The sequence below is a fragment of the Parapedobacter defluvii genome (genome assembly GCF_014642075.1).
Taxonomy (GTDB): domain Bacteria; phylum Bacteroidota; class Bacteroidia; order Sphingobacteriales; family Sphingobacteriaceae; genus Parapedobacter; species Parapedobacter defluvii.
Genome location: NZ_BMIK01000023.1, coordinates 1 through 57,022, shown reverse-complemented (window position 1 = coordinate 57,022; position 57,022 = coordinate 1). Strand labels below are relative to the sequence as shown.

60 protein-coding genes and 1 pseudogene (1 of these 61 cut by a window edge) are annotated in these 57,022 nt (G+C 44.4%); 23 read left to right on the top strand and 38 right to left on the bottom strand.

What is annotated here, in order from left to right:
• Together IEX60_RS21675 and IEX60_RS21670 are read right to left on the bottom strand one after the other, a co-directional pair.
• A protein-coding gene (locus IEX60_RS21675) for a DPBB and LysM peptidoglycan-binding domain-containing protein (RefSeq protein ID WP_188753488.1) crosses the window boundary here: on the bottom strand, window positions 1-791 show its 5' portion. Its footprint begins 118 nt before the window's first position; only the first 791 of its 909 coding nucleotides appear in the window; the start codon lies at window positions 789-791; the stop codon falls past the left edge of the window.
• Window positions 792-809: 18 nt separating this feature from the next.
• The gene (locus IEX60_RS21670; RefSeq protein WP_188753487.1) at window positions 810-1,517 is read right to left on the bottom strand and encodes a DUF4905 domain-containing protein; all 708 of its coding nucleotides are present in this window, start codon (window positions 1,515-1,517) and stop codon (window positions 810-812) included.
• A 105-nt stretch (window positions 1,518-1,622) separates the two neighbouring features.
• On the opposite strand from IEX60_RS21670, the gene IEX60_RS21665 reads away from it, so the two are divergent.
• Window positions 1,623-2,981 (top strand): NfeD family protein, encoded by a 1,359-nt coding sequence (locus tag IEX60_RS21665; RefSeq protein ID WP_188753486.1) that lies wholly within the window; start codon window positions 1,623-1,625, stop codon window positions 2,979-2,981.
• A gap of 60 nt (window positions 2,982-3,041) precedes the next feature.
• The gene (locus tag IEX60_RS21660; RefSeq protein ID WP_188753485.1) at window positions 3,042-3,521 is read left to right on the top strand and encodes a Dps family protein; all 480 of its coding nucleotides are present in this window, start codon (window positions 3,042-3,044) and stop codon (window positions 3,519-3,521) included.
• A 170-nt stretch (window positions 3,522-3,691) separates the two neighbouring features.
• Here IEX60_RS21660 and IEX60_RS21655 read toward each other — a convergent pair whose 3' ends face one another.
• Together IEX60_RS21655 and IEX60_RS21650 are read right to left on the bottom strand one after the other, a co-directional pair.
• On the bottom strand, window positions 3,692-5,236 hold the full coding sequence (locus IEX60_RS21655; protein ID WP_188753484.1) for an OmpP1/FadL family transporter: 1,545 nt from the start codon (window positions 5,234-5,236) through the stop codon (window positions 3,692-3,694).
• A gap of 15 nt (window positions 5,237-5,251) precedes the next feature.
• The gene (locus tag IEX60_RS21650; protein WP_188753483.1) at window positions 5,252-6,385 is read right to left on the bottom strand and encodes a hypothetical protein; all 1,134 of its coding nucleotides are present in this window, start codon (window positions 6,383-6,385) and stop codon (window positions 5,252-5,254) included.
• Between the two features lie 175 nt (window positions 6,386-6,560).
• On the opposite strand from IEX60_RS21650, the gene proS reads away from it, so the two are divergent.
• From proS to IEX60_RS21630, 4 genes are read left to right on the top strand one after another with little or no spacing between them, the layout of a single operon-like run.
• Window positions 6,561-8,033 carry a proline--tRNA ligase gene (proS, locus tag IEX60_RS21645; RefSeq protein ID WP_188753482.1) on the top strand — a complete coding sequence of 491 codons (1,473 nt, stop codon included), beginning with the start codon at window positions 6,561-6,563 and terminating at the stop codon, window positions 8,031-8,033.
• A 21-nt stretch (window positions 8,034-8,054) separates the two neighbouring features.
• Window positions 8,055-8,843 (top strand): NAD-dependent epimerase/dehydratase family protein, encoded by a 789-nt coding sequence (locus IEX60_RS21640; RefSeq protein ID WP_188753481.1) that lies wholly within the window; start codon window positions 8,055-8,057, stop codon window positions 8,841-8,843.
• A gap of 49 nt (window positions 8,844-8,892) precedes the next feature.
• Window positions 8,893-10,038: a cystathionine gamma-synthase gene (locus tag IEX60_RS21635; protein ID WP_188753480.1), complete on the top strand. Its 1,146-nt coding sequence runs from the start codon at window positions 8,893-8,895 to the stop codon at window positions 10,036-10,038.
• 14 nt (window positions 10,039-10,052) lie between these two features.
• Window positions 10,053-10,949, top strand: coding sequence for a TIGR02757 family protein (locus IEX60_RS21630; RefSeq protein ID WP_373285077.1), 897 nt, complete (start codon window positions 10,053-10,055; stop codon window positions 10,947-10,949).
• Between the two features lie 34 nt (window positions 10,950-10,983).
• Here the strand turns inward: IEX60_RS21630 and IEX60_RS21625 are convergent, their stop codons facing one another.
• Window positions 10,984-11,961, bottom strand: coding sequence for a 2-hydroxyacid dehydrogenase (locus tag IEX60_RS21625; protein ID WP_188753479.1), 978 nt, complete (start codon window positions 11,959-11,961; stop codon window positions 10,984-10,986).
• Window positions 11,962-12,046: 85 nt separating this feature from the next.
• On the opposite strand from IEX60_RS21625, the gene pyrF reads away from it, so the two are divergent.
• Complete coding sequence (gene pyrF, locus IEX60_RS21620) at window positions 12,047-12,880, top strand: orotidine-5'-phosphate decarboxylase (RefSeq protein ID WP_188753478.1); 834 nt, start codon at window positions 12,047-12,049, stop codon at window positions 12,878-12,880.
• 17 nt (window positions 12,881-12,897) lie between these two features.
• On the opposite strand, the gene IEX60_RS21615 is transcribed toward pyrF, so the two are convergent.
• Together IEX60_RS21615 and lon are read right to left on the bottom strand one after the other, a co-directional pair.
• Window positions 12,898-14,193, bottom strand: a complete 1,296-nt coding sequence (locus tag IEX60_RS21615; protein ID WP_188753477.1) for a hemolysin family protein — start codon at window positions 14,191-14,193, stop codon at window positions 12,898-12,900.
• A 16-nt stretch (window positions 14,194-14,209) separates the two neighbouring features.
• Window positions 14,210-16,660 carry an endopeptidase La gene (gene lon, locus IEX60_RS21610; protein WP_188753476.1) on the bottom strand — a complete coding sequence of 817 codons (2,451 nt, stop codon included), beginning with the start codon at window positions 16,658-16,660 and terminating at the stop codon, window positions 14,210-14,212.
• A gap of 391 nt (window positions 16,661-17,051) precedes the next feature.
• Here lon and IEX60_RS21605 point away from each other — a divergent pair, with 391 nt between their 5' ends.
• Window positions 17,052-17,726 (top strand): tetratricopeptide repeat protein, encoded by a 675-nt coding sequence (locus IEX60_RS21605; RefSeq protein WP_188753475.1) that lies wholly within the window; start codon window positions 17,052-17,054, stop codon window positions 17,724-17,726.
• Window positions 17,727-17,743: 17 nt separating this feature from the next.
• Here IEX60_RS21605 and IEX60_RS21600 read toward each other — a convergent pair whose 3' ends face one another.
• Complete coding sequence (locus IEX60_RS21600; protein WP_188753474.1) at window positions 17,744-18,199, bottom strand: hypothetical protein; 456 nt, start codon at window positions 18,197-18,199, stop codon at window positions 17,744-17,746.
• A gap of 110 nt (window positions 18,200-18,309) precedes the next feature.
• Window positions 18,310-19,842, bottom strand: a complete 1,533-nt coding sequence (gene gpmI, locus IEX60_RS21595; RefSeq protein WP_188753526.1) for a 2,3-bisphosphoglycerate-independent phosphoglycerate mutase — start codon at window positions 19,840-19,842, stop codon at window positions 18,310-18,312.
• 283 nt (window positions 19,843-20,125) lie between these two features.
• Here gpmI and IEX60_RS21590 point away from each other — a divergent pair, with 283 nt between their 5' ends.
• From IEX60_RS21590 to IEX60_RS21560, 7 genes are all read left to right on the top strand, one after another.
• Window positions 20,126-20,458, top strand: a complete 333-nt coding sequence (locus tag IEX60_RS21590; RefSeq protein ID WP_188753473.1) for a DUF4783 domain-containing protein — start codon at window positions 20,126-20,128, stop codon at window positions 20,456-20,458.
• A 132-nt stretch (window positions 20,459-20,590) separates the two neighbouring features.
• A complete protein-coding gene (gene nadC, locus IEX60_RS21585) occupies window positions 20,591-21,460 on the top strand; it encodes a carboxylating nicotinate-nucleotide diphosphorylase (protein WP_188753472.1) in 870 nt (289 codons plus the stop codon).
• On the top strand, window positions 21,457-22,107 hold the full coding sequence (gene plsY, locus IEX60_RS21580; protein ID WP_188753525.1) for a glycerol-3-phosphate 1-O-acyltransferase PlsY: 651 nt from the start codon (window positions 21,457-21,459) through the stop codon (window positions 22,105-22,107). The genes nadC and plsY overlap by 4 nt, the downstream gene beginning before the upstream one ends.
• Before the next feature lie 84 nt (window positions 22,108-22,191).
• Entirely contained in the window at window positions 22,192-22,989 is a 798-nt protein-coding gene (locus IEX60_RS21575) for a M48 family metallopeptidase (protein WP_188753471.1), read from the top strand.
• A 54-nt stretch (window positions 22,990-23,043) separates the two neighbouring features.
• The gene (gene pdxH / locus IEX60_RS21570; protein WP_188753470.1) at window positions 23,044-23,694 is read left to right on the top strand and encodes a pyridoxamine 5'-phosphate oxidase; all 651 of its coding nucleotides are present in this window, start codon (window positions 23,044-23,046) and stop codon (window positions 23,692-23,694) included.
• A gap of 13 nt (window positions 23,695-23,707) precedes the next feature.
• Window positions 23,708-24,208: an NADH-quinone oxidoreductase subunit C gene (locus IEX60_RS21565; protein ID WP_188753469.1), complete on the top strand. Its 501-nt coding sequence runs from the start codon at window positions 23,708-23,710 to the stop codon at window positions 24,206-24,208.
• A gap of 110 nt (window positions 24,209-24,318) precedes the next feature.
• A complete protein-coding gene (locus IEX60_RS21560) occupies window positions 24,319-25,443 on the top strand; it encodes an NADH-quinone oxidoreductase subunit D (RefSeq protein WP_373285080.1) in 1,125 nt (374 codons plus the stop codon).
• 189 nt (window positions 25,444-25,632) lie between these two features.
• Here the strand turns inward: IEX60_RS21560 and IEX60_RS21555 are convergent, their stop codons facing one another.
• From IEX60_RS21555 to IEX60_RS21530, 6 genes are all read right to left on the bottom strand, one after another.
• Window positions 25,633-26,217: an outer membrane beta-barrel protein gene (locus tag IEX60_RS21555; RefSeq protein WP_188753468.1), complete on the bottom strand. Its 585-nt coding sequence runs from the start codon at window positions 26,215-26,217 to the stop codon at window positions 25,633-25,635.
• Window positions 26,218-26,560: 343 nt separating this feature from the next.
• Window positions 26,561-27,709 carry a molecular chaperone DnaJ gene (gene dnaJ, locus IEX60_RS21550; protein WP_188753467.1) on the bottom strand — a complete coding sequence of 383 codons (1,149 nt, stop codon included), beginning with the start codon at window positions 27,707-27,709 and terminating at the stop codon, window positions 26,561-26,563.
• A gap of 11 nt (window positions 27,710-27,720) precedes the next feature.
• Window positions 27,721-28,305: a nucleotide exchange factor GrpE gene (locus IEX60_RS21545; protein ID WP_188753466.1), complete on the bottom strand. Its 585-nt coding sequence runs from the start codon at window positions 28,303-28,305 to the stop codon at window positions 27,721-27,723.
• A 151-nt stretch (window positions 28,306-28,456) separates the two neighbouring features.
• Window positions 28,457-29,137, bottom strand: a complete 681-nt coding sequence (locus IEX60_RS21540) for a cell division ATP-binding protein FtsE (protein WP_188753465.1) — start codon at window positions 29,135-29,137, stop codon at window positions 28,457-28,459.
• Window positions 29,134-29,346: a fructose-6-phosphate aldolase gene (locus tag IEX60_RS21535; RefSeq protein WP_188753464.1), complete on the bottom strand. Its 213-nt coding sequence runs from the start codon at window positions 29,344-29,346 to the stop codon at window positions 29,134-29,136. The genes IEX60_RS21540 and IEX60_RS21535 overlap by 4 nt, the downstream gene beginning before the upstream one ends.
• A 42-nt stretch (window positions 29,347-29,388) precedes the next feature.
• Window positions 29,389-30,405, bottom strand: a complete 1,017-nt coding sequence (locus IEX60_RS21530; RefSeq protein WP_188753463.1) for an acyl-CoA reductase — start codon at window positions 30,403-30,405, stop codon at window positions 29,389-29,391.
• A 156-nt stretch (window positions 30,406-30,561) separates the two neighbouring features.
• Here IEX60_RS21530 and IEX60_RS21525 point away from each other — a divergent pair, with 156 nt between their 5' ends.
• Window positions 30,562-30,912, top strand: a complete 351-nt coding sequence (locus IEX60_RS21525; RefSeq protein WP_188753462.1) for a 4Fe-4S dicluster domain-containing protein — start codon at window positions 30,562-30,564, stop codon at window positions 30,910-30,912.
• A gap of 77 nt (window positions 30,913-30,989) precedes the next feature.
• Here the strand turns inward: IEX60_RS21525 and IEX60_RS21520 are convergent, their stop codons facing one another.
• Window positions 30,990-31,460, bottom strand: coding sequence for a universal stress protein (locus tag IEX60_RS21520; RefSeq protein ID WP_188753461.1), 471 nt, complete (start codon window positions 31,458-31,460; stop codon window positions 30,990-30,992).
• A 94-nt stretch (window positions 31,461-31,554) separates the two neighbouring features.
• The gene (locus IEX60_RS21515) at window positions 31,555-32,202 is read right to left on the bottom strand and encodes a YceH family protein (RefSeq protein WP_188753460.1); all 648 of its coding nucleotides are present in this window, start codon (window positions 32,200-32,202) and stop codon (window positions 31,555-31,557) included.
• Window positions 32,203-32,268: 66 nt separating this feature from the next.
• Between IEX60_RS21515 and IEX60_RS21510 the strand changes: the two genes are divergently transcribed.
• The 4 genes from IEX60_RS21510 (at window position 32,269) to IEX60_RS21495 (ending at window position 35,822) form a co-directional block, all read left to right on the top strand.
• Window positions 32,269-33,198, top strand: a complete 930-nt coding sequence (locus IEX60_RS21510) for a histone deacetylase family protein (RefSeq protein ID WP_229717702.1) — start codon at window positions 32,269-32,271, stop codon at window positions 33,196-33,198.
• Window positions 33,199-33,220: 22 nt separating this feature from the next.
• Window positions 33,221-34,276 (top strand): nucleoid-associated protein, encoded by a 1,056-nt coding sequence (locus IEX60_RS21505; RefSeq protein ID WP_188753459.1) that lies wholly within the window; start codon window positions 33,221-33,223, stop codon window positions 34,274-34,276.
• Window positions 34,277-34,360: 84 nt separating this feature from the next.
• On the top strand, window positions 34,361-35,092 hold the full coding sequence (gene cmoA / locus IEX60_RS21500) for a carboxy-S-adenosyl-L-methionine synthase CmoA (protein WP_188753458.1): 732 nt from the start codon (window positions 34,361-34,363) through the stop codon (window positions 35,090-35,092).
• Window positions 35,093-35,099: 7 nt separating this feature from the next.
• Entirely contained in the window at window positions 35,100-35,822 is a 723-nt protein-coding gene (locus IEX60_RS21495; protein WP_188753457.1) for a methyltransferase family protein, read from the top strand.
• On the opposite strand, the gene IEX60_RS21490 is transcribed toward IEX60_RS21495, so the two are convergent.
• From IEX60_RS21490 to IEX60_RS21470, 5 genes are all read right to left on the bottom strand, one after another.
• Complete coding sequence (locus IEX60_RS21490; RefSeq protein ID WP_188753456.1) at window positions 35,819-37,396, bottom strand: DHA2 family efflux MFS transporter permease subunit; 1,578 nt, start codon at window positions 37,394-37,396, stop codon at window positions 35,819-35,821. The two genes, IEX60_RS21495 and IEX60_RS21490, sit on opposite strands and share 4 nt — an antisense overlap.
• Window position 37,397: 1 nt before the next feature.
• The gene (locus tag IEX60_RS21485; RefSeq protein WP_188753455.1) at window positions 37,398-38,510 is read right to left on the bottom strand and encodes an HlyD family secretion protein; all 1,113 of its coding nucleotides are present in this window, start codon (window positions 38,508-38,510) and stop codon (window positions 37,398-37,400) included.
• A gap of 35 nt (window positions 38,511-38,545) precedes the next feature.
• Window positions 38,546-39,907 (bottom strand): TolC family protein, encoded by a 1,362-nt coding sequence (locus tag IEX60_RS21480; protein WP_188753454.1) that lies wholly within the window; start codon window positions 39,905-39,907, stop codon window positions 38,546-38,548.
• Between the two features lie 8 nt (window positions 39,908-39,915).
• Complete coding sequence (locus tag IEX60_RS21475; RefSeq protein ID WP_188753453.1) at window positions 39,916-40,563, bottom strand: TetR/AcrR family transcriptional regulator; 648 nt, start codon at window positions 40,561-40,563, stop codon at window positions 39,916-39,918.
• Between the two features lie 142 nt (window positions 40,564-40,705).
• The gene (locus IEX60_RS21470; protein WP_188753452.1) at window positions 40,706-41,824 is read right to left on the bottom strand and encodes a Gfo/Idh/MocA family protein; all 1,119 of its coding nucleotides are present in this window, start codon (window positions 41,822-41,824) and stop codon (window positions 40,706-40,708) included.
• 147 nt (window positions 41,825-41,971) lie between these two features.
• Here IEX60_RS21470 and IEX60_RS21465 point away from each other — a divergent pair, with 147 nt between their 5' ends.
• Both IEX60_RS21465 and IEX60_RS21460 read left to right on the top strand, forming a co-directional pair.
• Window positions 41,972-43,135 (top strand): IS4 family transposase, encoded by a 1,164-nt coding sequence (locus IEX60_RS21465; protein WP_188753451.1) that lies wholly within the window; start codon window positions 41,972-41,974, stop codon window positions 43,133-43,135.
• Window positions 43,136-43,691: 556 nt separating this feature from the next.
• The gene (locus IEX60_RS21460; RefSeq protein ID WP_188753450.1) at window positions 43,692-44,471 is read left to right on the top strand and encodes a phytanoyl-CoA dioxygenase family protein; all 780 of its coding nucleotides are present in this window, start codon (window positions 43,692-43,694) and stop codon (window positions 44,469-44,471) included.
• Window positions 44,472-44,535: 64 nt separating this feature from the next.
• Here IEX60_RS21460 and IEX60_RS21455 read toward each other — a convergent pair whose 3' ends face one another.
• From IEX60_RS21455 to IEX60_RS21375, 16 genes and pseudogenes are all read right to left on the bottom strand, one after another.
• Complete coding sequence (locus IEX60_RS21455; protein ID WP_188753449.1) at window positions 44,536-45,066, bottom strand: GNAT family N-acetyltransferase; 531 nt, start codon at window positions 45,064-45,066, stop codon at window positions 44,536-44,538.
• Between the two features lie 30 nt (window positions 45,067-45,096).
• Entirely contained in the window at window positions 45,097-45,681 is a 585-nt protein-coding gene (gene def / locus IEX60_RS21450; protein WP_188753448.1) for a peptide deformylase, read from the bottom strand.
• Between the two features lie 110 nt (window positions 45,682-45,791).
• Entirely contained in the window at window positions 45,792-46,358 is a 567-nt protein-coding gene (locus tag IEX60_RS21445) for a Crp/Fnr family transcriptional regulator (protein ID WP_188753447.1), read from the bottom strand.
• Between the two features lie 188 nt (window positions 46,359-46,546).
• Entirely contained in the window at window positions 46,547-47,398 is an 852-nt protein-coding gene (locus tag IEX60_RS21440; protein ID WP_188753446.1) for a class I SAM-dependent methyltransferase, read from the bottom strand.
• A 42-nt stretch (window positions 47,399-47,440) separates the two neighbouring features.
• The gene (locus IEX60_RS21435; RefSeq protein ID WP_188753445.1) at window positions 47,441-47,824 is read right to left on the bottom strand and encodes a VOC family protein; all 384 of its coding nucleotides are present in this window, start codon (window positions 47,822-47,824) and stop codon (window positions 47,441-47,443) included.
• Between the two features lie 73 nt (window positions 47,825-47,897).
• Window positions 47,898-48,689, bottom strand: coding sequence for a helix-turn-helix transcriptional regulator (locus IEX60_RS21430; protein WP_188753444.1), 792 nt, complete (start codon window positions 48,687-48,689; stop codon window positions 47,898-47,900).
• Between the two features lie 59 nt (window positions 48,690-48,748).
• Window positions 48,749-49,282, bottom strand: coding sequence for a P-loop nucleotide/nucleoside kinase family protein (locus IEX60_RS21425; RefSeq protein WP_229717700.1), 534 nt, complete (start codon window positions 49,280-49,282; stop codon window positions 48,749-48,751).
• 110 nt (window positions 49,283-49,392) lie between these two features.
• Window positions 49,393-49,617: a GNAT family N-acetyltransferase gene (locus IEX60_RS25215; RefSeq protein ID WP_188753442.1), complete on the bottom strand. Its 225-nt coding sequence runs from the start codon at window positions 49,615-49,617 to the stop codon at window positions 49,393-49,395.
• Window positions 49,592-49,873 carry a hypothetical protein gene (locus IEX60_RS21415; protein ID WP_188753528.1) on the bottom strand — a complete coding sequence of 94 codons (282 nt, stop codon included), beginning with the start codon at window positions 49,871-49,873 and terminating at the stop codon, window positions 49,592-49,594. Before IEX60_RS21415 ends, IEX60_RS25215 begins: the two co-directional genes overlap by 26 nt.
• A gap of 40 nt (window positions 49,874-49,913) precedes the next feature.
• Window positions 49,914-50,819, bottom strand: a complete 906-nt coding sequence (locus tag IEX60_RS21410; protein ID WP_188753441.1) for a DUF6268 family outer membrane beta-barrel protein — start codon at window positions 50,817-50,819, stop codon at window positions 49,914-49,916.
• Between the two features lie 17 nt (window positions 50,820-50,836).
• Window positions 50,837-51,355, bottom strand: coding sequence for an HD domain-containing protein (locus tag IEX60_RS21405; protein WP_133713473.1), 519 nt, complete (start codon window positions 51,353-51,355; stop codon window positions 50,837-50,839).
• Between the two features lie 130 nt (window positions 51,356-51,485).
• A complete protein-coding gene (gene mobC, locus IEX60_RS21400; protein ID WP_188753440.1) occupies window positions 51,486-53,480 on the bottom strand; it encodes a conjugal transfer protein MobC in 1,995 nt (664 codons plus the stop codon).
• A 458-nt stretch (window positions 53,481-53,938) separates the two neighbouring features.
• Window positions 53,939-54,325 (bottom strand): annotated as a pseudogene (locus IEX60_RS21390) (GrpB family protein).
• A 261-nt stretch (window positions 54,326-54,586) separates the two neighbouring features.
• Entirely contained in the window at window positions 54,587-54,907 is a 321-nt protein-coding gene (locus tag IEX60_RS21385; RefSeq protein ID WP_308420771.1) for a DUF3817 domain-containing protein, read from the bottom strand.
• Complete coding sequence (locus tag IEX60_RS24910) at window positions 54,907-55,203, bottom strand: hypothetical protein (protein WP_229717699.1); 297 nt, start codon at window positions 55,201-55,203, stop codon at window positions 54,907-54,909. Before IEX60_RS24910 ends, IEX60_RS21385 begins: the two co-directional genes overlap by 1 nt.
• A 170-nt stretch (window positions 55,204-55,373) precedes the next feature.
• On the bottom strand, window positions 55,374-55,805 hold the full coding sequence (locus IEX60_RS21375; protein WP_188753438.1) for a DUF6010 family protein: 432 nt from the start codon (window positions 55,803-55,805) through the stop codon (window positions 55,374-55,376).
• A gap of 477 nt (window positions 55,806-56,282) precedes the next feature.
• Between IEX60_RS21375 and IEX60_RS21370 the strand changes: the two genes are divergently transcribed.
• Window positions 56,283-56,957: a phytanoyl-CoA dioxygenase family protein gene (locus tag IEX60_RS21370; RefSeq protein WP_188753437.1), complete on the top strand. Its 675-nt coding sequence runs from the start codon at window positions 56,283-56,285 to the stop codon at window positions 56,955-56,957.
• The last annotated feature ends 65 nt before the right edge of the window (window positions 56,958-57,022 follow it).

The following is a 57,022-nucleotide window of genomic DNA, read 5'->3' as shown; positions in this document are numbered from 1 at the left end:
GAATCTGCAAATTTGCCGACGACTTTGGCAAAGGTCGTGCGGTTGGTCATCGGATTGGTAATTTTAATTACGGTACCGATGGGAGCTGTTTTATGCAGTGCCAACATGCTTCCGCCTTCCTGACTCAGGTCATCGATCCATACGCCGATGCCCTTTTCCGTCATTTCCCGGATACCATACCGGTTTGCGGGAATTTCCATATTTTCTTCCGTTGAATCACCACTGACGGTGTCCGTTACAATGATTTCGTTCAATTTGGGAGGAGGTGGGGGAAGTTCCTTATTGGGGATTTTCAGAATCTGGCCTATTTTTAGTGAATCGCCGGTAAGTCCATTTGCTCGCCTGATGCTTTCAACAGATATGATAAATCGTTTTGAAATAGTAAATAGGGTCTCACCTTTGCCTACTTTGTATGACGTATACTCGTCCTGATTTAAGGCAGGCGGGGGCGAAGGTTGTTGGGATTGTTGCTGCCCTGCATTGGCCGGTACATTTGCATCGGCAATGGTTCTGCCTGTATCCATCGGGATATGTACCGTGTCTCCGACTTTCAGCGATTTATTTCCATTGGCTGCGATGATTTGTTTGACAGGGACACCGTAGTGCCTGCTTAGGCCGAAATAAGTTTCCTTTGCTTCTAATTGGTGAATGATGATTTTTTTTCCATTTTCATATTTTACTCCAATCGAATCCACCGGTGTGGCAGCAACTTTGGACAGGCCACAACAACCTACTAATAGGATGACGAAAAGAGAGGTGCGGTATAAATAGGTCTGATATATTTTGTTCATGTTAAAAATCCGTTGCAATTATACTAAATACGATACAATTTCCCGTTTATTATCACCAATAAAGAAAACCTGATTATTAATCATAAAGAACAGTTCCGGTGCCATTCTAGCTAATCCTGAAACCATAACCCTGTCCGCCAGCATTTTCAAGCCACGGGACACGGCTATTCGAATGCAATACGTATGATCAGAGACTTCGTGAAATGCCCAAACCATGCGGTCTCCCACCTGGCAGTAAAATAGATCGCCCTGTATGGGGTAACGTTCCAAAAACAGGGGTTTATCATCCCTATATCGTTCGGGTAAGACAATTTTGGGTGCGTCAGGTTTAGTTGCCGGATTGTTAATTTGTGTTAAATTTCCATCAAGAGGGTTCATACGTTGTTCATAACCACTGGCGAAATTGCGATGCCTCACAACCAACTGCCGATGTTGGATGGCTACCAATGTATAGTTAAACTGCTCCCATAAAACATCGCCCGTAGTGGCATTGATGCAAGCGATGCCTGCACCATCGGGAGTATGCTGGCCCCATGCCCGCAAAATTAAGTTGTCTTCCACGATTCCCGCCAGCGACCATGTCCGGTCGCCGTATGGTTTTTCATCCATGAATGGTACACCGCTATCGTATTCAATTGCTGAGAATAAGGGCATTCCCGTATCTTCGTTACGCGTTTCGATAGCCAATAGGGTAGCGGTCGTATCGGCTTCGATGCGCCAGACCATCCCTAAAAAACTTTTTCTAAATGCGGTTTTTAACGTATATTTATCCATTGATAGTCGATAGGTTGTATACCAGCCCGGCCTCAAAATTATAACGTTTTGAACGATATGCACAAAAAAAAACGCGGAAAGAAATTATTGTTCTTACTGATGGGGATTGCGTGCTGGATATTGCCCCTGTTTTCAGTACAGGCCCAATCTATTTATCAGTTTGATTTAGAGGGGGATATTGGTCCCGCTGCGTGGCGGACCGTAAAAAATGCCTATTCCAAAGCTGAGGAAAGTAAGGTGGATTTGATATTGATTGAGATGAATACCTTCGGGGGCATGGTTAATTTTGCGGATTCCATCCGGAGCCGGATACTTGATTCGCCCTTGGAAACGGTGGTTTTCATCAATCACAATGCGGCATCAGCAGGGGCATTGATTGCACTGGCGAGCGACCGTATCTATATGAGCAAAGGGTCCAGCATCGGAGCAGCCAGTGTGGTGGACCAGTCCGGTCAGGTGTTGCCTGAAAAACACCAGTCATATATGCGGGGATTGATGCGGGCAACAGCCGAAGCGAAGGGGCGCGACCCAAAGGTTGCCGAAGCATTTGTGGACCCGGACGTGGAGTTGCCTTCTCTAAAACAGGCGGGTAAAATATTAACACTCACTTCTTCAGAAGCGGTAAGCATCGGGTTGGCTAATGCGGAGGCCACATCTATAGCAGACGTATTGGCGGCTGAAGGGATCAGCAATCCACAGATTACCATCCATCAGATTACCCTAGTAGACCGGATTATTTCATTCCTTATCAATCCGGCAGTGAGCGGTATTTTGATCCTGCTGATTATTGGGGGTATTTATTTTGAAATGCAAACACCTGGTATTGGGTTTGCCTTGGTGGTTGCGGTCATTGCAGCGGTATTATTTTTTGCTCCGCTCTATATTCAGGGGCTGGCAGACAATTGGGAGATTGCCCTGTTTGTTGCAGGCGTTGTGCTGATCTTACTGGAGCTGTTTGTAATTCCAGGATTCGGTGTTGCCGGCATATTGGGTATCATCTGTCTGGTCTGTGGATTGGCGTTCAGCATGGTAGCCAATGATTATTTCAATTTTTCCATCGCCGCGCCGGGTATGTTATTCAATTCATTTCTGTTAGTCATCGCTTCCATGGTGACGGCGACAATCGTAATGGTCATTTTTGGTAAGAGCCTGCTCAAAACCAAAGCATTCAAACGCCTTGTACTGCAGGACGAACAGCGATCGGAAGAGGGATATACTTCCTCCCGATTGAATACTGAGTTAGTGAATAGGGAAGGAGTGGCGAAAACGGTTCTCCGCCCATCCGGAAAGGTGGAAATTGATGGGAAATGGTACGATGCCGTGGCGTTGGATGGTTTTATAGATATCGGAGAAGATATCTATGTGGAAAAACATGAGAACTACAATCTTTTCGTCAGAAAAAGGCGCACTTCCTGATGTTGCGTTAAACTTTTTGTAGCTTTAGCTGTTTTATGGTTGTATCTAAAATAGAATAGCATGAACCCAAAAGTAATTAGTTTAGAAGAAAAAAAATTAAGACCTGTTGTTGATCACCTGAATGACCTGTTGGCCAACTACCATATCCACTACCAAAAGTTGAGGGGATGTCATTGGAATGTGCGGGGAAATCATTTCTTCACTTTGCATGCCAAGTTTGAAGAACTTTATACGAACGCACTGACTACCATCGATGAACTGGCAGAACGTATTCTCACATTGGGAAAATCGCCTTTCAGTACGTTTAAGGATTATGTGTCTAACTCGGAAATCAAGGAGGTGGATACGATCGGTATGAAAGATATCGACATGGTGAAGGCGATTATTGGAGATTTGGAAGCGTTGATTGCTATGCAACGGGATCTGTTGGATATTACTTCCGAAGCGGAAGATGAAGGGACGAATGATATGATCAATGCCTTCATGCAATTTAACGAGAAACAGAATTGGATGCTGAGAGCGTTTGTAAATAAAGCGTAGTGCTTGCTTAGCTTAATTCAGTAATCGTTTTGTAAATACACAAAGACGGGCAGCAGTTGTAGAAAACTGCTGCCCGTTTCGCTTGTCTCAAAAAGGCAAGGATGCACGGATAAACGCAGAATTCATCTGTGTTCCATTCGTGCATCCGTGGCATGTGATAACCTGAACTTCTAAAATTTTAGCCCGACTGACAACAATACATTGTGCCGCTGGTTCTTAACTTCCACCACGGGGCTGTATTGGCCTGCCGCATCATCTAACAGATATGGGATCATGTTGTAATTCCGCTGGAAATTCTGGTAAGTCAGATCGACATAGATATTGTTGATCCGGTATCCAAGACCGCCGGAAACCGTCTGTCCGCTGTAATCGATGCTCTCATCTTTGTAGGGGCTTCCGGTATAACCATATCCCGCTCTTACCATCAGTTGCGGAGCAATCATGTATTCACCACCTACCCTGAAGTTTATCGCTCCGGCATAGGTGTCGGCAATGCCGTCATTGAAAAACCGGTCATCTTCTGCATTAGACGATGACATGGATAAGTTGGCATAGTCTACATAGTCGATATCTGCACTCAGCAGGCCACCACCTTCGAAGATATAGGCCAATCCGGCACTAAGCTTGTAGGGAGTGCGTAGGTTGTAGTCGTAATAAATGGGTTCGCTCGGACTGTCATCCGAATTATCTGTCCCGTCGGTGAGGTAGTTGGTAATGCCGAAATAATCTTCATAATCATTCGTAAGGCTATACCAGGTTGGTGTCGTAGCAGAAACACCGATCTGAAATTGGGGCACCGGTTTGAAGATCACGCCAAGTTTTGCGTTGATGCCGTTTCCGGAAGTGTTTGACCAGTATTCGTCTTCGAAGTCATATTCCGATTCCAATAGCGGGTTATAGATGTCATAATCCGCATTTGCGGAATTGACAAAACGGCTATTGGGGTTCTGGGCGTAAATGTAGCCGTAATTCTGAATGCCCCCCGCTTCCATAAACAACCGGTTCATCCGGTAATTAATCCGCGCGAAACCGACGCTGGCACCGATGTAAAACTTATTGGCGTAATTCGTACCGAAAGAAAGATTTGTTTCGGACTGACTTCCCCCTTCGCGATAATAGGCGGTCTGCACGTTATTAAGCGTGGTCATGGGAATAAGGTCGCCGTCCGCGTTTTCGTCGACCATACCGAACTGCCACCCGATATCACCTGGTAAGTTGCCGTCTTCCAACGCCATAAAGTGGCCGTAGCTGCTTTCGTCATTTATGCCGGTAAAACCCATGGTAGAATTAAAATTACCGGTCCGGTGATAGCCGATTCCGATGTTAAAATTCAACCAACCGGAGGAAAGGTTGCTGCCCCGGGCTCTGCGCATGGGAATATGAAACACCGCTGCTGCCTGATTTATTGCAAATTTATCTACGTTATTTTTGCTATTTGTTCCAAAATACAGCGCCTTGTTGAGGTCGCTGCTGAAATCAAAAGAGAGGCCGATGTCTGATTGGCCAAAAAATCCAAGACCTGCAGGATTACCGGAAACGGAACTTAAGTCGCCACCCAGGGCCGTTTGTGCATTGCCCAATGCTTTGAAGCGTGCGGATGCGCCCTGCTCGGGTTGTGCAACACGAAGAAACTCATCAAGTGACTGGGCATTAACCTCTGTAAGCGAGAAACTTACTAAAAATAGAGAGAGTGTTATATACGCTGATTTTGCCATGTTATAGTTGAAATATTATCTGCCTCTGCCGCCGCTACGGCTACTTCCACCGCTGCTGCTTCCCCGGCTACTTCCGCCGGATGAAGCCGATGATCCGGAAGACCGGGAGGGGGGAGCTACGGATGACCCACGGGAACTGCTTCCAGAAGAGCGAGGAGCCGCGCTTGGCCGTGAGGGTGCTGCACTCGGACGCGAGCCTGATGAAGGCCTAGCGGCAGGCCGTGCGCTGCTGCCCGATGGACGCCGTGAAGAGGAGGGTCTTACGCCGCTTGACGGTCTTGTTGAACTACCAGGCCTTACAGCTTCTCCGGTCGGCCTACGTGATGTGCCGCTTGGCCGAACGGCTTCCCGTGAGCCGGTAGACCGTGTTACAGATGTGCGGGTGCCTGCATCACCCCTGGTGGATATGGTGCGGGTAGAAATACGGCCATTGGCATCCCTGCTTATAGCGGTTCGTGAGGCAGTCCGTGTTGTCGTTCCCGCTGATCGGCTCGTGCGGCCGGTTCTCACATCCATGCGCGACCGCGAAGCGGACCGCATGCCTCTCGTGCGGTTGTCAATGATGATGGTACCGGGATAATAACCGCCCCATCCGCCCCAGCCCCAGCGGCTGTAGGCATACGGACCACCGAATCCCCTTCCATAATAAGGAGATCCCCAACCCCAATAACCACCGTAATAAGGATTATACCAACTGCTACCCCAACCGAGGCCCCAGCCGCCACCCCAACCCCAGCCGAAACCGAGGCTCCAGGCACTGTTCCATCCCCAACCGGGGCTGTACCAGGAATTAAATCCATACCAAGGATCAAACCATGGATCGTAATAACTCATGCCCGGTGAATAGTAATAAAACCGGTTAATCCGGTTGGCATATTCACTGTCGCTATATTCATCGGCATAATAGTCGCTGGAATAGCCTTCGTCCGTATATTCGTCTTCATAGTAGCCTCCGTCGGCGTAGGATTCTCCCTGCGCTGTTTCCTGGTCATAATAATAATCCGGACTTTGGTAATTTTCTTCCACCGCCCGGGCTTGTGTATTATAGACATCGTCACGGAAAGCAGCCTGCCTTGTGGTGCTGCATGACCCCAAAAACAATATGCCCACTAAAGCTACTGTGCTGACTATTAATCTATTGCTTTTCATCTTAACTGTCCTTTCGTTTGGTAATGCCCAACGCTTTATTCTTATAGACGCATTTTTGAGCGTTTGGTTTAATTTAGCCGCGCATTTTTTTATTCGGTAATTTGCCAAAACAGGCTACCTTTGCTGGGCAAATATCAAGAGGCAAATCTTATAATAATTTTATTGAAAGTCAACTATGAGCAAAGGAATTACGAGCCGCGAAACGGATTACTCCCAATGGTACAATGAATTGGTCGTGAAAGCCGATCTTGCAGAGCACTCAGCTGTGCGGGGTTGTATGGTGATCAAACCCTACGGGTATGCCATCTGGGAGAAAATGCAAGCAGCTTTGGATAAGATGTTTAAGGATACGGGGCACAGCAACGCGTATTTTCCTTTGTTTATCCCTAAGTCTTTCTTTTCGAAAGAAGCTTCCCATGTGGAAGGTTTTGCGACTGAATGTGCAGTCGTAACGCATTACCGGTTAAAAAATGACGGAACCGGCAACATCGTGGTCGATGAGGAGGCAAAATTGGAGGAGGAACTTATCGTGCGCCCAACTTCTGAAACTATTATCTGGAATACGTACAAAGGCTGGATTGAATCTTATCGGGACTTGCCTATTTTAGTAAATCAGTGGGCTAACGTAGTACGGTGGGAGATGCGTACCCGGCTATTCCTGCGCACGGCCGAGTTTTTGTGGCAGGAAGGGCATACCGCACATGCCACGAAAGAGGAGGCATTAGCCGAAGCTGAACAAATGCTGAATGTATATGCGGATTTTGCGGAGAATTGGTTGGCCTTACCGGTAATCCGCGGCCGTAAAACGGAAAACGAGCGATTTGCCGGAGCATTGGATACCCTGTGCATCGAAGCGTTGATGCAAGATGGCAAAGCCTTGCAGGCGGGTACATCACATTTCCTCGGACAGAATTTTGCGAAGGCATTTGACGTAAAGTTTACGGCTAAAGATGGTAAACTTGACTATGTATGGGCTACGTCCTGGGGTGTATCGACGCGGCTGATGGGAGCACTGATTATGGCACATTCAGACGATCAGGGACTAGTGCTACCCCCTAAATTGGCACCCATTCAGGTGGTCATTGTACCCATTTTTAAGACAGAAGAGGAACAGATGGCAATCGGGGCGCTGGCCGATACGCTGATCAGTGAACTGAAGTCCAAAGGTATTTCCATCAAATACGACGATCGGGATACCCATCGTCCTGGATTTAAATTTGCCGAATGGGAACTGAAGGGTGTTCCTGTGCGCATTGCGGTGGGCACCCGGGATATGCAGCAAGGAACGGTGGAAATAGCCCGCCGTGATACCCAGGCAAAGGAAACCGTCTCTCAAGCGGGGCTGGCCGACCGGGTGGAGCAGTTGTTGATTGATATCCAACAACAGATTTACAATAAGGCTGCTGCATTCCGTGAAGCAAATACGGTATCGGTGGATACCTACGAGGAGTTTAAGCGGGTGCTTGAAGAAGAGGGGGGCTTTGTGGCCGCCCATTGGGACGGGACCAGGGAGACGGAGCAACTGATTAAGGAAGAAACGAAAGCAACCATCCGTTGTATTCCATTAAATAACCCGTTGGAGCAAGGGACATGCGTCCGGACGGGAAAACCTTCCATTCAGCGTGTGCTGTTTGCAAGAGCGTATTAACATCGTAATCGTGTCATGTCAATGAAGGTACTGATTGTGGGCTGTGGTTGGGTAGGCACTTATGTCGCATCCCAATTACTACGCGAAGGACACGATTTGTGGGGTACCTGTACGACTGCTGAAAAGGCCCTGAAATTAGCTCGGATGGGATTGCGGTCGCATGTAATGAATTTCGATCGCGATGACAGGGTCGGAGGTTTGGATGAGGACACGTTTGATGTGGTCATCATCAGCGTACCCATCACGCATAAAGATGCACCTGAAACGGTGAAAGCCCGTTTTGAACGGCTGGTTACATTTTTAGAGAAACTGTCTTTCAGGCAATCGTTGTTTTTTGGCTCGGTGGGTATTTACCCGAAAGTGAGTGCCGTAATCGCGGAGGATACATTTGACCCCCATGAACTGGATCAAAAGCTTTGGCTCGGGGAATCCAGGCTGCGCTCGGCATTTCCTGAATTGAACGTGTTGCGGTTGGGAGGGCTGTTTGGTCTGGAACGGACGATGGCCAAGCATTTTGTAGGCAGGGTTTGTGAAATTGGATACCAAACCGCCAACTTTGTGCACGTAGAAGATATCTATCGCATTATCCTGGCCATGGTGAATAAAAAGGTTCAGGGCCGTACCTATAATGTGGTTTGTCCGGAACATCCGCTGAAAAAGGATGTCATCGCTGTATCTGCAGCGAAATATGGTTATGGTTTGCCATCTTCCTTTACAGTTACCGATCAAACCGCGAAAATCGTCTCGCCGGAACGGCTTATTGCCGACCTGGACTATTCATTTGTATACCGGTCGCCGCTTCAGTTTTAAACGGGATTTGCCTAACTTTACACATTTCCACATTAAATTACCGATTATCATGGGATATAAATTTGCTACGAAGGCCATCCATGCGGGGCAGCATGCGGACCCCACCACGGGAGCGGTGATGACTCCGATCTATCAGACTTCCACCTACCAGCAGGCGGCACCGGGCGATCACAAGGGATATGAGTATTCGCGCGGCACAAACCCCACCCGCAAGGCGTTGGAAGATTGCCTTGCTGCTTTGGAAAATGGAACGTATGGATTGGCTTTTTCCAGCGGGATGGCGGCCACGGAGACTGTGCTGAAGTTACTGAAGCCGGGCGACGAGGTGATTACGGGTGATGATCTGTATGGCGGATCCTACCGGATCTTTACCAACGTATTTGAACATTATGGCATTAAGTTTCATTTTGTCAACACGTCTGATCCGGAACGCATTGCCGAGAGAATATCGTCTGCCACGCGCCTGATATGGGTGGAAACTCCTACGAATCCGACATTGAAATTGGCGGATATTGAAGCCATCGGGAAAGTAGCTAAGGAGGCAGGGGTGCTTTTTGCGGTAGATAACACCTTCGCTTCTCCTTACCTGCAGAATCCATTGGATCTTGGCGCAGATATCGTCATGCATTCCGTCACCAAATACATCGGAGGCCACTCGGATGTGGTTATGGGGGCATTGGTTGTGAATGACCGGGAATTGTATGATCGGCTGTTTTTTTATTACAACGCATGCGGGGGCACACCGGGGCCTCAGGATAGCTTCCTGGTGCTGCGGGGTATCAAAACGCTTCATCTGCGGATGCGGGCCCATTGCGAAAATGGCAGGAAGGTGGCTGAATACCTGAAGAATCATCCGAGGGTTGAGAAAATATACTGGCCCGGTTTTGAAGATCATCCGGGGCATAACATCGCAAAAAAACAGATGCGCGATTTTGGTGGAATGGTGTCGATCGTATTGAGGGGTGCATCGCTGGAAGATACGTTTAAAGTGGCCGCTTCTTTTAAGGTATTTACCCTGGCGGAATCATTGGGTGGTGTGGAATCGTTGATTAACCACCCGGCTACCATGACACACGGTTCCATACCCAGGGAAGTGCGGGAGAAAGTGGGCGTAGTGGATAACCTGATCCGCATCAGTGTAGGGGTGGAGGATATCGAAGATTTGCTGGCTGATTTGGAACAGGCATTGGGATAACCGATGGAACGCGGATGACACGGATGGAACGGATTTTCACCGATCGGCAAACTGACATAAAGGATTTTCTTGATCGCAAGGTGGAGGAATACAATCGGCTTTCTTTTATTGAAAATGATCCGATCTGTATTCCCCATCGGTTTGAACGGAAACAGGACAGGGAAATCGCAGCATTCTTTGCTGCAATATTGGCTTGGGGACAACGCAAGACGATTATCAACAAGTGTACAGAGTTGCTTGCTCGTATGGACGGAACGCCCTTTGATTTCATCCGGAACCACCGGGAAACGGATTTGAAATCGTTGCTGGGGTTTAAGCACCGCACGTTTAACGACACCGATCTGCTTTATTTTGTCAGCTTCTTCCGCCTGCATTATGAGCGGTACAATTCCCTGGAAGATGCATTCCTTCCTCCGTCGGCCAACCCAGCGTTCCGTGCGGAGTACATGGAGGCATATCCGGTTACTGCCGGTGCAGAGGAGGTAACTTCACCGACGTGTCTGTTGGGTAGATTGGCCCAATCCCGTTTTGACATGGAAGAGGGATTAATCCATTTCCGGAATTATTTTTTCAGCCAGGCCGATTATCCGCTGCGTACGCGAAAGCACATCAGCTCGCCGGCACAGAATTCTGCCTGCAAGCGGTTGAATATGTTTTTACGCTGGATGGTACGGCGTGATGAACGGGGTGTGGATTTTGGATTGTGGCACCGGATAGCCCCTTTTCAATTGATATGTCCCTGCGACGTACATGTAGAGCGTGTGGCACGGAAACTCGGACTGATCCAGCGCAAGCAATCGGACTGGAAAACAGCCTGTGAGTTGACGGAAAACCTGCGCGTGCTGGATGCCGATGACCCGGTGCGTTACGACTTTGCATTGTTTGGCTTGGGCGTGGAGGGGGAGATGTGAATTGATCGCCGCCGAATAGGCGTAGGTCACCGCTTTATTTCTTATATACCTGTGGATTGACGCAATAGGGGAGCTGCTGTCCGGCAAGTCCCGCAAGTAGGTTTTCCACTGTAAGCTGCATCATTTTTATCCGTGTTTCAATGGTGGCTGAACCGATGTGGGGCAATATTGCAACATTGGGCATTTCCAGTAATGGATTATCCGGAGCCATGGGTTCGGGATGCGTCACGTCTAAACCTGCACCCCATATCTGCCCTTCCTCAAGCGCCTGCCGCAGATCGGCTTCGTTGTGGATTGCGCCCCGCGCGGTATTAATGAAGATGGCCGAAGCTTTCATTTTAGAAAAGGCCGCGCGGTTGAATATTCCCGCTGTTTCTTTGCTTAAATTCGCATGTACGCTGAGCACATCGCTTTGCCCGAGGAGTTCCTCAAACGATACCCGCCTGGCGCCCAATTCCTGTTCAGCCGCTTCATTATGCCCGCGGTTGTGGTAGATGACGGGCATGTCAAAAGCGTACCGGCAACTCCGGGCCAATTCAAAACCGATACGCCCCAATCCATATATTCCAAGGGTTTTGCCCTGCAGTTCGATACCCAGATCAGCCATGGGGTCAAAGAACCCCCAATGACCCCGTAAAATTTCTTTGTGGTTGTGAAAAGCTTTCCGTGCCACGTTCTGCATCAACAGAAAAGCGGTGTCGGCAGTAGCCTTGCTAAGAACACCCGGTGTGTTACCGATGGGGACACCTAACCGGGTGGCTTCAGCCACATCCACATTATCATAGCCTACGCTGCACAGCGCGATGACACGAAGGTTGGGACGCGCCGCTAAAAAATGCTTATCGATTTGATTTTTGCCAATACTGAATAAGGCATCGCTGTCTCGCGTGTTGTGAATTAATTCACTTGCCGAAAGGTCTCGCTTTTCCGTCCATTCCGAAAGGGTATGCCCTCGGTCTGTCAGCGACTTTCTGATCGTCTCGGGTAGCGCTCGGGTAACAAATATATTCATCGTAATTGCTGCGTAAATATACGGTTTTTGTTTTTTAACCGTAATTTTGTCTTAGGTTTGCAGAAATCAAAACACAGCCGATGATATGACACGGGACGAACTCATACACCAAATTAAAATCAAACGTTCTTTTCTCTGCGTGGGGCTTGATACGGATATCAACCAGATACCTATGCATTTGCTCGACCATGAAGACCCGGTGTTTGAATTCAATCGTCAAATTATCGAAGCTACTGCTGATTTGTGTGTAGCTTACAAACCCAATATCGCATTTTACGAAAGTATGGGAGCGGCCGGGTGGGAAAGTCTCCGGAAAACCTGGCGTATTTTACCCAAAGACTGCCTGAGCATAGCGGATGCTAAACGTGGTGACATCGGAAATACTTCCCGGATGTATGCCACGGCTTTTTTTGATGAACAACGCTCAGGACTTGGATTTGACGCAATTACGGTAGCGCCGTACATGGGACACGATTCTGTGCAGCCTTTTTTGCAATTTCAGGGAAAGTGGACAATTGTTCTGGCACTCACTTCAAATACCGGAAGCTTGGATTTTCAGACCTTTGCCAATACAGAGGGCGTGCGCCTTTTTGAGCAGGTAATCCAAAAGACCAATACCTGGGGTAACCCGTCCAATTTGATGTACGTGGTCGGAGCCACCCGTGGACAGGCCTTCGAGTCGGTCCGGAAGCATGCGCCGGACCATTTTTTATTGGTGCCCGGCATAGGGGCGCAGGGAGGAAGTCTTCAAGAAGTGTGTAAATATGGCATGACCGCAGATTGTGGTTTGCTGGTGAACGCAACACGTTCCATTATCTATGCATCCAACGGAACGGACTTTGCAGAACGGGCACGGCAGGAGGCAAGCGCATTACAGCGTGAGATGGAACGAGAACTTGCCGCGAAGGGGATCGTATAATTGTATAAAAAATGCGGTCAGGAATCCAGTAATTTTACCAATATTTTATCAATCCGGTTCCCATCCATGTCTACTACTTCAAATTCATGATTTTGCCACTGCATACGTTCGCCCGCTGTAGGCATATGGCCTAATTTCAGGAGAACCAGTCCCGCGATGGTGTTTATACTTCCCAATCCCGCTTCTTCCTCTTCTGATATGTCAATATTAAGCGCAGTAAAAAGATCGTCGATCTGATACTGACCGTCAATCAGCAGGCTACCGTCTTCGCGGGTAACAATTTCAGGCCGTTCTGCCGTATCGCTGTCTGAAATATCGCCGACAAGGCTGCTCAAAATGTCGTTGATGGTAACAATACCCTGTAAGGCTCCATATTCATCCAGTACGATGGCTTGATGTATCTTGGAGGCCTTAAACTTGTTCAATATGCTATATGCGGAGCTGTTTTCGTGTACATAATTGAGTGGATGTGTCAATTGTTTGAGCTGGATCGGTTGGTCAATGAGGTATTGCTTGAGTAATGATTTGATATGAACGACCCCGATAACATTATCAAGCCCTCCCTGGCATACCGGATACACGGTGTGTCCGCTTTTCAAAATGGTTTGTTTATGTACCTCGTATTCGTCGTTGATATCCAGCCATACAATATTGCTGCGATGGGTCATCAGGTTAACTGCACGTTTGTCGCCTAAGCTGAAAACCCGGTCTACAATTTCGTGTTCAATGTGTTCGATGGCGCCTATATCCGCTCCCTCATCGACCAGTGCTTTGATTTCTTCTTCCGTAACCGCATTCTGTGACGTTTTTATATTCAGCAGCCTGACGATGCCTTCGGTGGTTGCGCTCAGCAGCCATACGAAAGGGGCTACGATTTTGCTGAGCACATTCATCGGAAACGCCACAATCATGGCGTATTTTTCGGGAATGGCCAAGCCAATGCGTTTGGGAACCAGCTCGCCTAATACCAGGGTGAGAAACGTAATCACAATCACAACGATGAGTACGGAAATCTGTGAGCTGTAGCCATCCATCCACGCAACTTCCGAGAGGTAAACATCCAACCGTTGGGCGATGGTTGCACCCCCGAAAATCCCGGTCAAAATCCCGATCAGTGTAATGCCGATCTGTACGGTGGAAAGAAATTGGTTGGGCGAGCCCTTTAGTTTAAGCACTTGCTTAGCGGCGGCATTTTTCCGGTCCGTTAATACTTGTAAACGGGCTTTCCGACTGGACACAATCGCAATTTCGGAAGCTGAAAAAATACCATTCAACAGGATCAACGCCAAGATAATCAGCGACTCTGTAAGCATGTAGCTAAGATAATAATTAATTTAACAATTGCTTAGCGTTTTTTACCCGCTGTTTGAGCAAAGCAATATTGACCACCTCATGCATTTCCGAGACATAGTGGAATGTCAGGTCCTTGATGTAATCTTCCTTGATTTCCAGGATATCTTTCCGGTTGGCTTTTGAGAGGATCACTTCCTTGATGTTGGCACGTTTCGCCGCCAATATTTTTTCTTTGATGCCGCCTACCGGAAGTACTTTCCCTCGCAAGGTGATTTCTCCTGTCATGGCTAGTTTTTCTTTTACTTTCCGTTGTGTGAAACTGGATGCAAGTGCGGTAAGCATCGTGATCCCGGCCGATGGACCATCTTTAGGGGTGGCACCCGCCGGTACGTGGATGTGCACATCCCACTTATCAAATACCTGATAGTCGATGCCAAATTGCGCTGCATTTGCACGCAGATAGGCCATGGCAATGCTTGCAGATTCTTTCATAACCTCCCCCAGATTACCTGTTAAGGTCAATTTTCCCTTTCCAGGACTCAGGCTTGATTCGATATAAAGGATATCTCCGCCCACCTGAGTCCATGCAAGACCTGTAACTACACCGGCAACATCGTTTCCTTCATAAAATTCCTTATCATATATAGGAGCACCGAGTATTTTCTCAACCATTGCGGTATCTATCGGTTGGGTTAACGGGTTATCCATCACGATACGTGTAGCTACACCCCGGATGATTGATCCAATTTTCTTTTCCAGGCCACGTACGCCCGATTCGCGGGTATATTCGTCGATAATTTTTTCGATGACTTTTGACCGAAGGGAAAAATCTTTTGCACCGAGTCCGTGCAGCTCGCGTTGTTTTGGAATGAGGTGTTTCTTGGCGATTTCTATTTTTTCCTCGATTGTATATCCATTGACCTCAATAATCTCCATCCGGTCAAGCAGTGCCGGCTGTATGTTGCTCAGTGAGTTGGCCGTGGCGATGAACATTACATTTGACAGATCGTAGTCCAACTCCACATAATGATCGTAGAATGCATTGTTCTGCTCCGGATCCAGTACTTCCAGTAGGGCAGATGAAGGGTCGCCCCGGAAATCGCTGCCTACTTTATCGATCTCATCCAGCACGAACACCGGATTGGAGGCTCCTGCCTTTTTAAGCGACTGGATAATACGGCCGGGCATGGCACCGATGTATGTTTTGCGGTGCCCCCTTATCTCCGCTTCATCACGGATACCGCCGAGTGCCATACGGGTATATTTGCGCCCCAGAGCCTTGGCAATTGATTTACCCAAAGACGTCTTTCCTACTCCCGGAGGACCTACCAAGCAGAGGATGGGCGCCTTCATATTGCGCTTCAGTTTTAATACCGCCAGGTATTCGATGATCCGTTGTTTCACTTTATCCAAGCCGTAATGGTCGCGATCCAGCACCCGCTTAGCGCGGTTGAGGTCGAAGTTGTCTTTGGTGAAGTCATTCCAGGGAAGATCCAATAACAATTCGAGGTAATTGACCTGTACCGAATAGTCAGCCGCTGCCGGATTGATACGGGCCAGTTTATCAAGTTCTTTATTAAAATGTTCTCCTACGTCTGCGGGCCATTTTTTTGCTTTCGCACGCTTACGTAGATCTTCCATTTCCAGGTCGGGTGTGTTGCCACCTAGTTCCTCCTGTATGGTTTTTAATTGCTGGTTGAGAAAATAATCCCGCTGTTGTTTGTCTAAATCTCCTCGTACTTTGTTCTGTATCTGTGTTTTCAGTTCGAGCAGTTGGAGTTCTACATCAAGCTGTTCCAGTACCTTGGCGGCCCGCTTATCCAGATCGGCAATTTCCAGCAGTTGCTGTTTGAAGGACAGGTCTGCATTCAGGTTAGAAGAGATAAAATTGATGAGGAAAGCCGGGCTTTCGATGTTTTTGATGGCAATACCGGCCTCACTGGGTATGTGCGGGGACAGCTGGATAATTTGCAATGCCATCTCTTTGATGGAAGAAATCATTGCATTGAATTCCCGGCTGGCTTTGTGTTTTTTTTCTTCGAAGCGTTCGATGGATGCTTTGATATAGGGCTCGCTTTGGATGAGATCCCGCAATCTGAAACGTTGTTTTCCCTGGATAATGACCGTTGTATTTCCATCGGGCATCTGCAGAATCTTGATAATCATGGCTACGGTACCCACTTTATTGAGTTGCTCAAACGTCGGGTCTTCAATGGCCATATTCTGCTGAGACACAACGCCGATAATCCGGTCACCTTTGTATGCTTCCTTGACTAATTTGATAGACTTATCTCTGCCAACGGTAATCGGTATGACAACACCCGGAAACAACACCGTATTGCGCAGCGGAAGAATGGAAAGAGATTCCGGAAGGTCTGCGTTTCGCATCTCATCTTCATCTTGCTGGCTTAATAACGGAAAGAATTCCGTGTCTTCATTTATAATGGGGATTGCTTGGTTAAAATCGAATGGATCAAAATTGCTCATGAATACTTTTATTTCGTCTATACCGGCGCCATATTGGCAGCCCTGATCAGTGGGTAAGTTAAAAATCTACTTTCTCTAAGTAATTGCAATGCCTATGCCAATAGCAAATTTACCTCAAATTTTAGGGTAAGTTTCACTTTCGAGGTATCCGTGCTGAAAAAAAGTCAGCTCTTCGGAACGGATTGGCTCGGTTGTTCCCCGCGGCACGAACAGCTAAAATAAAAATTTATCAGAAAAATAATAAAGGAAAAGTTTTGGAGTTTTATGTGTAAATTTCCCTGTGAATAAGTTGCACGGTGGACAAATTGTATTTGCATGCAATTATGGTTATGTTTGTAGCACGGAAATTGCAGGGTGGTCAATCAGAAGGATTTTGTTTAATTTGAAAGTGATGAAAAAAAACGAATTGAGCTTTTTTTTGGGAAATTTGAAACATGGGATTATCGGTGGGATGCTATGTATAGCGGTATTGGCAGTACAGGCACAAACCACTGAGACAGCACCCAGCAATCCCAATGTACGGTTGGGACAAAAAGCGTTGATCGACGGTGATTTTAAAGCGGCGGCCAACCATTTGCAAAAGGCTCTGCCAGCTGAAGCCAGCGATCCGGATGTGATGTATATGTTGGGATATTCGCAATATCAGATTGGTGAATATAAAAAAGCATTGGCATCTTTCGGTAAAGTTATACAACTGCTCCCGGAACACGAATCCGCTTATTATTATCGCGGAAAGGCAAATAATATACTTGCGGTTCAAACGGATACGAAAATAAGTTCTGCCAACCGCGAAAAGATGCTGAACGAAGCGATAGCCGATTATACCAAAGCCATCGAACTGAATGGCAACGATGCGAAATACTATCAGAATCGGGGCATAGCCTACCGGGATCTTGGGATTTTGCGCGGAACCGAAGGCACGGCAAATTACGATAAAGCACTAGCCTCCGAATCGTACGATAAAAGTATTGCAGATTTTGAACAGGTGTTGACGATGACACCGGGCAAAAAGGATATACAAACCGAAGTCAAGAAAGCAAAAGTATACCGGGATAACCTTAAGTAAGGAATCCCGCTACCCGCTTATTGCAGGACCCCTCTTATTGAATACTGGCTTTCGCCGATGAGACGGACCTGCTGTTGTTTATCGATTTGATAAAGTGAATCAGGATAATAATCGAGACGTTCCTCGGTTTGGTAAAGCATATTGCTGGCATGGTTAATAATGGCAATATGCTTTACTTTTTCGTTCTCATCTTTTTCTATGCTGATTTTTTGAGTGCGCAATTCGGGGTCAGTACTCGTATACGTAAGCAAACGGTCGGTACTGTCTACCCGATAGCTGTTCTGCCATGCCGGCTTGTTAATGTCTGAATCCATAAACAAAGCCAATTCATTTTTCCAGTCGTTTATTTGCACGGACTTACCTTCCGACATACCATTTCTGGATACGGTCTTTTCAACAGTGGGCGCTAGTTTTGTGAGGCGAGTAGCTTCACTCCGGAAAAATTCTTCCAAGCTAAAATAGGAGCTTGCCATAGCAGATGATGCAGGCGTATTATCAGGCCGGGTACAGGCACAACATCCTACTAGCCCAAGAAAAGCGAGATGGATGTGAAATGCAAATGCACTTTTACGTTGACCCATCGTTAAATCAATACGTTCCCGTTCATTTCATTTGGTATGGGCAGTTCCAAAAGCTTCAAAACGGTGGGTGCAATATCGCCCAATTTTCCGTTGGATATCGCGGTATGATCCTTGTCAATTAAGATACAGGGCACCAAATTGGTCGTGTGGGCGGTATTAACAGAACCGTCTTCGTTAATCATGAACTCTGCATTACCGTGGTCGGCAATGATGATAAAAGAATATCCAAATTTTACGCCACACTCCACTACCTGCCGCAAGCAGCTGTCTACAGTCTCAACGGCCTTGACAACAGCTTCGAAAACGCCGGTATGTCCAACCATATCCGGATTGGCAAAGTTCAGACAAATGAAATCAGGCTGATGGTCGGTAATGTCATTACAAATTGCATCTGCTACACCTTGCGCACTCATTTCTGGTTGCAGATCGTAAGTAGCTACCTTGGGAGAGGGAATGAGAATCCGGTTTTCGCCGGTGAATTCTTTTTCGCGTCCACCCGAAAAAAAGAAAGTGACATGTGGGTATTTTTCTGTCTCTGCAATGCGTGTCTGGGTTTTTCCATTGGCTTCCAGTACTTCCCCGAGCGTATTGGTGAGATTTTCTTTAAGGAATAAGACGTCAACCTCCTTAAATGTTTCATCGTAGGTTGTCATGGTCAAATAGCGCAATTCTAAGGGATACATGTTGTATTCCGGGAAATCACGCTGTGTAAGCGCGATCGTGATTTCACGTCCCCTGTCTGTGCGGAAATTGAAACATACCACAACATCTCCGTTTTTCAGGGTTACTAGGGGAGTTCCGTGGGCGTCGGTTTTGACAATGGGCTTTACAAATTCATCCGTAATGCCTTCGTTGTAAGATTGCTGGATGGATTGGGCGATATCCTGAGTAGCGGTTCCCGTCCCATGAACAAGCAGATCATACGCTTGTTTGACGCGCTCCCACCGGTTGTCGCGGTCCATCGCGTAATACCTTCCTATTGCGGAGGCAAGGCGACCTCCGTTTGACCCTAAAAATTGTTCAATGTCGGTGACATAGCCAATGCCTGAGTTCGGATCGGTATCCCGTCCATCCAGAAAGGCGTGGACAAATACCTGATCGCTGCTTATCCCAGCATTTTTTGCGGCCACACACAACCCTTTGAGGTGTTGGGTGTGCGCATGGACGCCACCATCGGAAAGCAATCCGATGAAATGTACGGCCCTGCCATTGGCTTTGGCATACTCAAAAGCCGACTGTAGGACTTCATTCCGGTTCAATTCACCATCTTTTACCGCTTTATGAATTCTGCCAAGCTCCTGATAAACCACTCTTCCAGCCCCCAGATTCATGTGGCCGACCTCTGAATTACCCATTTGACCTTCCGGCAAACCTACGGCCTCGCCGGAAGCTTCCAGTTTCGAATGGGGATATCGAGTAAGTAGCTGGTCCAAATAGGGAGTATTTGCCGCTAAGACGGCATTCGAGCGATCTTCTTTGCCATAACCCAATCCATCCAGGATAATGAGTGCAACTTTTTTCTTGGTATTCACGATACAAATATAACGATTTAAAGGGAACCTACGGAAAAGGGAAGTTACGCATTTTTGAAATGTGGCATGTTTTTAGCTATAAACTTCTTAAAGAAAGTGGGTTTTTTAAAAGGGCTGTTTTCTGTAGAAAAAAGTCTACACTTTTTTGAAAGTCAAGATTGTTGGATAGTTAACAACGGTAACATTTGAATAAACTACTACTGTGAAAGTGATGGGAATCAGATTGATCAAAAGGGCAAAGCTAGTGGGGATAATGTGTTTGTTTGCAATGACGAGCGTTGCCCATATGAATGACGTCATTGATGATATTTCATCGTGTATCAAAAGCGCGAATACAAAGGAACTTTCTAAATACTTTTCCTCCACCGTGAGCATGATCTTATTGAACGATGAAGGTATTTACTCCCGTGTACAGGCTGAAATTATCCTGCGTGATTTTTTTGGAAGGAATACACCTACCAATGTAAAAATGGCTCACCGATTGGATTCCAACCCGAATTTCAGGTATGTAGTACTTAACCTGGAAACATCCAAGGATACTTTTCGTGTTTCTTATAAACTCACTAACAACGACAATACCTTTCAAGTGACCGAGTTTCGCGTAGAACCTATTTACTAACACCGTCAAATTTTATTTTTATTCGCTATTTTTTGTTTTAAATAGTCATCTTAGCAGCGTTTTTATTTACGCATGGGCCAACACTGCCTGATGATTGCAGTTGCTGGTCAATTTAGTATGTAGTTGTGACCAATGACTGAGAAAGAAAAAGGAGAACTGGTTCATTTTATTAAAGCGGCGCTTGCGGAAGATGTGGGAGATGGCGACCATACGTCACTATCTACCATTCCAGTAGAGAAAAGAGGGATCGCTCAATTGATAATTAAGGAATCTGGGACAGTAGCGGGAATAGAGGAAGCACTGACCGTACTCGAACAGGTGGATAAGGGGCTGCAGGTGGAAGTTTTTATGACCGACGGCCAGTCGGTGCGTGTGGGGGATGTGGTGATGTGTGTAGAAGGATGCATTCACAGCATTTTGTTAGCCGAACGGCTTCTGCTTAATATCATGCAACGTATGAGTGGGATTGCTACTGCCACCCGAAGGATTGTTGATGCCTTGGCCGGTACGCAAACCCGCGTGTTGGATACCCGGAAAACCACGCCTTTACTACGGTTTCTCGAAAAGAAAGCGGTTCGCTTAGGCGGTGGAGTAAACCATCGTTTTGGCTTATATGATATGATACTGATTAAGGATAATCATGTCGATTACGCAGGGGGGATCGGGGAAGCGATTGAAAAAGCAAACCATTACCGGGAAACATTGGATAAACCCATCGCGATCGAAATAGAAGTACGTAATCTGGAGGAGGTCAAAAAAGTATTGGAAGTGGGGAAGATAGAACGTATTATGCTTGATAATTTTAAACCAGCACAGATACGTGAAGCGGTTGCATGGATTGGCGGCCGGTTTGTAACGGAAGCGTCGGGTGGCATTACTGAAGAGAACGTCCGTGAATATGCCGAGACAGGAGTGGACTATATCTCCATCGGTGCGCTTACTCATTCCGTGAAAAGCTTAGACATGAGTTTGAAAGCAAAAATCGTATCTTGCAATTCATGATATCGGGTTACTTAGTCGGAGCAGTTGTATTGGCTTATCTGTTTGGTTCCATACCCACCGCTGTGTGGTTAGGACAGTCTTTTTACGGCGTGGATGTAAGAGAATATGGGAGTGGAAATGCCGGAGCAACCAACACATTCCGGGTATTGGGTACGAAGGCTGGTGTAGCTGTTATGATTATCGATATTTTAAAAGGATGGACAGCAACTAATTTGGCTTATTTTATAGGCCCCTCGGTTACCGGCCCGCAAGCGGCAGCCCAGTTTGTTAATTTCCAATTGGCACTGGGCGTAATCGCCGTAGTGGGACATCTGTTCCCTGTTTTTGCAGGGTTCAGGGGAGGGAAAGGAGTTGCAACCCTTTTCGGAATGATTCTGGCAGTTCACTTTCAGGCGGCGCTGGTGTGTGTTTCGGTTTTTCTCGTCGTGCTGTTGCTTACCCACTATGTATCACTGAGCTCTATCTGTGCAGGTTTCGCTTTTCCCTTCAGTATTGTCTTTTTATTTCATACTTCAGTGAAATCTGTCCTGCTTTACGGAATGTGTATCTGCGTGTTGATACTTATCACGCATCAAAAAAATATTGAACGCCTACTAAAGGGCAAAGAATCCAAAGTCTATCTCTTCCGGAAACGAGCCAGGGCTTGATCCGTAAATTCGGCATATATATTGCTTTAATTTCTCCGGATAACTTATCAATCTATCATAAAATTAGTTGCAATGAAACCATTTATGAAACATATTTGCGGGTTGCTGATAGTCGGAATAATCGCTTCCTGTGCTACTGTGCCGCTTACGGGACGGAAGCAATTAAGCTTGGTGAATGAATCGGAGATTCAGCAGCAGGCGGCACTCGTTTACAAAGATTTGCTTGGAGATTCCAAAACCAAAGTGATAAAGGGCACGTCCCAGGCTCAGTTGGTACAAAAGGTGGGAAAGAACATCGCCTCGGCAGTGACCCGGTTTCTGCAGGAAAACGGATACGGCAACCAATATGATTTTCAATGGGAATTTAACCTGATCCAGGAAGATCAGATCAATGCCTGGTGTATGCCGGGCGGCAAGGTTGCGGTATATACGGGAATCCTGCCGATTACCAAAAATGAAGCCGGACTGGCAACTGTAATGGGACATGAGGTGGCCCACGCCATTGCCAAGCATTCGGCCGAGCGTATGTCTCAATCTATCATTGCACAGGCTGGCGGGGTAGCAGTAGATGTAGCCACTGCTGAAAAGTCAAATACGACCCGGGCTGTGCTTAACACGGCCTATGGTTTAGGCGGGCAGCTTGCCTTGCTGAGTTATTCGCGCAATCAGGAAAGCGAAGCAGATCGCTTGGGATTGGTCTTTATGGCAATGGCGGGGTATAACCCTAACGAAGCTGTCGGTTTTTGGGAACGGATGGCACAGGCAAAACAATCGCAAGGTGGTGCGCCACCTGAATTTCTGAGCACCCACCCGAGCGACGCACGCCGCATCAACAATATCCAGAAGTTGATTCCAGAGGCAATGGGTTACTATAAGAAATAGTATGTTCTTGCGGTTTTTCGTATGTTTGTGCAGCGTTAAAAAACATACGAAAAGATGCTGAGTAAAACCGATGTTGCAGCAATCCGCACAGAATATAAAATGGGGCAATTGAGCGAAGGAGAGGTTGCTGCTGATGCAATCGAACAATTTCAGGCTTGGTTTGATCAAGCGATTGAGAAGCAGGTTATGGAACCCAATGCCATGACGCTATCCACAGTTTCAGCGTCGGGCCGTCCCTCTTCGAGAATTGTGTTGTTAAAACAAGTAAACGAATCCGGCTTTGGCTTTTATACCAATTACCAAAGTCAAAAAGGTCAGGAGTTAGCAGACAATCCGTATGCGGCGCTATTGTTTTTTTGGCCCGAGCTGCAAAGACAGGTACGGGTATCGGGCCGTACGATGAAGATGCCGTCTGAACTGTCCGATGCATATTTTCAATCAAGACCCAAGGCCAGTCAAATCGGCGCCATTGTTTCTCCTCAAAGCCAGGAGATCGTGGATCGTAATGTGCTTGATGTACCGCTGGCTGCAATGGAAGAGCGGTATAAGGACGTGAGTTCCCTCCCTAGGCCCGCTCATTGGGGCGGATATTGGCTTGTTCCCGAATCCATCGAGTTTTGGCAAGGACGGAGTGGCAGATTGCATGATCGGTTGCGCTATAGCAAACAGGGGAATAACTGGAAGATTACCCGTTTGGCTCCCTAATACCTATACGAAAATGGAAGAATTAATTACACGCATCCATGCACTTTTGATAGCTCAGTTCGGTGAGCAGGTAGCGACGATTGAATCATCGGGCTTGCAGCCTGCGTTGGTTGTTGATCCGGCCTTGTTACCGCAGGTGTGTTTGTTACTACGCGACCATGAGGACACTTATTTTGATTTCCTGTCCTGCATCAGTGCAGTCGATGATGGGATAGAGGCGGGTACTTTTACCGTCGTTTATCATTTAGCATCCATTCCTTACAACTATCAGCTTACACTCAAAGTGGTCGTGCCGAATGACCGGCGACTCGATAATCTGCCTTCGGTACCCAGTGTAAGCGGGGTGTGGCGGACAGCCGATTGGCATGAGCGGGAAGCATTTGATCTAATGGGCGTGTATTTTGAAGGACATCCGGATTTGAGACGTATTTTATTGCCGGAAGACTGGGAAGGGTATCCGTTGCGAAAGGATTATGAGGAGGCCGAAATGTACCACGGCATAGCTATTAAATGAGAATGCAGCTCAGCACACGATCTACCGATAACATGTCATTGCCAGATAATCCATACCGGCACGCACAACGTGTCTATGAAGAGCGATTAGCCGCAATAGGGGCCGAAGAGATGATTATTAATATGGGCCCCCAGCACCCATCGACGCACGGTGTACTGAGATTACAATTGATTACCGATGGTGAGCTGGTAAAAGAGGTAATTCCGCACATCGGCTACCTGCACCGTTGCTTTGAAAAGCATGCCGAATCCATGAATTATGGAAAAACTATTCCGTTTACCGATCGTATGGATTACCTGGCCTCGATGAATAACAGTCATGCATTTGTGATGGGGGTTGAGCGCATGCTGGGGATTGATCAGCAGATTCCCAAGCGGATCGAATACATCCGTGTGCTGGTATGTGAATTAAACCGTATCGCTTCCCATTTGATAGCCATTGGCACATACGGCATTGATATTGGTGCATTTACTCCATTCATGTGGTGTTTCCGGGATCGGGAACACATTATGAATATGTTAGAATGGGCATCCGGTTCGCGGATGCTCTATAATTATATTTGGGTCGGTGGACTGTTTTATGACCTGCCGGTGGATTTCGAATCCCGCTGTGGTGAGTTTATTAATTATTTCAAACCTAAATTGGTAGAGCTGGATGAATTGCTCACTGCAAACCAAATCTTTATCTCGCGAACAGCCAATATCGGCACGTTACCGGCGGATGTGGCGATCAATTACGGCTGCTCAGGGCCGATGCTCCGTGCCTCAGGCATTAAGTGGGATCTAAGGCGTGTCGATAATTATTCTGTGTATCCTGAAATTGAGTTTGATATTCCCGTCGGCAGCGGAGAAATGGGCAGCCTGGGCGATTGTTGGGATCGCTTCAAAGTACGTGTTGATGAAATCAGAGAATCTGTCCGTATCATCGAGCAATGCCTCGAACGATTGACCAGGGAGCTGAAGCGTACAGCCGACTTTGATCCGAGGGCACTTGTACCGAAGAAAGTAAATGTAAAGGCACAAGATTATTATGTACGGGCTGAAAACCCGAAAGGTGAGCTGGGGTTTTACTTTGTGACCCAGGAGAAAAGTGACATTCCGAAACGGGTTAAAGCAAGAGGGCCGAGTTTTCATAATCTTTCCGTTTTGCCGGAGTTGGCGAAAGGCGTACTGATTGCGGATCTTGTCGCAATACTGGGATCGATCGATATCGTATTGGGTGAAGTGGATCGCTAAAAAAAAACAATAAATAATTTTTGGAATATCTAAAATAAACCTTACTTTTGCGCCATCATAATTTAGGTTTATAATTGGTTAGTAAAGGTTTCCATTCTCCCCGTTTGGAAACCTTTTTTTATAGGGTATTTGCACTAAAAAAGCCGCTTTGGTAACAGACCAAAGCGGCTTTTTGTTCACTTTTATTACTTAGAAATAGAATTGAATACCAATGCTGGGAGCTAAGGAATTAGCATTCAGACCAAATGAATTGGTGGTGGTTTTTTCGCCTCCTTCTGGTTCCACTGAACTGTTTTGATAGTACAGACCTCTAACTGAAAATTCAATGCCAACTTTGCTGGTTGGGAAATAAGCAAAACCCGGAGACAGTGCTACACCATAACGTGCAGTGTTGTTAACTTTCGTATCGTCAACTTTGGATGTACCCCAACCCATCGGTACAGACAGTTGCCCGAAAAATTTAAAATCGCCATCTCCTTTATACAAACGAGCAAAAGGTGCGGCTGAAAATTCGCCAATTTTTGATTTTTCGCTGCCATCGTCGCTTTGAGACCATGAGTATCCGAAACCTAAACCTACAGCAATGTTATCGCTGACGAATACGCCGACATTTGGTAGGATAGAAAAACTTTGAATGCTACCATCTACGTCTTGTATTTTGTTATAATTATAGGAAACATTTCCTCCAAGGATTGTCTTTCCTTTTTCAGTTTGTGCATTCGCAGCAAACGTTACAGCAACAGCAGCAGATAAGGTTAAAAATAGTTTTTTCATTTTGTATATTTATTTAGTTAAACCATTTGTCAGTTCGTCTTTTTATATTAGACTATCTGACTTTGAAAGTCAATATGCAATACAAATGCCAAAACATGGGGGATAGGGGTTAACTGTGTCACGCTTGTGTCTGTTTTTGTAGAATATTCGTTCAATGCATTAAATTTCAGGAAAATCTAACTTGAATGGAAAGAGTTTGACAGTGAAATAGGAACAGACAGTGACATAAATTATCTGCATTGACTTTTTGACATTAAATGTCAGTGTCAATAATTAAGAGAGAGATATTTAAAAAAAAACCGGAGATCTGCATGCTCCGGGTTTTTTTAACACTGAAAATACCTCATTCGAAATATTCCTTTATTCGCTCAAAAAAGGTTTTTTCGCTTTTTCCGGGTTGCGGTCTGAAGTTCGGTGAATTTCGGAGGCGTTCCAATAATTCTTTTTCCTCGGATGATACGGCCTTGGGTGTCCATACGTTCACATATACCAACTGATCGCCTTTGTGATAGGAATTTACTTCGGGCACCCCTTTGCCTTTAAGCCGTAGAATTTTCCCTCCTTGGGTGCCGGGTTCAATTTTTATTTTCGCTTTGCCGTCTATGGTCGGAATTTCTGCGCTCGTCCCTAACGTTGCATCTACGAAATTAATGTACAGATCGTAAATGACATTGGTCCCGTCCCGTTTGAGCGTTTCATGAGGGATTTCGTCAATGAGGATGATCAAATCGCCCGGCACTCCACCGCGGGGAGCAGCATTTCCCTTTCCGCTCATGGACAGTTGCATGCCTTCGCTTACGCCTGCCGGGATGTTAATGCTGATGGTTTCCTCGCCACGCACCAATCCGTCGCCATGACACACCGGGCATTTTGCCGATATTTCCACGCCTTCACCGTTACAGGTAGGGCAGGTGCTGGTGGTTTGCATTTGGCCTAGAATGGTATTGGTTACTCGTCTGACGGTTCCCGTGCCTCCACAGGTACGGCAGTTGTGAAATGACGATTTGTCTTTTGCCCCACTTCCATCACAGGCAGTACAGACTACCTGTTTGTTTACTTTTATTTTCTTTTCAGAACCCTTTGCAATTTCCTGAAGGGTAAGCTTTACTTTAATACGGAGGTTAGAGCCTTTGGCTACTCGTCGCCCACCGCGTTGGCTGCCACCGCCCCCAAAGAAACTTTCAAAGGGACTGCCGCCACCGCCAAATATATCACCGAACTGGCTGAATATATCTTCCATATTCATGCCACCGCCACCGAAGCCGCCCGAAGCCCCCGAATGTCCAAAGCGATCATAGCGTTGCCGCTTTTCAGGATTACTGAGTATTTCATAGGCCTCAGCGGCTTCCTTGAATTTTTCCTCGGCTTCGGCGTTGCCCGGGTTTTTGTCTGGATGATATTTGATCGCTAGCTTCCGGTAGGCAGATTTTATCTCCGCTTGGTCTGCATTGCGCGACACACCCAATACATCGTAGTAATCTCTTTTTGCCATGCGATTAGGAATTAACTGCCAACAACAACTTTGGCATGGCGCAATACCTTACCATGTAAAAAGTAGCCTTTTTCAATTTCATCAATTACTTTGCCTTTCAGGTCATCGCTTGGGGCGGGTACGTTTGTAATTGCTTCCTGTAGTTCGGCATCAAAAGGTTTTCCGATCGATTCCATTTCGGTTAACCCTTGGAGGGTTAATATATTTTTCAGCTTTTGGCCAACCAGTGAAACACCTTCTTTTACCGGACCCAGCTCAGTTGCTGTTTCGAAAGCCTTTATCGCCCGGTCAAAATCATCAATTACCGGCAATAAATTGCTGATAATTTCCTTGCCGGCGGTCTGCATGAGCTCAACCCGTTCTTTGGCAATCCGGCGTTTGTAATTGTCAAATTCCGCATATAAACGTAGGTATTTATCATTGGCCGCAGCCAATTCAGCCGCCAATTGCTGTTCGGGTGTCGACTCTTCCTTGGCAGGTTCGGTCCCCTTTTGGGGTTTAGCTGCTTCGGCCGATTGCGTTTCCGGTGCAGTAGATTGATTTTCTCCCATTATGTCGTTATTATCCTGATCTTTTTTTTTCTTGTACTTTGTCATACGCGTTCCATCGCTTTATCAACCTTGAGGTTGCAGCCGCAATTTCATTGCCATTACAAAAAGACCGCCACCCTGTCAGTTTTTCTGGGTTGTATGCTTACAAATTGGCGTATTTTATGGCAGGCTTTGCAGTCGAATGCCTATATTGACCCTATATTGACACATTGTCCAGTAAAGCCCCGTTGGCTGTTTTGATAATCCTTGAAGGCATGTTCCGGATGATCTGGTAATCATGTGTTGCCATCAAAATGGAGGTGCCCGAACGGCTGATTTCTCTTAACAACAATACGATTTCTTCCGATGTTTCAGGGTCGAGATTTCCGGTAGGTTCATCGGCAAGGATAACTTCTGGATTGTTTAGCAACGCACGAGCAATCACAACCCGTTGTTGCTCACCGCCGGACAGCTCATGTGGCATTTTCTTGAGTTTGGAACGCAGGCCCACTTTCTCCAAAACATCAAGCATCCGATTGTTAATCAATGCTTTGTCTTTCCATCCGGTAGCCCGTAAAGCAAACTCGAGGTTCTTTTCTACGGTCCGATCGGTGAGCAGGTGGAAATCCTGGAAAACAATGCCTAATTTCCGTCTTAGGTAGGGGACTTCACGTTCGCTGAGTTTTTTTAAGTCAAAGCCGGCCACCATTCCCTCTCCGCTGGCAATGTGCAGATCTCCGTAAATAATTTTCAATAGGCTGCTCTTACCGCTTCCCGTTTGACCAATGAGAAACACAAATTCACCTTTGTCGATTTTGAGATTTACATTTGCTAATACCAAATGCTTAGGTTGGTAGATGTCAACATTTTTGAGTGTGATTACCGTATCGCCGATCATAAATCCGTAATTTCTAATTTTTTAATTTGTCCAAAAGGCATTTCTTTGACGACTTCCATAATTCGCTCCGCCTGATCGCCCAGTCCCAGTTTGTCGAGGGACTTATCCGGTCGGTCGACCCGGAAATAAGCCAACAACGTAAATGAATCGTCACGCAATTGGACATAATCCGGTATTTTGGCCACGCCCTTGACTTTCATGACATACATCGTGTGGCAAAGTTAGCATTAATTGGGTGAAAGCGAAAGGCTTCATCGGTGTTCTGCCAAAAAACCCAGCGTATTCACGCCGTCGGCGTAATCGTCCAATGCAGGTTCCTGGCTCCGGCCGGGCATAACTACCGGTGTGGTGATTGCCAGCGGCTCCGTACTTACCACGCATTGCAATTGAGGTGCCAGCATATCCAGTCGTTCCGTCAACTCCCGATGGTTCGCATACGTTTCCATATATAGAACGGCCAATGGAGATGCAGTGCGTTGATCGGGTTTGACCAGCAGGAATCCATTGTCATAATGGGTGTCGCCGTTTATAAGATAAATCGACTTATTGTAGTCGTAGTTATTGACGTATTTGTGGTGGTTGATGATCGCTGAAAACTGCGTTATCCCTTCAAAGAATGTAGAGATATCATATCCTTGGGGTACGAAAAATTTCGATACACTGCGGCATCCAAGTCCGAAGTAATCAAAAATGTCGTTGCCCAGCTCCTGAATAACTGCAGATGTCTCCTTTCCGGTCAGTACCGCGATGCTGTTGCGATTTTTTCGGATAATATGGGGAACCTTGCCAAAATAATAGGAAAAATACCGCGCGCTGTTATCATTGCCCGTGGCAATAACCAAATCGAAATTTTTAAGCCGTTCGCTTATTGCAATCTTCGACGAAAAACGGGGTTCGATTTCCTGTAATTTACGTAGCACATGTGCTGTCAATACCGGGTCATCGGCTGATGTTTTTACCTGGATGTTGAATCCCGCACAAAGCGCGCTTAGCATGTCGTGAAATCCAACTAAGGGAATGTTGCCGGCTAAAATCAGTCCGACCGTTTTTTCCGTCTCTGCGTGAAAAGAGTAGGGAGTTAACCATTGGGTTAAATTTGGCACCGATAGGAGAGCCCCAGTCGTGGTAAGGGCTTTCCTTACATTAGCAGGTGTAAACCAAGCGTTGTGATGATGAGCCCGTTCAATAACCTGCTGCAGATCTGCGCTGTTGGATCGCAGGTAGTCACCCAATAAAGCGAATGCATTGATGCGTTGTTCCTGTGTCAAAATGTCAATTTTAGCACCTATTTAGATAATATTGTTGTATATTTGCAAAAAATATGTAAGCCGATGAACAAAAAGACTACTAACTTTGTAGTAATATTTTGCTGATCAGGCTGCAAAAATAGGTTTTTTATTTTTATCAATATACTGTAAGATTAGATGGCAATAAAGATAACAGATGAATGCATCAATTGCGGGGCTTGCGAACCGGAATGCCCTAATAACGCAATATATGATGCGGGGGTGAGTTGGCGGTTTTCCGAGGGGACGGAACTCAGGGGAGTGATAGATTTTGGTGACGGAACGACACTCGACGCCGATGAGGAACAAGCAGCAATTTCAGATGAAGTGTATTACATCGTTTCGGATAAATGCACAGAGTGTGTGGGATTTCATGATGAACCTCAATGTGCTGCGGTTTGTCCGGTAGACTGTTGTGTGGATGACGAAGACGTCCGCGAAACAGAAGACGAATTATTGGCAAAAAAAGCTTGGCTCCACGGGGAGTAAGATACAGTTTATATTATTTCCGACCGATAAAATAAAAGGCTCCTATCAAACAGATAGAGGCCTTTTTGTTTATGGGATCAACATTTGCTGGGTACTACCAATACGGGGCAGGAGGCCCTCCTCAATACACTTTCGGATACGCTGCCTGATATGAAATGGTCAAAACCGGTGCGTCCGTGCGTACCCATAATAATCAGGTCTGCAGCCCATTCACTGGCAACGGAAAGTATTTCCTGTTTGGGAGTGCCTATACGGCTGAAAGTGAAAACCTCTTTCACGTCGTGGAATTCCTTACTGAGTTCATCCAGCAATTTCTTTGAATTTTCTTCCTGTATTTCTGTGGTTTCGGGAATAATAATGGGCTGTTGCCCCATCAATGGATCGGCCCCATAGTTTGTGGGGGAGGCGGGTTCGATAACGTGGATCAATGCCACGGACGACTCCATGTTTTTGGCAAGGTTATAGCCGTGCTGTAACGCTTTTTTTGAACACTCACTGTCATCAGTCGCAATGAGTATGCGCTGGTATTTTATGGGTTTTGTTTCCATAACAATGGGGGTTGATGTCTTTAACTTTACGTAAAGATAACAACTATTTATGAAATTTGGTTTGGGTACCCGGTAAAATAAATTCTTTCGCCGGTTACGTCAATTGCTGCATAAGCTTGTCAAATTCAGCCCGCAATGCAGCCAATTCGGATTCCACTTTTGCCAGACGGCTTGCCAGTTCCGCAGACGATCCCATATCCTGAAAATCAATGTCGTCATCGTCCGGGAGTTCTCCTCCTCCCAACAGGTGCATATAGCGTGCTTCTTTTTGTCCCGGGCGTTTTGCCAACTGCCTGACATAAGGTTGCTCCGCATTTGCGAGGTTGTCCAATATCGACTGAACTTCCTCAAGCGATTCAAATTCATGCATTCTCCCCGAGTTGGTATTCAGCTCACCGGGCGTCTGGGCACCCCGCAGTAGTAGTAAACAAATAATTGTCACCTCCGCAGGGATGACCGGATACACCACCGCAAAATTGTGTTTGTATTTGGTTACCCGGCTTGAACCGCCCGTGACGGTCGAGACCAGCCCTTTTTTCCGAAGCGAATCCAGCGTGGTAATAACGGTATTATCGTCATACCTCACCACGGGTTTCCGCGATGTCTTTTGATTGCACGCGGCAACCAGCGCGTTTAGCGTCAGGGGATAGTATTCGGGCGTTGCTTTTGCTTTCTCCATCAGCGCACCCAAAACACGCTGCTCTTCGGCAGACAAAATAGGAAGTGGCGGTATCGTATCCATGATTTCTGGTTTATGCGTTATTGTCAATTGCCAAAAATGATATTTTTATCAGAAATAAGCAAGCTGATGTTCGTTGTTTGCTATCTTCGCCCTGTGTTGAAAATTGCCTATCATCCGAGCTATGCACATCCGCTGCCTGAGGGTCATCGCTTCCCGATGGAGAAGTATGAATTGATTCCTGCTCAACTGCTTTATGAAGGCACAGTGCAGGCTGATAGCTTTTTTGAACCTGTAAAGGCAGATTTTAAAACGATTGCACTTGCGCACGCCACTGGTTACTGCCGCCAGTTACTTGACTTGACACTTTCTCCCTCAATGGTCAGACGCATCGGCTTTCCACTGTCGGCGGCATTGGTAGATCGCGAACTCCGCATTGTGCAGGGTACGCTGGAAGCATGCGGGTTTGCGAATCAATATGGCGTTGCATTTAATGTAGCCGGTGGAACCCACCATGCGGGATATAATTGGGGTGAAGGTTTTTGCCTGCTTAACGACCAAGCGGTTGCCGCAGCTTACCTGATCCACAGCAGAATTTGTCGCCAGGTGCTGGTCGTCGATTTAGACGTGCATCAAGGGAATGGAACTGCTCAGATCTTTGCCGGTGAGCCCCGTGTATTCACTTTTTCGATGCACAGTGAACGTAATTTTCCATTCCGAAAAGAGCGTTCGGATGTGGATGTGGGATTGCCTGAAGGAACAGGCGACGAAGCCTATCTTGCGGTACTGGAACACCAGCTACAGGCTATTTTTCCGCGCGTGCAGCCCGATTTCGTGTTCTACCAGGCGGGAGTTGATGTGCTCGCAACCGATAAACTAGGCAAATTGGCACTGACCCCTGCTGGCTGCCGCCGACGGGACGAATTGGTGTTTGAATATTGCCGCGCACATAAGGTACCTCTTCAGGTGAGCATGGGAGGAGGATATTCCCTCCGCATCCGGGATATTGTGGACGCCCATTGCCAAACATTTAAGGTCGCAGCGCGCATTTACGATTGAACTGTTAAAAAAATAACTAACTATGTTTTACTATACCGATGCCGTAATTGAACAATTGGCCATTCACCGGGTGGGTAACAAATTGCAGGATGAATTTTATGTATTGAGTGAAAAGACCGTCGATTTGGCTGACGGTGTGCTTAGCCAACTGCTGATGCATTATTTCCTGAACCCGTTTACCAAGCTGAACGAAGTTTACCGGCTATTCCATACCACCGATACGCTTTCATTGAATGAAATCTTTCATTTTTCAAATGCGTTTTTTACCGGTGAACTCGGATTCCTGGAATTTAGTCAACAGATATCTAAACACCTATTCGAAGTATCCAATCACCCAAACATAAAAGGGGGAGAGCTTTACGTCGTACACCTGCGTGATGTTCAGTTGGAAGGGGAGGTCCATGAAGCGATCGGAATATTCAAATCCGAAAATAAAGAGGCCTACTTGAAAATCTCGCCGGTACAGGGTGCCTTTGATCTGGATTATGAGCAGGAAGCCATCAATATCAATAAGCTTGACAAGGGGTGTCTTATTATCAATACGGATGCCGACGAAGGTTACAAAGTATTGGTGATAGACCAGACAAACCGGCAACAGGAAGCCGTTTACTGGAAGGATGATTTTCTGGGTGTGCGGGTGCGTAATGACGCGTTCAACCAAACGGGAAATTTCCTGAAAGTATACAAGAAATTTGTCAATGAAGAATTGGATGAAGCATTTGAGTTGCAGCGGGCTGATAAAATCGATCTCCTGAACCGCTCGATGGATTATTTCAAGCATAAAGAAACATTCAAGCAAGATGAATTTGCTGAAGAGGTGCTTGGTAATCCGCAGGCTGCTGGACTTTTCAACACCTATCGCCAGCAGTTCGAGGAGGAATTTGATGCCCCATTCGGTGATCAGTTTGCCATTTCAAGCCAGGCGGTAAAGAAGGTGCAAGCTACCTACAAAAGCGTATTGAAATTGGATAAGAATTTCCACGTCTATGTGCATGGGAAACGGGAGTTCATCGAGAAGGGATACGATGACGAAAAGGGGATGAATTACTATATATTATATTTTAACGAAGAGCACTGATTCCAGCAACATTTCCAGATTCTTTCCAGATTTCGCCGCTACTTTGGCCTTCATTCAATCAAGGCAATTAACCTGGAAAACTTTATGAGTAAGAATAAGGATAATGTGTTCAGCGAGGTAATAAAAAAGCCTTCTGATTTTAAATTTGGTGCTACAGTTGCAAGTGCGTTCGATGACATGGTGGAGCGTTCTGTTCCATTTTACAACGAAATACAGCGGATGATCATCGAACAGGCCGCGGAGTTTGCAGTTCCGGGTACCAACGTGTATGACTTGGGTTGTTCAACAGGGACTACCTTCCTCAACTTGGATCCCTATGTGGATAAAGACGTCCATTTTGTCGGCATCGACGACTCGAAGGATATGCTTGAAAAATGTGCGGCCAAGCTCCAGGAAGCCAAACTTTCCCGGAAATATGAATTAAAGAATGTCGATCTGCATGATCATTTTGAAATTGAGAATGCATCGGTCGTTATTTTGTGCCTGACGATGCAGTTTGTAAGGCCGATATACCGCGAGAAATTGTTAAAAAAGATCTATGATGGACTTGTGCCGGGCGGAGTTCTGATTATTTCAGAGAAAATACTGGCAGAAGACAGCTTGTTTAACCGCAATTTTATTAAATACTATTACGATTATAAAAGACGCAATCACTACAGCGAGCTGGAGATTTCACAGAAACGCGAGGCACTCGAAAATGTACTGATTCCTTATAAGCTGAGTGAAAACCTCAAGCTGTTGATGGAAGCAGGATTCAGTCATACGGAAGTCTTTTTCAAATGGTATAATTTTTCCGGATTCACGGCCATCAAATAACAGGGGTATGATTCAGATTGGCAATTTTTTCTTCAGGTACCGCAACTACCTGTTTATTTTCCTTTATTTGGCGCTGTTTATTCCTTCTCCGCCCATTTTCAGCGAACGTAATTTTGGTCCGGATTTCTACCTGTATCCATTGATTATCGGCCTGGTCATCACGGTTACCGGGCAGCTGATACGGGGGGCTACCATTTCCCTTGCTTATATTGTAAGAGGCGGAAAAGATAAAAAAGTATACGCCGAACAGTTGGTTACAAATGGCATTTTTGCCCATTGCCGCAACCCGTTATACGTGGGGAATATCCTGATGCTGGCGGGCGTGGGTATCCTTGCCAATTCATTGCTCTACCTGTTGTTTTTTATTCCGTTGTTTCTGTTCATCTACCAAGCTATTGTTTTGGCGGAAGAGAATTTTCTGCGGAGCAAATTCGGCGACCAGTTCGATACCTACGCCAAACGCGTCCACCGTTGGCTGATCAATCCCTCCGGATTGGGAAAAACGTTGTCTGGAATGCACTTTTTATGGAAAAGATGGCTGATCAAGGAATACAATACCCAGGTGATCTGGCTGACGGGAATTACCTTGATCCTTTTCTTTAACTATCCGCATGGACAATGGGATACCGATACGCGGAATCAGTGGCTTGTCCTGATATTGCTGGTGCTGGCTATTTATTATTTCACCATCCGGTACCTCAAGAAGTCAGGCAAATGGGCCGTTGCCTAGTGAGAAGCAGATAAATCAACTTTTCCCTGTGCGGTTTTATTTTTCAGCATCAGAATAAAGGGCACGCAGATCAGGAACATCATACCGATGTATAAAAATACATCCATATAGGACAATACCGCTACCTGCCCCGAAATGGAACCATCCATGGCTTTTAAGGCAGCGGCCTGGGCCTGGTTGGGTGCCATGCCGTGCTGCATGAAGTTTGCCACCATTCCCTGGTAATTTTGCTGGAAGGCCGGATTATCGGGTGTAATGTGATTAATCAGGTCGTTTCGGTGCAGGGCGTTTCGTCTTGTCATGAAGGTTGTGATCAGGGCAATGCCAAAAGAGCCGCCTAATTGCCGCATCATACCCGTGAATGCCGCTCCCTGACCAATCTGCTTCCCATGCAGGGTGGACAGCGATAAAGTTGAGACCGGGATGAATAGCATGCTCATGGCAAAGCCACGGAGCATCAGCATCCAGAAAAATGCGTCACTGCCGGTATCGGGCGTAAGTATCCGGTAGCCCCAGATACAGAAAATGAAAAACAGGAACATGCCTGTGGCTGCGAGGTATTTTTGCTTAACCCCGCGCTGTATGGCCTGTCCGATCATCGGCATCATGAAAGCTGTCATTAAGGAAGACGGAACCATTAATAAGCCTGCTTGATAGGCCGTCCATCCCAGAGAATTCTGGGTATACAGCGGAATGATAAATGTAGATCCATAGAGGCCGAACCCCAGGATGAACGAAAGGACCGTACCTACGCGGAGATTACTGTTTTTGAGTACCCTTAGCTCTACAATGGGATTCCTGCACCTAAGCTCCCGCCAAATAAAGAGGTAGATGCATAATCCGAATAGTACGGCGAAAAACAAGATCATGCTGCTGCTGAACCAATCCTCTTCCTGACCACGTTCGAGTACGAGCTGCAGCGATCCGACGGCACCGGCAAGAAAAACGATGCCCCACCAGTCGATTTGGTCTGCGGTTTGGCGTTCCCCATATTGGGGACTTTTGATAAAACGAAGCGTCAGCATAGCCGCGATGACACCTACCGGTATATTGATGTAAAAGATATAAGGCCAGCTGAAATTCTCCACAATATAACCACCCAGGGGCGGCCCGAGGGTGGGGCCGACGATTACTCCAAGGCCGTATATAGCTTGTGCCATTCCCCGTTTTTCAACCGGGTAAACTTCGGTGATAATGGTCTGTGAGGTAACCAGCAGTGCACCGCCACCCACACCTTGCAGGAAACGGAACAAGATCAGTTCCCACATGGCGGTGGCATTCCCGCATAAGAACGAACAGATGGTAAAAAGAATGATGGATCCGGCAAAATAATGGGTACGCCCGAATTGCTGAGAAAGGAAGCTGGTGAGCGGTACGACAATCACGTTGCCGATGGCATAGGCCGTAATCACCCATCCGATTTCGCTTAATGTAGCCCCCATGCTGCCACGCATTTCATTGAGCGCTACATTGATAATGGTCGTATCTACGATTTCCAGCAGCGCACAAAACACCGCCGTAATGGTAACGATGGCGCGCCGGAATCCGTATTCTACCAAAGAGTCCTGTTGCATATCAGTTCAGGTGAACATCCACCAATACATTCATCCCCGTCCGCATCTTTTCGATGAATGCCAGGTGATCATGTTCCTGGAAATCGATACGGACCGGTACCCGTTGTACCACTTTCACAAAATTGCCGGAAGCATTGTCTGGAGGCAGGAGTGACTGTGCGGCTCCCGTGGCCGGCGAAAAAGAAGTAATCGTCCCTTCAAGTGTCGAATCGGGGAAGGCATCCACTTTGATTGATACCGTTTGTCCCACCTGCATTTTAGTAAGCTGTGTTTCCTTGAAATTGGCTACCACCCATTTATCGTGGGTAGGTACGATGCTGAACAGCGCTTGTCCGGCATTGAGAAACTGGCCTGCTTGTAAATTCACCTTGCCTACCTGTCCATCTATAGCCGCGGTAATGACCGTGTAGGAGAGGTCCAGCCGTGCGGCATCAACTTCCGCTTCGCGCTGCCTGATCGTGGCTGCGGCAACGGAAGCCTGGCTGCTGCTTACGGATTTCTGCCGGCTGACAGTATTGACCTGGCGTATGGCCGCTTGCTTTTGGGATTCAAGCACCGCCAAACGTTGCTCAGCCACTTTCTTGGCTGCAAGTGCCTGTTCATACTGCTGTTGGGTGATGCTGTGATCGGCAATCAGATTTTGATAACGTTCAAAATCCTTTTGGGCCCGCCAAAGATCAACCTTGGCCGATTCGATCTGTGCATCGGCCGTATTGATGTTGGTTTCCGATGCGTCTATATTGGCCTGGGCAACGGCAATGCCCGCGCCGGCTACATCGACGTTGCTTTTGGCCGATGCCAGCAAGGCTTCCGCCTGTGCCAGCCGTACCTGAAAATCGCGGTTGTCCAGTATGACCAGCGTATCACCTTTGTGTACGATTTGGTTGTCCTGTACGCGCACCTCTTGGATGTAGCCGGCAACACGTGGTATAACCGGACTGATGGTCGATACGATCTGTGCATCGTCGGTCTCTTCGTGCCGTTGCGCATGGATGAATTTAATCACGCCATAGATTCCTCCGACGAGGATAAGCACGACGAACACAATGGCAAAGCCTTTATTACCTGATTTTTTTTCCTTGGTTGCTGTTGAATGCTGATTATTGGATTGCATAGTGTTTGCTGAGATAAAAGTCGTCTACTTATATATTATTCGTGCCGTGCTGTAAAAGTTGCAGGTTCCAAGCCGGCACTTTCATACAGTTTGTGGTAAGCCACCGCTGCGTCCGCTTTGGCATACGCATAGTCTATCTGCGCCTGCAGCCTTGCTACATCCGCATCGAGCAGGTCGGTGGTTGTTGCCAGGCTATTTTCATATTTGTTTTTTGTGATGCGGTAATTTTCATTTGCCTGCTCCATCGCTTTGAGATATACCTCTATTTTTTTCAAGCTTTGGGAATAGTCCAGGTACGCTTGGTGGATTTGGCTTTTAATTCCTTCGCTCAGTTGCTCGCGATGCCATAGAAGTTCTTCCTCCTGTGCTTTTGCCTGCCTTATTTTAGCACCTGCCTTATAAAGCGAACCGAGGTTATAACTTAACCCCAGTCCGGCATTGAGGGCATTGGTAACTGTCAACGCATGGGGGATATTGGCACCCATGTACCCGGCGCTTATTGCTAAAGCCGGATAGTAGGCACTTTTCGCAATGTTCACACCAGCATGCGCTGCCTGTTTGCGGTTAGCAAGTGCCTGATAATCTGACCGATGATCCAATGCGTTGGCTTCCCATTCATCGACCGACAGGGCCAACGGAGTCGCTATCAGCACCGCAGTATCCAACGCTAAGAGCGTTTGCCCATCTAATCCAAGCATCAGATTGAAATTATAATTACAAACGGCCGCATTATTTTCTGCATTGATCAATGCGAGTTCCAGGTTGCTTTCCTGCAATTGCACTTTCAGCAGGTCATTCCGGGCAACCAGTCCATTTGCTTCCAGGTTTTGAAAATCCTTGACGCGCTGCTGGGATGATTTCAGGTTTTCTTTTACCAGTGCAACCGCAGCCTGGGCTTTGTAGAGATTATAATATGCGGATACGGTATTCTGGATGATATGCTGCCTGTCGTATTGGGCATCCAGCCGCGCAGCTGTCTCAAGAAACTTGGCGGAAGCGATGCTTTGATTGATCTTTCCGCCGGTAAACAATGGCAACGAAGCCGTGGCCATGCCAAACATGACCTGATTTACTGCTGGAAAAGATCCCCCTGCGCTTTCTTGTTCCCCCTCATTTTTACCAGCGTCAAATTTCAAGCCGATATTCGGTTCATTAACCCGGAGGTATTGCCCGGAAACATCAATGTCCGGCAGTCGGCTGTTTTTTGCATCCTGTACCGCGGCAGTCGACGCTTTGATTTTGCTTTTGTCAATTTTGAGTTCATTGCTATGTGCCAAGCTTGCGGCAACAGCGTCTTCCAATGATAGGGGATGGGACTCCTGCCCACTCGCGAATCCGAAAATGAGTAGAGCTCCTATTACTGACCCTGTTCTTATAAAACGTATCGTTGTGTTCATGTTTATTTTTATGGGGTATTGGTATCGGTTAAGTAAGCAATAAACATGCGTTTAAGATGTGTTCGTAAGGTCTCCGTCCGTTCATGTTTTATTATTTCCCGTTGTTCTTTGGTTATGTTGCGGTGTTCCAATTCGTACCGTGTATTAGCCATATTTTGGTTTACGCTGCCTATCAGTACGGAAGACATGAAAAACACATCCACATCTTTACGGAAAACGCCCAATTGCTGTCCGTTTTTTACCGCCTTTTCTACCAACCGCCTGTTTGCTGTTTTCATCTCATTGATCATATCAAACAGAGGACCCTGCTTAAGGATACCCGATTCACGGATCATCAACCGGTGAAAAAGCTGACGGTTTGCCAGCATATCGATAAACATATCAATGATTTTGCTCACTTTGTCCGTGGCGGAATCGCCCCGATGATTGAGAATCACCTTAAATGATGCCCGTATGGATTTGAAATGGTTGATGAAAACTGCTTCGAGCAATTTGTCCTTGGAACCAAAGTAATAGGATACCATGGCTACATTTACCTCCGCCTCCCTTGCGATGTCCCGGATGGATGTTTTATCGTATCCGTTTTCGGCAAAAAGACGGAGCGCAACCGCCATAATCTGTTGTTGCTTTTCGTTGTATTGCACCTTTTCCGACATAACGGCGCAAAATTAAACAAACGTTTAATTAAAACAATCGCTTAAAATAGAAAAAGTCGCTACCTGTCGAGGCTAATAGTTTAATTAGTTGGATGATAATTAATTATGTTTTGTCATCTATACGTAAAACCGGATCGGCATTTCAAATATTTAGTTCCTGTCGTTTTCCGGATGCACATGCGGCGTAGATTGCATCGATAATTTTTAAATCTTTTACGCCTTCTGCGCCGTCAACGGGTACAGCAGGTGCATGGCCATCGAGGATGATTCCGGCCATGGCATCCATCTGTAAAGTTTGATGGGTGATGTGGGGCTGCGTGAGCTCCCCCTTGTTCGTCCGTCCTTTGATAGGGCCATATCCGGTGGAGGGTTGCAGTTCTGCAAAACCTTTTTCGCCGTTTAAGTAAAAGCGGTCCAGGTAATTCATGTTGTAGGTAGATAGACAAGATGCCACGGCACCACTCGGGAAGCCCATCTGAAACTGGATGGTTTCGTCGACCCCTTCTTTAAATTTGACGGTATCCGTTTTCGTTTCCTGAGCTGTCACCCAAATCGGTTCTTCGCCTATCATATAACGTGCGCCGTTGATTGCGTAGATGCCGATGTCCATGAGCGATCCACCACCAGCCAATGCTTTATTTAATCGCCACTGGTTTGGATCACCGATCCGGAAACCGCTTTGTCCCTGAAAAAACATGATTTTTCCGAACTCGCCCTCGCTACGCATCCGTATTACTTCAAGCGTTTTGGGCTCAAAATGCATCCGGTAACCTACCAACAGTTTAACCCCGGCTTCCGAACAAGCGTCTACCATTTCCTGTGCATCTTTCGCATTGAGAGCCATCGGTTTTTCACTGATTGCGTGTTTCCCGGCACGGGCCACGCGGATGACCTGGTCGTGATGCAATGCATTCGGTGTGGTTACGTAGACGACATCGATATCAGGATTGTTCTTAATATCATCGAAGGTTTCATAGTTATAGCGGTTTTTCTCCGGTACGTTGTATTTCGTGCCCCATTCATTGAGTTTAGCAGGAGTACCGCTAATCAGACCGGTTATTTTTGCCCGCTTACATTTTTGCATTGCCTCAGCCACTATGGAAGCATATCCACCCAACCCCATCAATGCGACCCGCAACACGGAACCTTGAGGGTTGTCAGCTGAATGGATGGGTTCATTCCATGCCCTGACAGACGATAGAAAGGGAATGGCAATGGCGGAAGCGGTTAATTTCTGCAGGAAGTCGCGACGTGAATTCATACGCTAGCATTTAATGGTTTTTAACATTAGTGTCCCATTAAAATCCAAAATAGTTCTTTGAAATATTTGAAATATAGTTAGTTACAGGGGTTTTTCAAGCGAACAGACTTGAAAACATAGCTTAGCATCAGGTTAATCTGATGGCAGATGTTTCAAGATAAATACGTTTTCGCTCAATTGGTCTCGTTTCTAAATCGGAGTAAGTTCAATCGTATTGTTGCCAGATACAATGGCGACAGATATGTGAAGCATTTCAGTTGTTGGAATCAACTTCTTGCCCTGATGTTCGGCCAACTCTCCAATCGTGACAGTTTAAGGGACCTGATCGTCGCCCTTGATGCCCATCACTCCAAATGTTACCATTTGGGAATGGGCAGGAATGTCTCCAAATCATCTTTGGCCAGAGCCAATCAGGATAGAGACTACCACATCTTTGAAGAGTATGCTTACTATCTGGTAAACGAAGCAAGGGAGAAGCGTGCCACCAATATATTCCATCTGGGTGGTAACATTTACGCTTTTGACTCAACGACGATCGATCTCTGCCTTTCGGTATTCTGGTGGGCGAAGTTCCGTAAGAAAAAAGGCGGCATCAAAGTGCATACATTATATGATGTGGAAACACAGATACCGGCATTCTTCCATATTACCGAGGCTTCGGTGCACGATTCAAAGGCTATGAGAGAAATCCCCTATGAACCGGGCTCATACTATATCTTTGACCGGGGCTACAACAACTTCAGGATGCTGTATAAGATACATCAGATCGGGGCCTATTTCGTTGTCAGGGCAAAGAAAAACCTTCAATGCAAATCCATCAAATGGAAACGCAGGCTGCCCGGGAACGTACTTTCCGATGTAACGATCGAATTGACCGGCTTCTATCCGAAGCAGTATTATCCCGAGCCTATCCGTCTGGTCAGATACTGGGATGAAGAACAAAAGCGTGAGTTTGTCTTCCTGACCAATGCCACCCACATCCCAGCTCTTCAGATCGCTGAACTTTACAAGAACCGGTGGCAGGTGGAACTGTTCTTCAAATGGCTGAAACAGCACCTCAAAATCAAAAAGTTCTGGGGCACTACCGAGAATGCCGTCCGGATCCAGGTCTACGCCGCAATATGCACATACTGCCTGGTGGCAATCGTTCAAAACGACATGAAACTGAACAGAACCACCTACGAAGTGCTCCAAATATTGAGTATCTCACTGACTGATAAAACGAACCTTCGAGATCTCTTTAGCAAAACTAAATTTCAATATGACAAAGAACGATTTGGACCGAATGGGCCAACTTTATTTAATTTTTAACAACGTCCCATTTTTAATGGGACACTAGTGGGTTTTTAATTAGTAAGCCAACACAGAAACGGCCAAATAGTTTGGTACCCTGTAACTTAGCGAATATACAAAGAATTTTTAAATGTGATGTCGGATGTGGGATTGTGAGCGGTTTTGTTATTATTTATGAGGAGGTTTTGCCGCATTGTCTATGAAAACTCGTGGATAGGATTTGCCAAGGCTTTTGTCGTATGGCTGATTTTTTATGGAATACAGCAAAACCAAGACGATAAACTGAATTAAGTTTTAAGTCAGCAGTCGTTTGTTAGAAATGGGATCTGTTTTTAGGGTGTGATATTTTTATGCCCCTTTTTGTTTTGTTAGTTTGTAGATAATTTTTAGTTTTGTTGTATGAGAATGACTGTGATGTTATAATATCCTTTCGAGCTTAGTTCTTGAGCAATACGCTATGCTCCATATATAGCGCTTTATTTTACTATTCAATTTTTTATTAACAATCTTGACTAAATAGTTGGTCAACAGATATTTGTTGTTTCTTCGAAGTAGTTGAGAAAAACAAAAAAACATGTCTGAAATACTAAGTAAAAGGGAAATAGAGCAGTTTATTCTTAACGGTTTTGTCCGGATTGATCATGCATTTTCTCAAGAAGTTGCAGATGCAGCTTTAGATATTCTATGGAACGACCTTCCTTGTGATAGGTCAAATCCTTCTACATGGACGGAACCTGTCATTCGTTTAGGGATGTACATGCAGCGACCTTTTATTGAATCGCTAAACACACCAAAGCTATATTCAGCTTTTAACCAATTGATTGGTGAAGATAAATGGATTCCTTGTCGAAGTGTTGGCACATTCCCTGTCAGGTTTCCGTCTGATCAGGAGCCCAATGATACAGGTAAACACGTAGATGTAAGTTTTCCTGGAAATGATCCTAATAATTATTTTAAATGGCGTGCCAATGTCAAATCAAAAGGTAGAGCTTTATTGATGTTGGTATTGTATTCGGATGTCAGCGAAAATGATGCGCCAACAATTATTTACGAAGGTTCTCACATTGACGTTGCTGGGTTATTACATCAAGAGGGTGAACTTGGACTTTCATTTATGGAGCTCGCAAGCAAGTTAGACGGGCTGCCAAAGAGAAAAGAAGTCTATGCAATGGGTAAGGCAGGTACAGTTTATTTATGCCATCCCTTTTTGGTTCACTCAGCTCAACTTCACAGAGGAGTAACTCCTAAATTTATAGCACAACCACCTTTGCTGTTAAGGGGTGAATTAACTATTTCCGGTTCTGATGTCGGCTATACCCCCATTGAACAGGCTATTCGTTTAGCAATGGGTTAATTGACAAAACATCCAAATGAATAAGAGGTTGTCCCTACAGGTGAACTTACTTACGTATGCAAATTCATGTAGCTTTTTCGTCTAAATTCAGTGCCATTACAAAAAAGTCGAATTTCTGAGAACCAATGTTTTGTGAATACTGACTTATTATCTGATAGCCCTTTTTGTGATAAAAATTTATTGCCTTTTGATTCTCTTTTAATACAGAGAGCCAAATACGCTGATATTTCAAAGCAATTATTTCTTGCATTAAAATTTTATGCAGTTCTTTACCGATTCCTTTGCTTATAAATTTTTTTACGACATAAATCTTATCAAGATAGCACGTTTTTGGTGGGATTATCAATTGGCTTGTGAAGTCCAGTTTAACTTTCGCATAACCAACAGGAATGCTATCGTAGAAAGCAATCCAATAAATGGATTCCGCTTTTAGTATACTGTCGTGAATCCTTTTTTCCGAAAAAATGTCTTCCAAGTAATCCAACAGGTCGTTCTTGTCGTTGAAAAAAGACTCAAACGTATCTGAAAATGTTATACGTCCCAATTTTGAAATAGTTATCACGTCATCTATGTCGACTTTTCTAATATTTATCATAAGTAAGTATGTTTAAGATGGCTGCTTTTTCTATCGTATAAAGTTCATGGGATAGGTCGGTACAATTTGACCTTTTAGGATTTTTTGAAGTTTGGAAGCCATCAGCCTTTTTGTCAAAGGCTTGAGATAATCGAGATAGAGAACTCCCTCGGTATGGTCGTATTCGTGCTGTATCATTCGCGCGGTCGTTCCACTGAATGTACGGATTTGCTTTTCAAAATTCCGATTATAATATTCAATCGTTATCGCCCAATTCCGCTTTACTTTGTAGAATAAATTTGGAATACTTAAACAGCCCTCTTCGTCTTCCCAAAGTTCTTCAGACCGTTGGATGATTTTGGCATTGATGAAAGTTTCCATTATGCCTTTATCATCTTGGGGGAAATAAAACTTTCTCTCTTCTTCTCCGAGATTATCAAAAGTTGATTTACTGTCCACGATAAACAATCTAACCGGAAGTCCTATCTGTGGTGATGCCAATCCGCAACCATTGGCATTTTCCATCGTTTCCCACATATCGGCAATTAATTTATCCAATTCAGGATAATCCTTTTCGATGTCGTTGCATTTCTGTTTTAAGATATGGTGTCCGTATGCTAAGATGGCTCGTTTCATTATTCTTTGGATTTTTCAACAAATTTCCAAAGAATAAACATGGTAGGCAATGAACCTATGTTAAGTATTTGCGCATGGATTCCGTTGATTTTCAACGATGTTTGTGATTGCTATGCAATTTGTCTGCGTATCCGGCTCAAAGCCTGTGGTGTTATCCCGATATAGGAAGCAACGTATTTTAACGGAATGAATTTTAAAATATCAGGTTGCTCATTGAACAGGTTTAGATACCGTTCTTTTGCTGTATGTTTTAAAAGCGACAATTCTCTTTTGCCTTTTTGCAAAAACAGTTTCTCCGACACAAAACGCCCTAAATAGTTTCCTGCTTTGGTCTCTGCATATACTTTTTGCAAATCATCATAAGATATTTGCCAAACCACGGTTTCCGTCAATGCCTGCAATTCGTATTCAGATGGTGTCTGGGTCAGGAATGAATTGTAAGCACAGGTAAATTCTTTATCAAAACAGAAATTAAAAGTCAGTTCGTTTTCATCATCTGGAATATAAAATCGAACGATGCCTGTTTCTACAAAGGAAAGGTACTTTTCTGTTTCGCCCTGTCGTGTGATGGTTTCGTTTTTGGCAAAAACCCTCCTGTCAAAGTGGGAAGCTATAAATTCCCATTCTGTTTCCTGTAATTTTAGTATCCGCTCGTAGTATTCTCTGATGTGCCCCATAAAAATATTCTCTTTTTAGTCTGTCTTTAAAGAAAGGAAATACAAATTTAGCATTTTTATAATAAACCGGTTTTTGTGCGGATATCTCATAACTATGTTAACCTACGGTAAAACACCAGCAAAAACATTACTTTCAGCCATTTTATATCACTACATATTGGTTGCAAGGAACTATTCTTTTTCATGTTTTATAAGGTCTTTGCCACTAAAAAAAATTCTCCGCTTGCTGGTAGAAGGTTGTCGGTTCTGTTCTTAAAGTATTTTTCCGTCATATCTTTTGTGGAGATTGTCTGTATTTCTTTTAAACCTACTTTTTCAGCGAGTTTTATAATTTCTTCAACCGAAAAAAAACTTACAAAAGGAGTACCTGAAGCTGCCGCTCCTTTTATCGACATTTCCATTAATGGCTTGTCTTCTTCATCAAGTAATTCCAATGGCAGATAAAAGGCCATTGCAATAGTAGAACCAGGTGCAAGCAAAGTCATTTTTTTCAGTGTGTCGGTAATCGCTTCTTTGGTAAGATAAAGCGTAACACCGATACAAGATACAAAAGCCCTTTGTTCAACATTAAAACCTTTATTTAATAGCTCGTCCCACCAAGATGAGATTTCAAAATCGACAGGTACAAAGTGGAGATTGCCGGGGATTTTATAGCCGTTTTCAATCAGCTTTTCTTCTTTCCACGTTAATGTGTCGGGTTGGTCAATTTCATAAATATCAACATAGGAACTTATGGCCGTGTTCCGTTGGGCAAAACTATCCAATCCTGCACCAAGCAAAACGTATTGTTTTACTCCTTTTTCAATTTGCCCTTTAGCTATATCTTCAATAAAACGTGAACGGGCTACGATAGAAGCCCGCAACCGCTTGGTATATTTCATGTCAGGCCGTTCCTGCCAATCATCATCAGGTGCAATTAACTTGAATCCTATTTCATCTTCAAGTATATGAGGTTTTGCATCTGTCTGAACGTGTAACGCTCTCCATAATGCGGTTCTTACTGCGGTATTATCCGGCTTTATGACTTTATCTCTTCCCATTTCCTTATTTTATTATTGATATCAAGTGCAATTATAATGAAGCTATTTTTTAGCATGTAATCCAATCATATTCCCCTCTGTATCTTCTATTAAAGCAATAGAACCAAAATCCCCCACGTTCAACTTTCGACGAATAATTTTTCCACCTGCAGCTTCAACACGGTTTAATACCGTATTGATTTCTTCGGTTGCAAAATAAATTAAAACACCGCCAATACCGGGTTTTGCTTCATCCATTCTAACAAGCGCACCGCCAATCTCTTGCTTGTTTTCACTGCTTTCAAAAATGGCATATCTCATTTGGCTGTGTCTTTCATTGTTCATTGTCGTTTCATTAAATCCGCAGTCAAATACTGTTGTGTAAAATTTCTTTGCCCTGTCAAAATCGGATGTATAAATTTCAAACCAATCAATTACTCTTTTCATTTTAAACTGTTTTTGATTAATTCAACAAAGTTAAAGTCCCCCGTTTTTTGAAAATTGGATAAAACCGACAGTACTAAAACTTCAATTCCGGAAAATTGGGCAATTGTTCGTTTGCATTAAGAAGAAATGACTTTGGAGTCGTGCCTGTAAAATATTTAAAATCTCTGATAAAATGAGATTGGTCAAAATAATTCTCTAAATAGGCTATTTCCGTAAGAGCATTAAAGTTAGCCGTTCTTAGCGTTTTTAAAGCTGACTGAAAGCGACAGATTCTTGAATACAACTTTGGGGAAATGCCTATATATGATTTAAACAGACGTTCTAACGAGCGTTCTGATATTCTCAAATCGGCTTGCACCTGTTTTAATTCCTGACCTTTTTGAAACTGGTTTAACGCAAATCTTACTTTATCATTTTCACTTTGACAGTCTGTTGTTTGTTGTAAGAAAAAATGTTCTAAAACCGCTACTTTTTGTTCTAATGTTTGCGTATTTAGAAGTTGGTCATTTATAGTGGTTTTAACTAAATCATTGATGTCAATGTGTCGTTGCGTTAATTCAATTGCTTCGATTCTGAAAACAGGTCTTAAAGCTGCGGGTTGGAAACTGACGCCAATATTTCGAAAACTACCGGTTGCCGTAAGCTGTGAGTACTGAGTAGCTTGCCCAAATAAGAAAGATTGGGGTAATGTTTGCTTGTCTTTATCGTAAAAGACCGTGGGATTTTCCTGAAAAATCATACCCGGTACGCCCTCGGGAATTATTTTGAATTTTCCAATAAAAGCAGTGCTCGTATTTTCCATTATAAAGAAAAAACGAATATGTTTTCGTAGAGGTGGTACAGGCTGTATTATTTTGATATCCATCCTGATTTTTTCTAACAAATTTAGCAAATTTAAGTACAATCATCTCAACCGCTCTGTGTTTATATAGATACAATTTCCAATTGATTCTCTTGTTCGGGAATTTGAAAGCTGTCTATATATTTGTTTAGGATGGAATCTGTAATCGGAAAAGCGGCATTGGCCTCAAAAGTTTTATTTCTTATTTTCAGTCTGTTTTTTATTGCTGAAATAGGAGGGTTCATATAAACAAGAAACCACTTTCCGTGGTTTGTTTCCACTATCCGCTTAAACTCGTTACGCTTCTCTTTTTGCCAGAAGCTAAAGTCTACTACTATATTCCGTTTTGATTTTAGAAGTTCCAAAAACTGAATAAACAGTGCCTTTTCTGCTAAAGCTGATAGCTTATCATATTCTTCTTCAGCATAATCTATTCCGAACTGACCATAGTTATTCCATATTTCTTCATCGACCGATAGCCTATGAAAACCATAACATTCTAACTGTTTTGCGAATGTGGTTTTTCCGGATCCTGACAGTCCACACATGAGAACGACTTTTGGTGTATGCTCACCGTTTAGAATTATGTCGAACACTTCATTTTCTGTATATATCATATTATAAGGGTCTTTTTTTAGTAAAATTCTCGTTAAACCCATAACAAGTTTTACATTATCAATTGTTATCGGCGGCTATTACACTTCCACGTTATGGGCAACTGGCTTTTCTACGTTTCGATTATACTTTTTTCCATTACAACAGTCTTATGGCTTTTATAATCAACTTTTTTTATTTCTTTCCAGCCATTACTTTTGTAAAAGGACTCGGCTGTAAATGTATAAAGATAAATCTTATTGATTTTATTTGCCTTTGCGTTCCGTTCAATGAATTCTAATAATTTCCGTCCTAATCCTTTGTTCCGGTATTCAGGCTGAGTATAAAAGCAACGCAATCCATGGTTTAAATTGTTTCAATTCAGGAAGTTTATTGTAGATATTGACATTGTTACAAAGTCTACCTGTTGCGACTAATTCTCCATCAATAGTCAATATTGCTTGAAAAATTGTATCGTAACTGGGTTGATTTGATAATCTTTTAATGGTCTTTTTTATCGGTGTATTCCATTCGCTAAAGTACCAATCTGCAATTTTGTCTATCGAAGTTTTGTCGTTTGGGTAAAGTTTACTAATCTTAATTTTAGACTTCATTTTTTGTTTAATTTTTTAGCTTGTTATCAGCCTATATTATTCATAACACTATTTTTAACTGCGTAGCAACGTAGGGCGAAGCCTTAAAGTAGTACTGTTGTTTTTTGAATATACTTTTTATCGTTCTTTCAGTCATTTGCGATGGTCTCCAAGCGTTAATTCCGGCCGTGACATTTAAGAATATGTTGTCGCCAATTTTTATCTCTGGACGAACGCCTCCTATTATATAAGCATGCGAGAAAATCTTATCTTTTCCATCTTGTTCTAAAAGAGCTGTTTGTCCATTCATCTCCCCGATTACATTTAATCGGAAGATGTTGTTCAGGTCATATCGGAAACACATTTCCAAGCCGTCCAAAACATTGATTTCAACATTATATTTCCTTTCCATTTTCCAATTGAGATAAAGTGCTGGAAATAACATCGGATATCCAAAGGAGTTATTGATAGCAGCTCCTACCCCTAAGTCCAAGTTTGACCTTAAATGATATATGAATACTGTTCCGATACTACCAAGTGTGTTTTTGAATCTTATTTGGGAAAACTCCGTACTCGGCATGTATGTGCCTCCACCTATACTTGCCATAATTGACCATTTATGGTTCAAAGGACGTAAATGATTTAGATTCAAGCCAACATTCATAATTCTATCCGTTACTATAGGTTCGTCAAAATTACGATTGTTTAATCGCGCCTGTGCAAATCTTCCGCTTATCGACCATATTGTAGGACGATTCTTTTCATTTAGCTTCACCGACAGAGGAATGTGTACATCCGCTTGATAAATTACAGCGGAACCTTTTGCATCTCCCACTTTTTGATAGGTTTTACCGTCGGTCTTCCTATAGCTTGATTCTCCTAAATACTCTGCTTTGACTTGTATCTGTATTTGAGCAACTATATCATAACACGTGAATGTCAGGAAAAATAAAATAATAAATTTCATTACCAAATTTCCCCCGATTAACTGTATTTACATAAAGCAAGCGCCTTACCCGCTTGTGTTTTGATTTTTTTTGAAACAAATTGTCTTAAGGTTTCTGTGTCCTTAGTGCAATCCATAACTTGCATGTTTTCAATAAGGTCTGCCTCCCAAAGAATCTGAAAATCTTTTCCATCTATTTTTTCAGGCGTGTGATGGTTTCCAACTATATAACATACTCTTTCAATTACGAATGGTTCATAATTATGTTCACTTAATATATTTCTTGCAATTGGTACTCCTTCCTGCTCTTGGAGATGTCCCTCCATTGATCCATATTTGCGTAATGCTTCCACAGAACCTATGTCGTGTAAAACAGCACTTAACTCTATAATACAACCAGTCTGACTGTCTACATTTTCTCTTTCAATAATCGTCCGTGTATTTTCTAACACCTTCATTGTGTGATCGACGCCATATGGTACAGTTCTGAAAATATTTTTCATCTCTTTGATTACTTGGTCTAATTTCTCTGATTCTCCTATGTCCTTATATTTCATATCACATTATTTTCTGCTAAGGTCTCAAGAATAGAAAAATCAGGCAATGAACCTATGTTAAGTAATCTCTTTAGTGGTTGAAAAAACTTTTGGTTTACGTGTCAGAACAATCTGTGTTTAACAAATGCTTCTACTGCACCAAGTGTTGCAAATCCGGGTCATTCTTAATACGCTCCATTTCGCTTTCAACAACGGTCATAACATCTTGCTTTACCTGTTTGTAATTGGCTTCTATTTCCTGTTTCATATTATCCGCTCCGTTTTCATCGGTAAAGGATAATATCTGCGGTATTTTTTTGTAGGCTTTGGTTTCGGCAGCAACCTTATCATTATCTACTACAATTTCAGCGTGGAATATTTTCTGCTCGATGCGTTCATCGAAGTTGTCGGAAACCGCACCGACAAACATACCCTGTGTGAGCGTTGAGATTTTGGATGCAGGTATCAGGCTATCCAGTTGGGTAGATATGGAGGTGGATTTATCATTTCGGTTGATGGTCATGCTCTGTCTTTTCTGCAATACTTTTCCAAAGCGTTCCGAAAGACTTTTTGCTGTTTCGCCAACCACCTGACCGGAAAATATATTACCAACGGTATTCTGTATTACTTTACTCTCTTTATCGCCGTAATCCCTTGTCAGTTGCGAAAAATCCTGAAAGCCCAAACAGACAGCTACCTTATTACTACGGGCTGTTGCAATCAGGTTATCCAATCCCCTGAAATAAATCGTGGGCAACTCATCAATGATAACGGAACTTTTAAGCTGTCCCTTTTTATTAATCAGTTTTACAATCCTTGAATTGTATAAGCCCAAAGCTGCGGAGTAAATATTTTGCCTGTCGGGGTTATTGCCAACGCACAAGATTTTAGGCTCCTGCGGGTTATTGATGTCCAGTGAAAAATCATCCCCCGTCATGACCCAATAAAGCTGTGGCGAAATCATCCGTGACAACGGAATTTTTGCCGATGCTATCTGCCCCTGCAACTGGTCTTGCGCTCCGCCTTGCCACGCATCCATGAAAGCTGAAAGATAGTTTTCAAGTTCGGGATATGAGGTAAGTATCGTAAAAACATCTGCATATTTTTTATTCAGCAATTCAATAGCATGGGGAAACGTACAATACTTTCCGTCTTCATAGATTTTCAGAAACCAAATGATGGAAGCAAGCAATATAATTGGGCTTTCCACGAAAAAATCCCCTTGCTTCAAAATCCACGACCTGTTGAGGTTTAACATGATGGTGTAAGAGGCTTCGTAAGCATCGGAAATATCCGTCATAAAGGCAGGGCTTAGGGGATTGCATCGGTGGCTACGGCGTGGGTCGTCAAAATTGATAACATAAAACTTGGGCTTAACCTTATACTTCTCGGAGTGTTTCAGCAAATGGTTGTAGGCAATGGTGGACAGGTCGTCAAACTTGAAATCGTAGATATACATCGCAAACCCCTTTTCGATATGTTGCTTGATGTAGTTGTTTACGATGGCGTAGGATTTTCCGGAGCCGGGAGTACCAAGTACAATCGAAGCCCGAAAAGGGTTTACGATATTAATCCATCCATTGTTCCACTTGCCTTTGTAAAAAAACTTTGTCGGAAGATTGACCGAGTATTCATTTTCTATCAGACGGGTTTCCTGTTGGAAGCTCTCGTTTTCATTATTGAAAACATCGTCCATCAGATTGTTGCGGAGTAGTCGGCTCATCCATACCCCTGCCATGAGCAAGGCTATATATCCCAGACTTGTTGTAAGTATGTAAAGGAATGTGGCAACCTCTGCCGACAGTTTTAACAACGGTGTGTTCAGAAAGAACAGCACAAAGCCGATAACTAAGGCGGTGTAAATCTTAGACCATGTTATCTTTTCATTCTTTACACCCTTAGTGCCGAGACAGCTTAACGCCAACAACAACAATGCAAAAATCTTGGTGTAAAGGGTGTGGGTAAACAGCCCTGCGGTACGGTTGAAATTGGTCAGTATCTTACCGATAATTTCCAGTGCCCATCCACGTTCGGCAAAGAACCCGTAACAGAACCAATAAAAGTGCATCAGTACCAAAAGAATACTTACAGCACGCATAAAAGCCATGATTTTGGCTAATCCTCTCAAATCATCTTCTCCCTGCATAACAAAAATTTTTAGTGATGCAGGAAATTTAGAGGCTATTTAAAAGGGCTTATCTAAAGCGGTGTCCGATGGCTTTTGGTGGCTTTGTTTGACAGTATTTTAAAACCACAAAGACCAAGATGTTAATCCTGGTCTTTGATTTATTCTTTTCTGAGCAGTGCTTTCCCTTTTTAGACGGGCGCCGTTATGACAGTTTACTTGCCCATAACCGTTATGGATTGACGTTCGTTCGGAAATTCATTGCGAACTTCCACGCCTGAACGTTGGAACGACAGGATGCTAAGACCTCTGTTGAGTTATTTGTCGGATTTCTACACGTGGATAACCTTCCTTTAATGCTAAAGTAGTTATTCGAGTTACAAACTCTGTTTTCGCCTTTGCATATGCTTCCTGAGATTGAAAATCGGTTCCCTGAATTTTCGCCGCAATGCATTTCTTCAAATCTTCATATTCTTTCGCTATTTTGAGTGTTCCCGTAGATAATCTCTAAATGCCAATGTTTTCTTTTCCTCTTCCCCTCCTTGTTCTACAATGTGAATGTGGTATTTATGAGGTTATTCTTTCGGCTTATGCAGAAAAGCAGAAAAAACATCGTCTTGATGTGGAATATAGGTGTATCCTATCTTTTTTAGGTTTTGGACGTAGGATTTTAATTTATCAAAGTTAGTTACAGATATTTGGATGTCTATAATCAGTTTAGCTGAAAGTCGGGGAACAGAAGTTGAACCGTTATGTTCAATTCGTATTGAGGAGTCATTTAAAACTTTCAATATCTCTTTATGCACAGTAAGAAACTCACTTTCCCAGTTTTTATCGTAAGGAATAATTTCTATTTTATTATCCATAACTTCTACTTTCAATATTTTTACATTTTAGTCAACGTCGGACAAATTTCGTCATATCGGTTTTGGGCTTTGCAAAGGAACGTGAATAGAAACACGAAGTTTCAGTTATTCCCAAACGTTACATAAGCCATGTTCTATTTGCTGAATTAGAAAAAGGAAATGAAAATGGCTTATGCGGTAATAGAATTACTGTCGTTAAATTTAGCACTTAACCCGACCTTTTGCAAAATCGATATTATCTGCTGCCCTTTTTTCAGTCGGTTAATCTTCGTCTGTCGGTATGTTTCGAAGAATTTTATAGTCAATATAAAACGTACCGAACGGAATAAAACACGCAATAAGAACCTTCCAGGTGGTTTCTTTGAATTTCCATTGTTGTTCTACGCCTACACGCAACGCATTAAACACAAACAGCAGGAAAAGTGCACCGTGAATGGGGCCAAGCGACTTGGACAAGCCGGGAACATCCCAAAAATGCTTCAGGGGTACGGCAATAAAAACCAAGACAAGTAATGATATGCCTTCTAAGATAGCCAGGAGTCGTAAACGCCCGATAGAGGTGGTGAAAAGTTTCTTCATCATTAAAATATTCTGAAATAAGGTCTGCCTGATAAGGGTGAAAACGGCCAGGGAATGGCTACGAAAATGAGGATTAATCCAATGGTAAACCAAACGAACATTGTTTTAAATTTCTTCTTGTCCGTTTGCTGTCGCTTTGCCTTTGCCGAGCCGATTGTTATCACCACAATAGCAGTTAGCATTAAAATAATATGAATTAAACCGTAGAAAGTCAGCTCTACGTTTTGAAAACTACTTTCCTTTTCTTTCCAAAAATATTTGACCAGCGGACTCTGCGTATATAGGATGATGCCGATCATTAGTTGAATATGTGCAACCGTAGCCGTCCAGTGTCGGAACGCGTTGTCCGATTTTGAAAAAGTCCTGTCGTTGACCAAACCGACAAATGCCCTGTAAATGGCATACAGTAAAAAAGCTAAAACAAGCCAACGAATCAAAGAATGGAGAACTAATAAAGTGGAATACATAATTACGTTGTAACGGTGCTTTGTTTTCTGATTACATTCCAAATCGTAGGAGCCCCGAAGAAAAACCAGATTGCCAGCACCGCATCACAAACGGCACATCCGGCAGACGAAAGTGGTGCAAAGTGAATGATGGGTTCACCGTATAGATGATGCATTACGTCCCAGCCCGTGTGCAACAGCCAACCGATACCGATGAAATAATAATGCTTGAGGGCTTTGAAAGCCACAAACAACATAACAGCACCAAAAACATATTCCCAGACGCCCAATCCGCCGCTCCAGTAAACACCGCCTGCACCGGCAATGATGACGGTGTTGATTTTTTGTCGAGATGGCTCCCTCACAAACGACATGATGATGATAAATAAGAAACCAATCAGCACAGCAGCCAATGCATTGGTGATTGTAAATTCAGGAATGATGTGCGTATGCATATTTTTCTATTTTTTGTCTGCTTGCAAAGTTAAACAAAAAACATACTAATTAGTATGTTTTTAGGTAAAAAATATTTTAGCCATTTGGGTAAATTGTAAATTGCTTTTAATGAGATGGATGTGTTTTTTTATATCAGAAGTGATCGAAACTCTATAGGTAAGGCGCAAAACACCCGCTGCACACTTGTCAACAAAGATTGAAGCTTCAGTCATGCTTCGTTATCTGGCGTTTAAATCTTAGTAGGTTATATGCAGTCCTTTTTCGCTTTGTCGGTTTAGAGATATTGTTTAATTTTGTGGCTATGAGAATGACCGTAATGCTATAATATCCCTTTTTAAGCTTAGTTCTTTAAGCAATGCGCTTTATATATACAAAGCGTACTTTTCTATTATTCATTCATTTTATTATAATCTTAAAACCAAGTCCACTGGTCGACGCTATTTATTGCCGTGGTTGGTTTTTTTAACAAAAAAATTATGTCAGATATACTAGGTATAAAGGAAATAGAGCATTTTATTCATAGCGGGTTTGTTCGTCTTGATAATTCATTTTCCAAGGAAATAGCGGATGCTGCTTTAGAAATTCTATGGAACGACCTTCCTTGTGACAGGTCAAATCCTTCAACCTGGACTGAGCCTGTAATTCGTTTGGGAATGTACACGAATGAACCTTTTGTCAATTCAGTAAACACTCCTAAGCTGCACAATGCTTTCAATCAGTTAGTTGGCAAGGACAAATGGATTCCTTGTCGGAGCGTAGGAACATTTCCTGTTAGATTTCCATCTGCTAAACAGCCTAATGATACCGGTAAACACGTAGATACGAGCTTCCCGGGAAAAGACCCCAATAATTATTTCGAATGGCGTGCCAATGTCAAATCGAGAGGACGAGCATTGTTGATGTTGATTTTGTATTCGGATGTCAGCGAAAACGATGCCCCAACAGTCATTTATGAAAGTTCTCACATTGATGTTGCAAGCTTATTATCCAAAGAGGGAGATCCAGGTCTTTCATTTATGGAACTTGCAAGCAAGTTGGACGAGTTGCCAAAAAGGGGAGAAATATTTGCAACTGGTAAGGCAGGTACAGTTTACCTATGTCATCCGTTTTTGGTTCATTCAGCTCAATCCCACAGGGAGAGTGTAAAATGAACTGTGTCAAGATTAGTAAATAAGTATTAATTTTAGACATAGTAATTATGGAGATCAGAGAAACG

Bases quoted from the DNA above. Each gene is read 5' to 3' on its own strand.
- IEX60_RS21650 (WP_188753483.1), bottom strand. From the start codon at position 6,385: ATGAAAAGCAATAGATTAATAGTCAGCACAGTAGCTTTAGTGGGCATA.
- IEX60_RS21545 (WP_188753466.1), bottom strand. From the start codon at position 28,305: ATGACAAAGTACAAGAAAAAAAAAGATCAGGATAATAACGACATAATG.
- IEX60_RS21435 (WP_188753445.1), bottom strand. From the start codon at position 47,824: ATGAAAAGAGTAATTGATTGGTTTGAAATTTATACATCCGATTTTGAC.
- IEX60_RS21540 (WP_188753465.1), bottom strand. From the start codon at position 29,137: ATGATCGGCGATACGGTAATCACACTCAAAAATGTTGACATCTACCAA.
- IEX60_RS21560 (WP_373285080.1), top strand. From the start codon at position 24,319: ATGATTATTAATATGGGCCCCCAGCACCCATCGACGCACGGTGTACTG.
- IEX60_RS21445 (WP_188753447.1), bottom strand. From the start codon at position 46,358: ATGGGGCACATCAGAGAATACTACGAGCGGATACTAAAATTACAGGAA.
- IEX60_RS21455 (WP_188753449.1), bottom strand. From the start codon at position 45,066: ATGATAAATATTAGAAAAGTCGACATAGATGACGTGATAACTATTTCA.
- IEX60_RS21405 (WP_133713473.1), bottom strand. From the start codon at position 51,355: ATGAAATATAAGGACATAGGAGAATCAGAGAAATTAGACCAAGTAATC.
- IEX60_RS21505 (WP_188753459.1), top strand. From the start codon at position 33,221: ATGTTTTACTATACCGATGCCGTAATTGAACAATTGGCCATTCACCGG.
- IEX60_RS21590 (WP_188753473.1), top strand. From the start codon at position 20,126: ATGAATGACGTCATTGATGATATTTCATCGTGTATCAAAAGCGCGAAT.
- IEX60_RS21490 (WP_188753456.1), bottom strand. From the start codon at position 37,396: ATGCAACAGGACTCTTTGGTAGAATACGGATTCCGGCGCGCCATCGTT.
- def (WP_188753448.1), bottom strand. From the start codon at position 45,681: ATGAAACGAGCCATCTTAGCATACGGACACCATATCTTAAAACAGAAA.
- IEX60_RS21660 (WP_188753485.1), top strand. From the start codon at position 3,042: ATGAACCCAAAAGTAATTAGTTTAGAAGAAAAAAAATTAAGACCTGTT.
- IEX60_RS21635 (WP_188753480.1), top strand. From the start codon at position 8,893: ATGGGATATAAATTTGCTACGAAGGCCATCCATGCGGGGCAGCATGCG.
- IEX60_RS21615 (WP_188753477.1), bottom strand. From the start codon at position 14,193: ATGCTTACAGAGTCGCTGATTATCTTGGCGTTGATCCTGTTGAATGGT.
- IEX60_RS21465 (WP_188753451.1), top strand. From the start codon at position 41,972: ATGTTTCAAGATAAATACGTTTTCGCTCAATTGGTCTCGTTTCTAAAT.
- plsY (WP_188753525.1), top strand. From the start codon at position 21,457: ATGATATCGGGTTACTTAGTCGGAGCAGTTGTATTGGCTTATCTGTTT.
- IEX60_RS21575 (WP_188753471.1), top strand. From the start codon at position 22,192: ATGAAACATATTTGCGGGTTGCTGATAGTCGGAATAATCGCTTCCTGT.
- IEX60_RS21475 (WP_188753453.1), bottom strand. From the start codon at position 40,563: ATGTCGGAAAAGGTGCAATACAACGAAAAGCAACAACAGATTATGGCG.
- IEX60_RS21425 (WP_229717700.1), bottom strand. From the start codon at position 49,282: ATGATATATACAGAAAATGAAGTGTTCGACATAATTCTAAACGGTGAG.
- pyrF (WP_188753478.1), top strand. From the start codon at position 12,047: ATGACACGGGACGAACTCATACACCAAATTAAAATCAAACGTTCTTTT.
- IEX60_RS21555 (WP_188753468.1), bottom strand. From the start codon at position 26,217: ATGAAAAAACTATTTTTAACCTTATCTGCTGCTGTTGCTGTAACGTTT.
- IEX60_RS21625 (WP_188753479.1), bottom strand. From the start codon at position 11,961: ATGAATATATTTGTTACCCGAGCGCTACCCGAGACGATCAGAAAGTCG.
- IEX60_RS21670 (WP_188753487.1), bottom strand. From the start codon at position 1,517: ATGGTCTGGCGCATCGAAGCCGATACGACCGCTACCCTATTGGCTATC.
- IEX60_RS21655 (WP_188753484.1), bottom strand. From the start codon at position 5,236: ATGGCAAAATCAGCGTATATAACACTCTCTCTATTTTTAGTAAGTTTC.
- IEX60_RS21470 (WP_188753452.1), bottom strand. From the start codon at position 41,824: ATGAATTCACGTCGCGACTTCCTGCAGAAATTAACCGCTTCCGCCATT.
- IEX60_RS24910 (WP_229717699.1), bottom strand. From the start codon at position 55,203: ATGATCGGCATCATCCTATATACGCAGAGTCCGCTGGTCAAATATTTT.
- IEX60_RS21510 (WP_229717702.1), top strand. From the start codon at position 32,269: ATGTTCGTTGTTTGCTATCTTCGCCCTGTGTTGAAAATTGCCTATCAT.
- lon (WP_188753476.1), bottom strand. From the start codon at position 16,660: ATGAGCAATTTTGATCCATTCGATTTTAACCAAGCAATCCCCATTATA.
- IEX60_RS21430 (WP_188753444.1), bottom strand. From the start codon at position 48,689: ATGGATATCAAAATAATACAGCCTGTACCACCTCTACGAAAACATATT.
- proS (WP_188753482.1), top strand. From the start codon at position 6,561: ATGAGCAAAGGAATTACGAGCCGCGAAACGGATTACTCCCAATGGTAC.
- IEX60_RS21460 (WP_188753450.1), top strand. From the start codon at position 43,692: ATGTCTGAAATACTAAGTAAAAGGGAAATAGAGCAGTTTATTCTTAAC.
- IEX60_RS21370 (WP_188753437.1), top strand. From the start codon at position 56,283: ATGTCAGATATACTAGGTATAAAGGAAATAGAGCATTTTATTCATAGC.
- IEX60_RS21665 (WP_188753486.1), top strand. From the start codon at position 1,623: ATGCACAAAAAAAAACGCGGAAAGAAATTATTGTTCTTACTGATGGGG.
- IEX60_RS21385 (WP_308420771.1), bottom strand. From the start codon at position 54,907: ATGATGAAGAAACTTTTCACCACCTCTATCGGGCGTTTACGACTCCTG.
- pdxH (WP_188753470.1), top strand. From the start codon at position 23,044: ATGCTGAGTAAAACCGATGTTGCAGCAATCCGCACAGAATATAAAATG.
- nadC (WP_188753472.1), top strand. From the start codon at position 20,591: ATGACTGAGAAAGAAAAAGGAGAACTGGTTCATTTTATTAAAGCGGCG.
- dnaJ (WP_188753467.1), bottom strand. From the start codon at position 27,709: ATGGCAAAAAGAGATTACTACGATGTATTGGGTGTGTCGCGCAATGCA.
- IEX60_RS21375 (WP_188753438.1), bottom strand. From the start codon at position 55,805: ATGCATACGCACATCATTCCTGAATTTACAATCACCAATGCATTGGCT.
- mobC (WP_188753440.1), bottom strand. From the start codon at position 53,480: ATGCAGGGAGAAGATGATTTGAGAGGATTAGCCAAAATCATGGCTTTT.
- IEX60_RS21525 (WP_188753462.1), top strand. From the start codon at position 30,562: ATGGCAATAAAGATAACAGATGAATGCATCAATTGCGGGGCTTGCGAA.
- IEX60_RS21410 (WP_188753441.1), bottom strand. From the start codon at position 50,819: ATGAAATTTATTATTTTATTTTTCCTGACATTCACGTGTTATGATATA.
- IEX60_RS21600 (WP_188753474.1), bottom strand. From the start codon at position 18,199: ATGGCAAGCTCCTATTTTAGCTTGGAAGAATTTTTCCGGAGTGAAGCT.
- IEX60_RS21535 (WP_188753464.1), bottom strand. From the start codon at position 29,346: ATGTATGTCATGAAAGTCAAGGGCGTGGCCAAAATACCGGATTATGTC.
- cmoA (WP_188753458.1), top strand. From the start codon at position 34,361: ATGAGTAAGAATAAGGATAATGTGTTCAGCGAGGTAATAAAAAAGCCT.
- IEX60_RS21515 (WP_188753460.1), bottom strand. From the start codon at position 32,202: ATGGATACGATACCGCCACTTCCTATTTTGTCTGCCGAAGAGCAGCGT.
- IEX60_RS21605 (WP_188753475.1), top strand. From the start codon at position 17,052: ATGAAAAAAAACGAATTGAGCTTTTTTTTGGGAAATTTGAAACATGGG.
- IEX60_RS21495 (WP_188753457.1), top strand. From the start codon at position 35,100: ATGATTCAGATTGGCAATTTTTTCTTCAGGTACCGCAACTACCTGTTT.
- IEX60_RS21630 (WP_373285077.1), top strand. From the start codon at position 10,053: ATGACACGGATGGAACGGATTTTCACCGATCGGCAAACTGACATAAAG.
- IEX60_RS21640 (WP_188753481.1), top strand. From the start codon at position 8,055: ATGAAGGTACTGATTGTGGGCTGTGGTTGGGTAGGCACTTATGTCGCA.
- IEX60_RS21520 (WP_188753461.1), bottom strand. From the start codon at position 31,460: ATGGAAACAAAACCCATAAAATACCAGCGCATACTCATTGCGACTGAT.
- IEX60_RS21415 (WP_188753528.1), bottom strand. From the start codon at position 49,873: ATGAAGTCTAAAATTAAGATTAGTAAACTTTACCCAAACGACAAAACT.
- IEX60_RS21485 (WP_188753455.1), bottom strand. From the start codon at position 38,510: ATGCAATCCAATAATCAGCATTCAACAGCAACCAAGGAAAAAAAATCA.
- IEX60_RS21565 (WP_188753469.1), top strand. From the start codon at position 23,708: ATGGAAGAATTAATTACACGCATCCATGCACTTTTGATAGCTCAGTTC.
- IEX60_RS21440 (WP_188753446.1), bottom strand. From the start codon at position 47,398: ATGGGAAGAGATAAAGTCATAAAGCCGGATAATACCGCAGTAAGAACC.
- IEX60_RS21480 (WP_188753454.1), bottom strand. From the start codon at position 39,907: ATGAACACAACGATACGTTTTATAAGAACAGGGTCAGTAATAGGAGCT.